The sequence below is a fragment of the Rhodococcus sp. G-MC3 genome, assembly GCF_030063335.1.
GTDB lineage: Bacteria > Actinomycetota > Actinomycetes > Mycobacteriales > Mycobacteriaceae > Rhodococcoides.
Window position 1 is genome coordinate 1 of sequence record NZ_JASISW010000004.1, and the last position, 57,671, is coordinate 57,671.

Annotated in this window: 52 protein-coding genes and 1 pseudogene (1 of these 53 running past the window's edge); 11 read left to right on the forward strand and 42 right to left on the reverse strand. The window is 63.2% G+C overall.

Annotated features, from left to right (window positions below; genetic code table 11):
- The first annotated feature begins 217 nt into the window (after positions 1 to 217).
- The gene (locus tag QMK17_RS04960; RefSeq protein WP_283507333.1) at positions 218 to 1,186 is read left to right on the forward strand and encodes a HAMP domain-containing protein; all 969 of its coding nucleotides are present in this window, start codon (positions 218 to 220) and stop codon (positions 1,184 to 1,186) included.
- On the opposite strand, the gene QMK17_RS04965 is transcribed toward QMK17_RS04960, so the two are convergent.
- A complete protein-coding gene (locus QMK17_RS04965) occupies positions 1,187 to 1,690 on the reverse strand; it encodes a metallophosphoesterase family protein (protein WP_283507334.1) in 504 nt (167 codons plus the stop codon).
- 46 nt (positions 1,691 to 1,736) lie between these two features.
- Positions 1,737 to 5,030, reverse strand: a complete 3,294-nt coding sequence (locus QMK17_RS04970) for an error-prone DNA polymerase (RefSeq protein WP_283507335.1) — start codon at positions 5,028 to 5,030, stop codon at positions 1,737 to 1,739.
- 222 nt (positions 5,031 to 5,252) lie between these two features.
- Here QMK17_RS04970 and QMK17_RS04975 point away from each other — a divergent pair, with 222 nt between their 5' ends.
- A complete protein-coding gene (locus tag QMK17_RS04975) occupies positions 5,253 to 7,382 on the forward strand; it encodes an MMPL family transporter (protein ID WP_283507336.1) in 2,130 nt (709 codons plus the stop codon).
- Between the two features lie 123 nt (positions 7,383 to 7,505).
- Positions 7,506 to 9,506 (forward strand): SDR family oxidoreductase, encoded by a 2,001-nt coding sequence (locus QMK17_RS04980; protein WP_283507337.1) that lies wholly within the window; start codon positions 7,506 to 7,508, stop codon positions 9,504 to 9,506.
- 12 nt (positions 9,507 to 9,518) lie between these two features.
- Here QMK17_RS04980 and QMK17_RS04985 read toward each other — a convergent pair.
- The 4 genes and pseudogenes from QMK17_RS04985 to QMK17_RS05000 all read right to left on the reverse strand — a co-directional run.
- Positions 9,519 to 9,848, reverse strand: a pseudogene (locus QMK17_RS04985) (hypothetical protein); the annotation flags it as partial.
- Positions 9,849 to 9,897: 49 nt separating this feature from the next.
- Positions 9,898 to 10,668 carry an alpha/beta fold hydrolase gene (locus tag QMK17_RS04990; RefSeq protein ID WP_283507338.1) on the reverse strand — a complete coding sequence of 257 codons (771 nt, stop codon included), beginning with the start codon at positions 10,666 to 10,668 and terminating at the stop codon, positions 9,898 to 9,900.
- A gap of 32 nt (positions 10,669 to 10,700) precedes the next feature.
- Entirely contained in the window at positions 10,701 to 12,254 is a 1,554-nt protein-coding gene (locus tag QMK17_RS04995; RefSeq protein WP_283507339.1) for a DNA polymerase Y family protein, read from the reverse strand.
- Positions 12,251 to 13,177: a hypothetical protein gene (locus tag QMK17_RS05000; RefSeq protein WP_283507340.1), complete on the reverse strand. Its 927-nt coding sequence runs from the start codon at positions 13,175 to 13,177 to the stop codon at positions 12,251 to 12,253. Before QMK17_RS05000 ends, QMK17_RS04995 begins: the two co-directional genes overlap by 4 nt.
- 216 nt (positions 13,178 to 13,393) lie before the next feature.
- Between QMK17_RS05000 and QMK17_RS05005 the strand changes: the two genes are divergently transcribed.
- Positions 13,394 to 14,611, forward strand: a complete 1,218-nt coding sequence (locus QMK17_RS05005; RefSeq protein WP_283507341.1) for a serine/threonine-protein kinase — start codon at positions 13,394 to 13,396, stop codon at positions 14,609 to 14,611.
- A 6-nt stretch (positions 14,612 to 14,617) separates the two neighbouring features.
- Here QMK17_RS05005 and QMK17_RS05010 read toward each other — a convergent pair whose 3' ends face one another.
- From QMK17_RS05010 to QMK17_RS05035, 6 genes are all read right to left on the reverse strand, one after another.
- Positions 14,618 to 15,271, reverse strand: coding sequence for a response regulator transcription factor (locus QMK17_RS05010; RefSeq protein ID WP_283507342.1), 654 nt, complete (start codon positions 15,269 to 15,271; stop codon positions 14,618 to 14,620).
- Positions 15,259 to 16,422, reverse strand: coding sequence for a sensor histidine kinase (locus QMK17_RS05015; protein WP_283507343.1), 1,164 nt, complete (start codon positions 16,420 to 16,422; stop codon positions 15,259 to 15,261). The genes QMK17_RS05010 and QMK17_RS05015 overlap by 13 nt, the downstream gene beginning before the upstream one ends.
- Complete coding sequence (locus QMK17_RS05020; protein WP_283507344.1) at positions 16,419 to 17,105, reverse strand: YqeB family protein; 687 nt, start codon at positions 17,103 to 17,105, stop codon at positions 16,419 to 16,421. The genes QMK17_RS05015 and QMK17_RS05020 overlap by 4 nt, the downstream gene beginning before the upstream one ends.
- A 56-nt stretch (positions 17,106 to 17,161) precedes the next feature.
- The gene (locus tag QMK17_RS05025; RefSeq protein ID WP_283507345.1) at positions 17,162 to 17,809 is read right to left on the reverse strand and encodes a response regulator; all 648 of its coding nucleotides are present in this window, start codon (positions 17,807 to 17,809) and stop codon (positions 17,162 to 17,164) included.
- Positions 17,806 to 19,095, reverse strand: a complete 1,290-nt coding sequence (locus QMK17_RS05030; RefSeq protein WP_283507558.1) for an ATP-binding protein — start codon at positions 19,093 to 19,095, stop codon at positions 17,806 to 17,808. Before QMK17_RS05030 ends, QMK17_RS05025 begins: the two co-directional genes overlap by 4 nt.
- Before the next feature lie 83 nt (positions 19,096 to 19,178).
- Positions 19,179 to 19,847: an NADPH-dependent F420 reductase gene (locus QMK17_RS05035; protein WP_283507346.1), complete on the reverse strand. Its 669-nt coding sequence runs from the start codon at positions 19,845 to 19,847 to the stop codon at positions 19,179 to 19,181.
- A gap of 135 nt (positions 19,848 to 19,982) precedes the next feature.
- Here QMK17_RS05035 and QMK17_RS05040 point away from each other — a divergent pair, with 135 nt between their 5' ends.
- Together QMK17_RS05040 and QMK17_RS05045 are read left to right on the forward strand one after the other, a co-directional pair.
- The gene (locus tag QMK17_RS05040) at positions 19,983 to 21,368 is read left to right on the forward strand and encodes a PspC domain-containing protein (RefSeq protein WP_283507347.1); all 1,386 of its coding nucleotides are present in this window, start codon (positions 19,983 to 19,985) and stop codon (positions 21,366 to 21,368) included.
- A gap of 60 nt (positions 21,369 to 21,428) precedes the next feature.
- Positions 21,429 to 21,674: a hypothetical protein gene (locus QMK17_RS05045; RefSeq protein ID WP_283507348.1), complete on the forward strand. Its 246-nt coding sequence runs from the start codon at positions 21,429 to 21,431 to the stop codon at positions 21,672 to 21,674.
- A 41-nt stretch (positions 21,675 to 21,715) separates the two neighbouring features.
- Here the strand turns inward: QMK17_RS05045 and guaA are convergent, their stop codons facing one another.
- The 4 genes from guaA to guaB all read right to left on the reverse strand — a co-directional run bounded on the left by guaA (position 21,716) and on the right by guaB (position 28,096).
- Positions 21,716 to 23,305, reverse strand: coding sequence for a glutamine-hydrolyzing GMP synthase (gene guaA / locus QMK17_RS05050; RefSeq protein WP_283507349.1), 1,590 nt, complete (start codon positions 23,303 to 23,305; stop codon positions 21,716 to 21,718).
- A gap of 33 nt (positions 23,306 to 23,338) precedes the next feature.
- On the reverse strand, positions 23,339 to 25,081 hold the full coding sequence (locus QMK17_RS05055; protein WP_283507350.1) for a GMC family oxidoreductase N-terminal domain-containing protein: 1,743 nt from the start codon (positions 25,079 to 25,081) through the stop codon (positions 23,339 to 23,341).
- A gap of 302 nt (positions 25,082 to 25,383) precedes the next feature.
- Positions 25,384 to 26,523 (reverse strand): GuaB3 family IMP dehydrogenase-related protein, encoded by a 1,140-nt coding sequence (locus QMK17_RS05060; protein ID WP_283507351.1) that lies wholly within the window; start codon positions 26,521 to 26,523, stop codon positions 25,384 to 25,386.
- Between the two features lie 49 nt (positions 26,524 to 26,572).
- Positions 26,573 to 28,096 (reverse strand): IMP dehydrogenase, encoded by a 1,524-nt coding sequence (guaB, locus tag QMK17_RS05065; protein ID WP_283507352.1) that lies wholly within the window; start codon positions 28,094 to 28,096, stop codon positions 26,573 to 26,575.
- 275 nt (positions 28,097 to 28,371) lie between these two features.
- Here guaB and QMK17_RS05070 point away from each other — a divergent pair, with 275 nt between their 5' ends.
- Positions 28,372 to 28,776, forward strand: coding sequence for a DUF5319 domain-containing protein (locus QMK17_RS05070; protein ID WP_026347520.1), 405 nt, complete (start codon positions 28,372 to 28,374; stop codon positions 28,774 to 28,776).
- A 107-nt stretch (positions 28,777 to 28,883) separates the two neighbouring features.
- Here the strand turns inward: QMK17_RS05070 and QMK17_RS05075 are convergent, their stop codons facing one another.
- The 4 genes from QMK17_RS05075 to QMK17_RS05090 all read right to left on the reverse strand — a co-directional run bounded on the left by QMK17_RS05075 (position 28,884) and on the right by QMK17_RS05090 (position 31,650).
- Positions 28,884 to 29,885, reverse strand: a complete 1,002-nt coding sequence (locus tag QMK17_RS05075; RefSeq protein ID WP_283507353.1) for an anti-sigma-D factor RsdA — start codon at positions 29,883 to 29,885, stop codon at positions 28,884 to 28,886.
- Positions 29,878 to 30,456 carry a sigma-70 family RNA polymerase sigma factor gene (locus QMK17_RS05080; RefSeq protein WP_283507354.1) on the reverse strand — a complete coding sequence of 193 codons (579 nt, stop codon included), beginning with the start codon at positions 30,454 to 30,456 and terminating at the stop codon, positions 29,878 to 29,880. The genes QMK17_RS05075 and QMK17_RS05080 overlap by 8 nt, the downstream gene beginning before the upstream one ends.
- Positions 30,457 to 30,577: 121 nt before the next feature.
- The gene (locus QMK17_RS05085; protein ID WP_283507355.1) at positions 30,578 to 31,429 is read right to left on the reverse strand and encodes a hypothetical protein; all 852 of its coding nucleotides are present in this window, start codon (positions 31,427 to 31,429) and stop codon (positions 30,578 to 30,580) included.
- A complete protein-coding gene (locus QMK17_RS05090) occupies positions 31,426 to 31,650 on the reverse strand; it encodes a hypothetical protein (protein ID WP_283507356.1) in 225 nt (74 codons plus the stop codon). The genes QMK17_RS05085 and QMK17_RS05090 overlap by 4 nt, the downstream gene beginning before the upstream one ends.
- A 724-nt stretch (positions 31,651 to 32,374) precedes the next feature.
- Between QMK17_RS05090 and QMK17_RS05095 the strand changes: the two genes are divergently transcribed.
- Positions 32,375 to 32,668 carry a WhiB family transcriptional regulator gene (locus QMK17_RS05095; RefSeq protein ID WP_283507357.1) on the forward strand — a complete coding sequence of 98 codons (294 nt, stop codon included), beginning with the start codon at positions 32,375 to 32,377 and terminating at the stop codon, positions 32,666 to 32,668.
- A gap of 86 nt (positions 32,669 to 32,754) precedes the next feature.
- Here QMK17_RS05095 and groL read toward each other — a convergent pair whose 3' ends face one another.
- The 3 genes from groL to QMK17_RS05110 all read right to left on the reverse strand — a co-directional run bounded on the left by groL (position 32,755) and on the right by QMK17_RS05110 (position 35,593).
- Entirely contained in the window at positions 32,755 to 34,368 is a 1,614-nt protein-coding gene (gene groL, locus QMK17_RS05100; RefSeq protein WP_283507358.1) for a chaperonin GroEL, read from the reverse strand.
- Positions 34,369 to 34,463: 95 nt separating this feature from the next.
- A complete protein-coding gene (gene groES, locus QMK17_RS05105; protein ID WP_008718149.1) occupies positions 34,464 to 34,763 on the reverse strand; it encodes a co-chaperone GroES in 300 nt (99 codons plus the stop codon).
- 371 nt (positions 34,764 to 35,134) lie between these two features.
- Complete coding sequence (locus QMK17_RS05110; RefSeq protein ID WP_283507359.1) at positions 35,135 to 35,593, reverse strand: potassium channel family protein; 459 nt, start codon at positions 35,591 to 35,593, stop codon at positions 35,135 to 35,137.
- 345 nt (positions 35,594 to 35,938) lie between these two features.
- On the opposite strand from QMK17_RS05110, the gene QMK17_RS05115 reads away from it, so the two are divergent.
- Complete coding sequence (locus QMK17_RS05115) at positions 35,939 to 37,606, forward strand: Hsp70 family protein (RefSeq protein ID WP_283507360.1); 1,668 nt, start codon at positions 35,939 to 35,941, stop codon at positions 37,604 to 37,606.
- 29 nt (positions 37,607 to 37,635) lie between these two features.
- Here QMK17_RS05115 and tsaD read toward each other — a convergent pair whose 3' ends face one another.
- The 8 genes from tsaD to glmS form a co-directional block, all read right to left on the reverse strand.
- Positions 37,636 to 38,682 carry a tRNA (adenosine(37)-N6)-threonylcarbamoyltransferase complex transferase subunit TsaD gene (gene tsaD / locus QMK17_RS05120; protein WP_283507361.1) on the reverse strand — a complete coding sequence of 349 codons (1,047 nt, stop codon included), beginning with the start codon at positions 38,680 to 38,682 and terminating at the stop codon, positions 37,636 to 37,638.
- Positions 38,679 to 39,155 (reverse strand): ribosomal protein S18-alanine N-acetyltransferase, encoded by a 477-nt coding sequence (gene rimI, locus QMK17_RS05125; RefSeq protein WP_283507362.1) that lies wholly within the window; start codon positions 39,153 to 39,155, stop codon positions 38,679 to 38,681. Before rimI ends, tsaD begins: the two co-directional genes overlap by 4 nt.
- Positions 39,152 to 39,829, reverse strand: coding sequence for a tRNA (adenosine(37)-N6)-threonylcarbamoyltransferase complex dimerization subunit type 1 TsaB (gene tsaB, locus QMK17_RS05130; protein ID WP_283507363.1), 678 nt, complete (start codon positions 39,827 to 39,829; stop codon positions 39,152 to 39,154). The genes rimI and tsaB overlap by 4 nt, the downstream gene beginning before the upstream one ends.
- Positions 39,830 to 39,909: 80 nt before the next feature.
- Complete coding sequence (gene tsaE / locus QMK17_RS05135) at positions 39,910 to 40,470, reverse strand: tRNA (adenosine(37)-N6)-threonylcarbamoyltransferase complex ATPase subunit type 1 TsaE (RefSeq protein WP_442972692.1); 561 nt, start codon at positions 40,468 to 40,470, stop codon at positions 39,910 to 39,912.
- On the reverse strand, positions 40,391 to 41,431 hold the full coding sequence (locus QMK17_RS05140; RefSeq protein ID WP_283507365.1) for an alpha/beta fold hydrolase: 1,041 nt from the start codon (positions 41,429 to 41,431) through the stop codon (positions 40,391 to 40,393). Before QMK17_RS05140 ends, tsaE begins: the two co-directional genes overlap by 80 nt.
- Entirely contained in the window at positions 41,428 to 42,720 is a 1,293-nt protein-coding gene (gene alr / locus QMK17_RS05145; protein ID WP_442972693.1) for an alanine racemase, read from the reverse strand. Before alr ends, QMK17_RS05140 begins: the two co-directional genes overlap by 4 nt.
- Before the next feature lie 52 nt (positions 42,721 to 42,772).
- Complete coding sequence (locus QMK17_RS05150) at positions 42,773 to 44,206, reverse strand: NAD(P)H-hydrate dehydratase (RefSeq protein ID WP_283507367.1); 1,434 nt, start codon at positions 44,204 to 44,206, stop codon at positions 42,773 to 42,775.
- Between the two features lie 118 nt (positions 44,207 to 44,324).
- Positions 44,325 to 46,187, reverse strand: coding sequence for a glutamine--fructose-6-phosphate transaminase (isomerizing) (gene glmS, locus QMK17_RS05155; protein ID WP_283507368.1), 1,863 nt, complete (start codon positions 46,185 to 46,187; stop codon positions 44,325 to 44,327).
- Between the two features lie 75 nt (positions 46,188 to 46,262).
- On the opposite strand from glmS, the gene QMK17_RS05160 reads away from it, so the two are divergent.
- Positions 46,263 to 47,117, forward strand: a complete 855-nt coding sequence (locus QMK17_RS05160; protein WP_283507369.1) for a dienelactone hydrolase family protein — start codon at positions 46,263 to 46,265, stop codon at positions 47,115 to 47,117.
- A gap of 9 nt (positions 47,118 to 47,126) precedes the next feature.
- On the opposite strand, the gene QMK17_RS05165 is transcribed toward QMK17_RS05160, so the two are convergent.
- Genes QMK17_RS05165 through QMK17_RS05175 form a run of 3 tightly spaced genes read right to left on the reverse strand, consistent with a single transcriptional unit; the run spans position 47,127 to position 49,818 of the window.
- Positions 47,127 to 47,372 (reverse strand): hypothetical protein, encoded by a 246-nt coding sequence (locus QMK17_RS05165; RefSeq protein ID WP_283507370.1) that lies wholly within the window; start codon positions 47,370 to 47,372, stop codon positions 47,127 to 47,129.
- Between the two features lie 29 nt (positions 47,373 to 47,401).
- The gene (locus tag QMK17_RS05170) at positions 47,402 to 49,327 is read right to left on the reverse strand and encodes a hypothetical protein (protein ID WP_283507371.1); all 1,926 of its coding nucleotides are present in this window, start codon (positions 49,325 to 49,327) and stop codon (positions 47,402 to 47,404) included.
- Entirely contained in the window at positions 49,324 to 49,818 is a 495-nt protein-coding gene (locus tag QMK17_RS05175; protein ID WP_283507372.1) for a hypothetical protein, read from the reverse strand. The genes QMK17_RS05170 and QMK17_RS05175 overlap by 4 nt, the downstream gene beginning before the upstream one ends.
- Here QMK17_RS05175 and QMK17_RS05180 point away from each other — a divergent pair.
- A complete protein-coding gene (locus QMK17_RS05180) occupies positions 49,817 to 50,857 on the forward strand; it encodes an LLM class F420-dependent oxidoreductase (protein ID WP_283507373.1) in 1,041 nt (346 codons plus the stop codon). The genes QMK17_RS05175 and QMK17_RS05180 overlap by 2 nt on opposite strands.
- 80 nt (positions 50,858 to 50,937) lie before the next feature.
- Here QMK17_RS05180 and glmM read toward each other — a convergent pair whose 3' ends face one another.
- The 8 genes from glmM to eccCa form a co-directional block, all read right to left on the reverse strand.
- Positions 50,938 to 52,275, reverse strand: coding sequence for a phosphoglucosamine mutase (glmM, locus tag QMK17_RS05185; protein WP_283507374.1), 1,338 nt, complete (start codon positions 52,273 to 52,275; stop codon positions 50,938 to 50,940).
- Between the two features lie 103 nt (positions 52,276 to 52,378).
- Positions 52,379 to 52,930: a 30S ribosomal protein S9 gene (rpsI, locus tag QMK17_RS05190; protein ID WP_283507375.1), complete on the reverse strand. Its 552-nt coding sequence runs from the start codon at positions 52,928 to 52,930 to the stop codon at positions 52,379 to 52,381.
- A complete protein-coding gene (gene rplM, locus QMK17_RS05195) occupies positions 52,927 to 53,370 on the reverse strand; it encodes a 50S ribosomal protein L13 (RefSeq protein ID WP_283507376.1) in 444 nt (147 codons plus the stop codon). The genes rpsI and rplM overlap by 4 nt, the downstream gene beginning before the upstream one ends.
- A gap of 210 nt (positions 53,371 to 53,580) precedes the next feature.
- Positions 53,581 to 53,922 carry a TraR/DksA family transcriptional regulator gene (locus tag QMK17_RS05200; protein WP_283507377.1) on the reverse strand — a complete coding sequence of 114 codons (342 nt, stop codon included), beginning with the start codon at positions 53,920 to 53,922 and terminating at the stop codon, positions 53,581 to 53,583.
- A gap of 98 nt (positions 53,923 to 54,020) precedes the next feature.
- Complete coding sequence (locus tag QMK17_RS05205) at positions 54,021 to 54,314, reverse strand: WXG100 family type VII secretion target (RefSeq protein ID WP_283507378.1); 294 nt, start codon at positions 54,312 to 54,314, stop codon at positions 54,021 to 54,023.
- 145 nt (positions 54,315 to 54,459) lie between these two features.
- Complete coding sequence (locus QMK17_RS05210; RefSeq protein WP_115964509.1) at positions 54,460 to 54,768, reverse strand: WXG100 family type VII secretion target; 309 nt, start codon at positions 54,766 to 54,768, stop codon at positions 54,460 to 54,462.
- A gap of 211 nt (positions 54,769 to 54,979) precedes the next feature.
- Positions 54,980 to 56,833 carry a type VII secretion-associated protein gene (locus QMK17_RS05215; protein ID WP_283507379.1) on the reverse strand — a complete coding sequence of 618 codons (1,854 nt, stop codon included), beginning with the start codon at positions 56,831 to 56,833 and terminating at the stop codon, positions 54,980 to 54,982.
- A protein-coding gene (gene eccCa / locus QMK17_RS05220) for a type VII secretion protein EccCa (RefSeq protein ID WP_283507380.1) crosses the window boundary here: on the reverse strand, positions 56,830 to 57,671 show its end. Its footprint extends 3,160 nt past the window's final position; the window shows 842 of its 4,002 coding nt (coding positions 3,161-4,002); the start codon falls outside the window, past its right edge; it ends in the stop codon at positions 56,830 to 56,832. Before eccCa ends, QMK17_RS05215 begins: the two co-directional genes overlap by 4 nt.

Here is a 57,671-nt window from a genome sequence, read left to right on the forward strand (position 1 = left end):
CGAGCTGCACTACCCGCACATGGTGGAGCGGATGCGCTCGGAAGCGCACGTCGGGCCGGGCAGCCACGGTGGTCACACCACCGAAGTACTCGAGCAGGCCCGTCGAGCACCACTTGCAACCAGCGACGACGAGCACTCGGGCGACTGACCGCTTGCAGGGAAGGCGAAAGCCGAGGCTTCTCAGATCACTCTCAGTACTGCACGCGATACTGTGGCGATGCCGACCTCGACCGAACCCAGGCCGAATCGGCGTAATCGCCTGTTCTCGTTGCACGGCCGGATTCGTCTGCTGACCATGAGCCTTGCCGCGCTTGCCGTCGCAGTCAGCGCCCTGGCCATCTATGTGGTGGTGGAACAATCACTACGCGATCAGTTGGCCGATCGAGTCTCCCGCAACGCCGACGCCTTGTTGACAGGCGTGGACAAGGGCCTTCCGCCGACCCTCTACGGCTTCGGAGTCGGCAATGCCGACGGACCGGCCATCAAGGTTGCGGCGGTCACCTCCGACGGAGAATTCGTCACCTTCACCACCGAATCACGTCCGTTCACCAATTCTTCGGGGGTTCTCGACAAACCAGAGCAATCCGTCGTGGACGGCAACGCGCAAGATTCGCTACGCGAGGTGCGCGGGTACATGCTCGCTGCCAAGAGGACATCGGCGGGTGAGACCGTCATGGTCGCCGAATCACTCGAGTCGAATGCTCCGCTCCTGGGCAAACTGACTCTCGCGCTCGTCACGATCGGCGCGTTCCTCGTCGCGTTGGCGGGCATCGCGGGCGCTGCGGTCGCGCGGACAGGTCTTCGTCCGGTGAAACGATTGCGCAACGCGACCGAGCGGGTGGCGCGGACGGGCGATCTCGAACCCATCGTCGTGAGCGGAGACGACGAACTCGCCTCACTCGCCACCAGCTACAACGAAATGTTGTCTGCGTTGACGATTTCCGGTGCTCGGCAGAACAAGTTGATCACTGACGCGGGTGAAGAGCTGATGGAACCGCTACAGACGCTGAGGTCGAAGATCGACATCGTCATGGCGTTGGATGCAGCCGATCCACCTGTGTTGAGCCAGGCGGAGCAGGACGAACTGCGTGCAGGTGTGATGACCGATATGGACGTGATCATTCGCCTGGTGCACGACCTCGTCGACCAGGCTCGCGAGATGTCACCTACAGCTCCGGAGCTGTGATCAGCGGCTGGGTTCGATGCGATGCAGTTCGACGTACCGTAGGTGTTTCTGCTCGATCGTCGCCGTCATGTAGGTGCAGAACGGCTGCCTTCGGCGGTCGGTGGGCGACCCAGGGTTCAACAGCCGGAGGCCGGTGCCCGTCACCGTGTCCCACGGGATGTGACTGTGCCCGAATACCAGAACATCGATCTCCGGGTACTTCTCGGACATCCGCTTGTCGCGACCGGGCGTGGGTCCGGTCTCATGAACGACGCTGATGCTCACCCCGTCGATGGTGACGTCTGCCCGCTCCGGCATCCGAGCACGAAGTTCGTCGCCGTCGTTGTTACCCCAGCATGCGATCAGCCGAGTGGATCGTGCGTTCATCTCTTCGAACAAACCGATGTCGACCCAGTCTCCTGCATGAAGGACGACGTCCGCCGACTCCACCGCGACCCAGACTTCCTCGGGCAGCTCGCGGGCGCGCTTGGGTACATGGGTGTCGGCGAGGAGCAGAAGTTTCACGCAGTCCAGTGTGCCTGGAACGTTGAAGATCCTCATCTGGAATCACTCACCGGAAGTCTCTGGACTTGGACTGCACCCGCAGGTCCATGAGTTGCAGATGATCGGCAACTACCGTGGCAGCGCCCTCCGCGTTCTGTACCTTGCCCCTGATGAGAAGAGCTGGAGCAGTGAGCGCCAACTTCCGATATTTCGCCCATAACCCCACCGAACACACGACGTTGATCATTCCCGTCTCGTCCTCCAGATTGACGAACGTGACCCCGCCTGCCGTCGCCGGACGCTGACGGTGCGTCACCGCACCGCCGACGAGCACGCGGTCACCGTCGGGAACCTGCAGCAACCTGTTGGCCGGGAGAACACCCAACGCATCGAGTTGCTCACGAAAGAACTGGGTCGGATACGAATTCGGCGAGACACCGGTGGCCCAGACATCCGCCGACGCCAGATCGAGATCGCTCATGCCGGGCAGAACCGGCGCGTGCGTCGACGCCCCGATACCGGGGAGAAGGTGTGGACGCTCCCCTGCCGCTGCACCTGCGGCCCACAGAGCTTCCCTTCGGGTTATGCCGAAACATCCGAGAGCGCCTGCGGTCGCGAGAGACTCGGCTTGCGACGTGGACAGTTCGACTCTCCCGGTGAGGTCGAGGAAAGATGTGTACGGGCCTTCCAGTATCCGCATCTCGACGATGCGTTCGGCGAGATCTTGACCGATGTGTCGCACGTCCGCCAGACCCATACGGATCTCGAGTCCACCGCCTGCGAGATCGGCGTACCACGAGCTCGCATTGACATCGGGGCCATGGACCTGCACTCCGTGGCGTCTCGCATCGGCAACCAGAGACTGCGGGGAGTAGAAACCCATCGGTTGAGCCCGCAGCAACCCGGCACAGAACGCAGCAGGATGATGCAGCTTGAACCACGAGGAGTAGAACACCAAAGAGGCGAAACTCTGCGAATGACTTTCCGGGAAACCGAAGTTCGCGAAAGCGGACAGTTTCTCGTAGACGCGATCCGCCGCGTCGCCGACGACGCCGTGCAACTCCCTCATACCGTCGTAGAACCGCCCGCGCAGCAACTCCATCTTCTCTGGTGAACGTTTCGATCCCATGGCACGCCGGAGTTGGTCGGCGTCGGCTGCACTGAAACCCGCGACATCGATGGCCATCTGCATCAACTGCTCTTGAAAGAGAGGCACACCGAGAGTGCGATCGAGCGCCTTCTTCAACGAAGGATGGTCGAACGTCACCGGTTCGAGTCCGTTGCGGCGCTTGATGTACGGATGAACCGAGCCACCCTGGATGGGACCTGGCCTGATCAACGCCACCTCGACTACGAGGTCGTAGAACTCGGTCGGCTTGAGCCTGGGCAATGTTGCCATCTGCGCACGGGACTCGACCTGAAAAACACCAATCGAATCGGCTCGCTGCAGCATGTCGTAGACAGCTTTTTCGCTCAGATCGATGTCGGCGAGGTCGATCCGGATTCCTTTGTGCTCGTCCACCAGATCGATCATGTAGTGCAGCGCCGACAACATACCCAGACCGAGCATGTCGAACTTGACCAATCCCACTGCAGCACAGTCGTCTTTGTCCCACTGCAGCACGCTTCGATCGGCCATCGTTGCCCATTCCACCGGACACACGTCCGCGATGGGTCGGTCGCAGATCACCATTCCACCGGAGTGGATGCCGAGGTGACGCGGGAAACCCTCGATCTGCTGCGCCAACTCGAGTACGGGCTTCGGAATGTCGCTGCCGTCCTGGTCACCGATGTTCGACCAACGTGTGACCTGCTTGCTCCACGCATCCTGTTGACCCTGGGAGAAGCCGAGCGCGCGAGCCATATCGCGCACCGACGACTTCCCGCGATACGTGATCACGTTCGCTACCTGCGCGGCATACGAGCGTCCGTATTTCTGGTACACGTGTTGAATTGCTTCCTCGCGCCGATCGGACTCGATGTCGACGTCGATGTCCGGCGGGCCGTCCCGCTCCGGAGCAAGGAACCTCTCGAAGAGAAGCTTGTTGGCCACAGGGTCGACGTTGGTGATCCCGATGGCATAGCAGACGGCCGAGTTTGCCGCCGATCCCCTTCCCTGACAAAGAATGTCATGATTCTTACAGAACGACACGATGTCATGGACGACGAGAAAGTAACCGGGGAAATTCAACCTTTCGATGATGTCGAGTTCGTACTCGATCTGCGCGTACGCCGCTGGATGTGACGACGGGGAGCCGTATCGACGCATCGCACCCTCTAGAGCGAGAGTGCGCAGAAAACTGATTTCGGTGTGCCCTTGCGGTACGTCGAACGGCGGGAGCTGCGGTGCGATCAGCTTCAGATCGAAGGCGCACTCGCGTCCGAGTTCCGCAGAAGCGTGTACGACGCCTGGATAATGCCTGAACAACCTCGCCATCTCGTCTCCCGAACGCAGATGTGCCCCACCCGTCGGCGGCAGCCATCCCGACGCCTCGTCCAAGCTGCTCCGGCCGCGCACCGCCGCCATCGCCATCGCCAGACGCCGATTCTGCGGGGATGCGTAGTGCGCAGCCGTCGTGGCAACGACCGGAAGGGAGTATTGCGTCGCCAACTCGAACAGGACGTCGTTGCGCTCGTCGTCCTCGGGCATACCGTGACGAGTCAACTCGACGGTGACACGATTCGCGCCGAATCGGTCGACGAGATCCCGCAGTGCCACCTCGGCTGCGGCCGGCCCGCCGCCCTGCAATGCAGCTCGAACATGCCCTTTTCTGCACCCAGTGAGAATCTGCCAATGCTCACCTGCTGCATTTGCCAGGGCATCGAAGTCGTACTGTGGCTTGCCTTTGACCCCTCCGGCGAGGTGCGCTGTGGCTATTGCACGTGAGAGCCTCCTGTACCCCTCCTGCCCTCGCGCGAGTACCAACAGATGCGAGCCGTCCGGGTCGAGTTCGCCTGCCCTCGACTTCACCGTCCCCAACGACAACTCAGCGCCGAACACCGTCCCGATTTCCAATGCCCTCGCAGCTTCCGCGAAACGCACGACGCCGTAGAAGCCGTCGTGATCGGTGATGGCGATGGATTCGAGACCGAGCCGCACAGCTTCCTCGACCATGTCTTCCGGTTGGCTCGCGCCGTCGAGAAAACTGAACGCGGAATGAGCGTGCAGCTCGGCATACGCTGTGGTCGCGGCTGGGGAGCGAGTCACGGTGCCCTCGTATGCGCTTCGCTTACGTGACCAGGCCGGGCTGTCCCCACCATCGCCGACAACCTCGGGTTTCGCAGGCGGCGTAGGCGTAGGTCGCCCGGACAGCACCCGTTCCATTTCCGACCACGTCGGGGGACCGTCGTTCCAACCCATCAGGCCTCCTGTCGGTAGCGCCGGGCATGCTCCACAGGGCAGGCTGCACAGGGCAGGCTGGGACCACGCGGGCCAGACCGACGAACTCGAATGGCGGGGAAGACATCATTCGAACGTATGTTCCCATTAGAGCTCACAGCACCGACAGAAATCAATCCGTGGGACCGAGCCGATAAGCTCGCCCAGGTCGTCGCTGCACCCGAGAGAGCCGGAGAAAAGAACGTGACACGTTGGGCCTCGTTCGTCGTTTCCCACAAGCGGTGGGTTCTCGCCATCGCGGTTGTGATCGTCGCGCTCAGCGGCGTCTGGGGGATCGGCGTGTTCAGCAAACTCAGCGAAGGCGGTTTCGTCGATCCAGGTAGCGAAGCAGCCGAGGTCAGCTCACTCGTCTCGGGACTCGGCCAGCCGACGCCGGACATCGTCGCCATCTACACAGCCCCCGAGGGCAAAACGATCGATGACATCGGCCCCCAGGTCACCGCCGTTCTCGACGAATTCCAGAGCAAATACTCCGTCGAGAACGTCACCTCCTACTGGACGGCGAACGCCGCCGCCAAGGAATATCTCGTCTCGAACGACGGCACCAAAGCACTCGCCACCATCACCCTCGGCCCCGATTCGGGCATCACGTTCTCGACGTTCGCAGACATACCGCCCCAGTTGGTGGTACCCGATGTGACCTCACAGTTCGCAGGCGGTTCGGTGGTGGGAGTCTCCTTCAGCACCACACTTCAAAGCGATCTCGTTCGATCCGAGGCCATCGCCATCCCCATCACCCTGATTCTGCTCATCATCATCTTCGGCGGGGTCGTCGCGGCCGCAGTGCCGGTATTCGTCGGCATACTGAGCGTTGTCAGCGCGCTGGCAATTCTACGAGCGCTGACAACGGTCACCGAAGTCAGTTCGTTCTCGATCAACGTTGCATCACTGCTCGGTCTCGGCTTGGCCATCGACTACGGACTGTTCATCGTGAGCCGATATCGCGAAGAGATGCGCGCGGGCGCCGAACCGACCGATGCCGTGGTGCGAACGGTTCTCACCGCAGGCCGCACCGTCCTCTTCTCGGGGCTACTGCTGATCTGCGCGTTCGCCGGCATGCTCGTGTTCCCGCAACCCGTCGTCAAATCCCTCGGATTCGGTGCGATGGCAGCTGTCGCCGGAGCCGCGATTCTGTCCTTGACGGCAGTCCCCGCACTTCTCGCGATTCTCGGTCGACGCATCAACTCGCTCACCTGGAGCAAAACCGCGTCCGATCGCGGTGAGGCGCGAGCACAGAAGTTCTGGGGAGGCGTCGTCACCCAGGTGATGCGCAAACCCGGCATCGTGGCGATCGTCATCGTCGCGGTGCTTCTCGTATTGTCGGCGCCGATTCTGAAGATCAACCTCGGCGAGGTCGACTACACGGCGCTACCGAAGAACGACCCCGCCCGCGTTGCCGTCGAGACACTCAACACCGAATTCCCCACCACCGGCGAAGGCGCCACCATCGTCCTCCGCGGTACCGACGGGCAGAAACCGCAGGGCTCCCCCATCGCCGACGTCACCACGCAGGCCGAAGCCGTCGACGGTATCGCGCGCGTCGAATTCTCCGGATCCGCTGACGATTACGTCGCACTCCAGGCGACGTTCAGCGAACCGATCGACGGCGAGACCGAAGTCGAATCCTCGAGTGATGCCGTCGCGAGCCTGCGCAAGATGACCCCACCGCAGAACACCGAGATACTCGTAGGCGGATCACGCGCACTCGTCGACGACGGCAATGCCGCGATCGCGAAGTGGCTGCCCGCGATGATCGCGATCATGGTGATCTCGACCCTCATCCTGCTGTTCCTGGCGTTCGGATCGATCGTCCTACCGATCAAGGCCGTGCTCATGGCAGGACTGAGTCTCGGCGCGACGTTCGGCGTACTCACCTGGGTGTTCCAGGAAGGGCACGGCGCGGACCTGCTCGGCGTCACACCGGCACCGTTGGAGGCGACATTCGTCGTCCTCATCCTTGCCGTCGTATTCGGGCTTTCCACCGACTACGAAGTGTTCCTGATGTCACGCATGGTCGAAGCACGTGCAGCAGGTGCGACGACCGAGGAAGCGGTGATTGTCGGCGCTCAGCGCACCGGACGCATCGTCACCGCTGCCGCCCTCATTCTCATTTTCGTCACCGGTGCCTTCACCATCTCCGAATTGTCGATCATGCGATTCCTCGGCCTCGGCATGATCCTCGCGCTCATCGTCGATGCCACCATCATCAGAATGCTGCTCGTGCCGTCGTTGGTGAAGTTGATGGGTGAAGCGAACTGGTGGGCGCCTGCGTGGATGAAGAAGGTTCACGAGAAAGTGGGAATCGGGCATTAGCCGCTGCCCCGTTCCGCCGTGTTCGGACCGAATGCCTCCCTCAGGCACTCAGAGTGACCGAGGGCGTCATTCGGTCACCGGTAGGAGTAGCCCAACAACTTACTAAGGAGTAAGTTAGCCCCTATGGCGAATTACATCGTTACCGGCGGTACGGGGTTCCTCGGGCAGAATGTGCTCCCGCTTCTTCTGGAGCGTGATCCCACCGCCGAGGTGCACGTACTGGTTCGCCCACAGTCCATTGCCAAGCTCGAACAGCAGGTTTCCACGCTGGAGGGCAAGGACCGCGTACATCCGCTCGTCGGCGATCTCACCGAACCCGGACTCGGTGTCAAGGAAGAACCGTCAGGCATCGACCACATAATCCATCTCGGCGCCATCTACGACATGACGGCAGGCGACGAACAAGCGTCGACCAACGTCGACGGCACCCGCGCGATCGTCGACCTCGCAGTCCGCACCGGCGCCAGGCTCCATCACGTGTCTTCCATCGCCGTGGCGGGCGACTTCCGCGGACACTTCACCGAGAACGACTTCGACAAGGGCCAAGGATTTCCGACGGCCTATCACCGAACAAAGTTCGAGTCCGAAGAGATAGTCCGTGAGTCCGGGGTCGATTGGCGCGTCTACCGACCGTCAGCAATTCTGGGTCATTCCGAAACTGGAGCGATCGACAAGATCGACGGACCGTACTTCTTCTTTCCATTCTTCGCCGAGCTCGCAAAACTACCTGCCGCGCTTCCCATCACCGTTCCGGACATCGGTTCAACCAACGTCGTCCCCGTCGATTACGTAGCGGCCGCCCTCGTCGAGCTGGTTCACCGTAATCCTCAGGGTCGAAGTGTCTTCCATCTGGTCAATCCCGAGCCTCAGTCGATGCTAGAGGTGTACAGCGCATTCAGCGCGGCCGCGGGCTCGAAGGCCCGAGTGGTAGGAATTCCAGGGGCGGTGGCCGCGCCGGTGGTCTCCCCCCGCCTCGATGCCATCCGAATCGGCCGCAATGCGCTCCTCACCCGCTTCGGCGTGCCCCCGGTCATGCTGGACCACCTAACGCTGCCGACGGTGTTCGATTCCGAAGCCACGCAGAATGCACTGAGCGGCAGTGGAATAACTCCGCCGCCTCTGACTGCCTACGCCGACACGCTGTGGAAGCACTGGAAGCGCGCGCTCGACCCTGACCGTGCACGGAAGCAGGATCCCCGCGGCCCACTCGTCGGGCGGCACATCGTCATCACCGGCGGATCGTCCGGCATCGGCCAGGCGAGCGCGGAGGCCGCAGCGCGTAAGGGCGCAACCGTAATCCTGCTCGCACGCGGCGCCGAACAGCTCGACGCGGTTGTTGCCGAGATTCGCGCGAGCGGCGGCGACGCGTACGGCTATCCGTGCGACATCACCGACACCGAATCAGTGGATCAGACCGTGAAAGCCATTCTGAGCGAACATGATCACGTCGACATGCTCGTCAACAATGCAGGAAGATCCATTCGCCGGTCGTTGTACCGATCCACCGATCGATTGCACGATTTCGAGCGCACCATGGCCGTCAACTATTTCGGAGCGGTTCGCCTCGTTCTCGCCTTGCTGCCGCAGATGCGCGAGCGCCGCTTCGGCCATGTGGTCAACATCAGTAGCGCGGCGGTGCAGAGCCATACGCCACGCTTCGCGGCCTATGTCGCGAGCAAGGCCGCTCTCGACGGTTTCGCGGAAGTTGCAGCAGCCGAGACACTTTCCGACGGAATCAGTTTCACCACCATTCACATGCCGCTTGTAGCGACGCCGATGATCACGCCGACCGGCGACAAGAACGTCGGCCCTGTCGTGTCACCGGAGAAGGCAGGAGCGATGGTGATACGTGCGTTGATCGACAAGCCGAAGCGTATCGACACACCGCTGGGAACCCTCGGTCAGTTCGGGAGCATTTTCACGCCCAAGGGCAAGGACCGCACGATGCACCAGTTCTATCGCCGCTTCCCCGATTCGGCTGCAGCCCGGGGGGAGAAGACCGAAAAACCATCCATTCCAACCGATTTCGCCCCAAAGAAGCAGTACGACGCTTCCACGCCCACCGCACGTGTGGCCAAGTTGGCGCGTCGACTGGGCCGAGTGGTGCCGGGCGCCAACTGGTGACCGCCGGAGAGATCAATGCCGGAGAGCGCGAATCCACACTCTACCGAATCCGGCTCCGAGGTATGCCGAGGAGCCGAGCGCCAGAACCCATTTGGTGGCGCTGACGGCAGTCGTCGTCCGCACCAGCGCGTCGGTAATGTGCTCGGGGTGGTCCAGTAGGTGCAGTCCGACGAGGTTTTCCATATAATCGCCGGCAGCGGACACCACCGGCGCGAGCGTAAGTAGTCTCACTGTCGTGGGCGGCAACGGTGTCAGCTCAGCGAGTCTCGTTGCTCCTACACGGAGGGCAGCGGCATAGATCGCAAGATGGACGAAATCCGGGTAGTAGTGGCTTCGGAATCGACCAGACGATGAGGCGAGTATCTCGCGAAGTCAGTCCCATATGCCGATACTAGAGTCCCCGCTCACCCGATCGATCACGCATCAGGAACGGCAGCACCGCAGCCTCGAAATCTCGGTACTTGTCACGATGAATACTGTGGCCGGAGTCGAACGGAACGACGGTGCACTCCTGGATTTCACGAGCCATCAGGTCCAGACGCCGAAGATCCACCATCCCACCAGGTCCGCCGCGCAACACCAGAGTCGGCGCTGCTATTTTCGGCAGATTGTCCCACCACAGCGCATTGGCTCGACGAAACTGCGCGAGAGCAGTTTTCGTCATCGATCGGTCGAAGGCGAACACCGCTCGTGGATGTCTGACGACGCTTGTCCCTGCATGCAGTAGTTCCGTGAAGCTCGGCATACGTCCCGCGAGATTCGGTGGCGCATCACCAGGACGGATGGGGATGGGCATCTCCTCCAACACCAGTGACCGCACCAGATCGGGTCGTTCCTGAGCAACCACCGACACCGCGTAGCCGCCGAGCGAATGCCCCACCAGATCTACGGAGTCCAGGCCGAGGTGATCGATCACCGCGGCGATATCACTACCGAAGGAATCGAACGAGTAGTCGGCGGTGTGCGCACTGCGCCCGTGTCCTCGGAGGTCGACCGATATCACCCGGCGACCGGCGACCGTCAGCGCAGCGGCAAACCTGTCCCAGGTACCTGCGTCACCGCCCATACCGTGCACGAGCACCACTGGTACTCGATCGGATCTGCCGGTGTCTCGGTAAGCGATGGCAACGCCGGACACGTCGAGTACATCCACATCCGTCATTCGGACCAGGCTAGACGGAGCGTGGACATGCCCTACTCGTAGATGCCTTCTACTCGCCATTCGTCGCCGTCGTAGACCAACAGCACAGCGCGGTGCTCCTCGAACAGCACCTGTAACCGAGCTCCCTGCATACCCGTGATCGGATCCCACCACCGTTCGTCCATCGGCCACGGGCCAGCCCAGCCCAGCAGCGGCCACTTCTTGCTCCCCCATCGAAGAACAACAGGGTCAGCGTCGAAACCACCACGCGCACCGATATTCACCCCGTTACCGTCGATGTCTTCCAGTATCACGCGGGGGCAGTTGTCCATCACGGCAGCAGGAGCAGGTTGCGGAAGCCTGCCCGGCCACGGCGCCGATGGATCGGACAGCGGAACCAATTCGTCACCGAGGCTGCGGAGTGTCACTCGCTCCACCGGCCCACGCCCGCCACTCAACACACCGATTTTGACCGCATCGCCGCCGAGCAGGCCCTGCACCCGCACCAAGGCGCGTTTGACTCGTTCGTCCTCGTCGCCGACGCTCCCCCACAGCCCCAACTGAAGCTCTGCGGCAGCGACGACCTCCACCGGTTCGAGTCGAAGGACAGTGATGCCCGCAGTCGGCTTGCCCTCGCTACGCCCCGTGAGCCAACCGTCGAGCTGCCACCGAACCCGATCAGCGGTCCCCTCCGGGGTCAGCGGCTCGGCGCACCTCCAGATACGGGAGAGTGTCTCACCGTTTCCGGTGGACGCGTATACGAGAAGTCGAGTACAGGCAACCGCGGCGGCAGCCAGCTTCGTATGCAGCTTTTCGGCCATTCCGCGTCCGGCGAATGCAGCTGCATCCACGCGATCTATCGGTGGATCGCATTCATGATCGACGTTCAGATCAGGAGGGAGTGCACGAGCAGAGGGTGGGCGTTCCGGCTCTCCTCTCGCGCAGCGATGCGCCAGCACCGCATCCGTTCCGAACCGGGAAGCCACATCGCCCGGAGTGAGCGCAGCGAAATCTCCGATGGTGCGTAAGCCCAAACGTCGCAACAGATCGATCAGCTCTTGGCGATCCTTGGCGGCAAGACTCGGCTCGGCGGCAAGCTCGGCAACCGGTAACGGCGCAAGAAACCGTGCCGCCCCTTTCCGCGGGACGACTACAGCGTGCCGCGCCGCGATGACCGCCGTCGTCAACTCGTCGGCGATGCCGATCTGGCATTCCACCCCGGCACTGGCTGCCTGGTCGATCAATCTCTCGGCAGCCTTGTGTTCTGAACCGAAGTACCTGCTCACACCGCGCGCTCCGAGGATCAACAGACCTGGCCGCAGCACCTCGACTCCTGGTGCCGCAGCATCGATGGCTGCAGCAACCGGTTCGAAGAGGCGTCCGTCACGATCCGAATCCGCGGTCATCACGTGCACGTCGGGACAGCGCGCCTGTGCCTCTCGTTTGCGGAGACCGCGTCGCACTCCTTCGGCTCGCGCCGTGGCGGAACACGCGATCACCCGGTTGGCAGAGACCACCGCAACCGGATGGGTGGCAGGTAGATCGGCGACAGCGGCAGCGGCGACAGCGGGCCAGTCCGGACACCACAGTGCCAGCACCCGGCTCATGCCAGCACCGCAAACCTGCCGATGGGCACCGTGACGGACAGACCGGCATCACCCGGCGGCGCCTCGAACCATTCGACGCGACCGTTCTCGGACCGCAGATCGAAACACGTGCTGCGGGTACGCATCGCCTTTCCCTGGGCGCGCACTTCGAGTCGCAGATTTCGTAACCTGCCACGCCCGGATCGCTCCCCCGTCCCGACTCCGCCGACGCTGCGCACCACGGCGTCGAGACGTAGTTCGACGCCGTCCCAGTGCCCGTCCGTGACGAGAAGCGTTGCACCTTTGCTTCGGGCACGCGCCACGACGGCACGCGCCCTCGACGGTGGCACAGACCTTCCGCCCAGACCCAATACGACGAGATCCAAGCCGTCCAGCAGGATGGCCGCGACCTCCACCGGATCGTCGCCAGGATCGGGAACAACTGCCAAACGATGCAACTGGGCACCCATCTCGGCAGCAGCGAGCAAACCGAACCGCGGTTGACCCACCACTGCCACATGCCCACCCGATGCGGTGACTGCGGCGACCATTCCCAGCAACAGAGAACCGGCACCGGACACCGATGCCACCGATCCGCGAGCCAGACCGCCGTGAGGGAACAGGGACGCGAGCGCTCCGGGAACCGCCAGCACCTCCCGACTCGGCATCGTCCGGCCCGGCATCCTCCGGCCCGAAACCTCCGGCACGGACTCTTCCGCCGACTCTGCCTGGGGAGAATCTGCAGGGGGAGAATCTGCTCGAACCGGTCTCGACTCGGCTCGGCTCGACTCGGTGGGATACGCGGCGGATCGCACTTCTCCGCGCGAAGGAACCGACGCCATGCGTCGCCGCAAGTGTTCGACGCGCTCCGGCAACGACAAGTTGGCCAGAACGATATCGGGCAGAGATACACCATCAGCGGCGGCTTCGGATGAAACGGACATGCTCAACTCCCCAGAAGATCGATGAAAGCAGGCACTCGTGCCCATCCGGAGGCGACGGGGAAGTATCGCTTTCGAACAGACTTTCGAACTCCCTTTCAGTAAAGCCGCTGCAACCACCCCAGTCAAGATGAGGATGAAAACGCTGGTGAAGGGCACGGCTACTCGAAGAAATCACCCATGCGGGCACCGGTGCCCTTCGTCAACTAACCTGTGGTCGTGACCGACCAGCAGCGCACCGTAAGGGTCGTCGGACCCGACTACCTTCTCGCAGGCAGATACCGCCTTGCCTACAAGCTCGGCGGCGGCGGAATGGGCGCCGTCTGGCTCGCGCAGGACACACTCATGGGCCGCAAGGTCGCTGTCAAACAGGTCACCTCGACGGCGCATCTGAGCGATGCAGCTGCACGGGAGGTACGCAACCGAGCGATGCGTGAGGGCCGCATCGCCGCCCGCCTCACAAGCCTCCATGCGATCGCAATGCACGACGTCGCGATCGAGGACGGCGAGCCGTGGCTGGTCATGGAATACATGCCATCGCGAAGCCTGGCTCAGGCCCTGAACAGCACGGAGTTTCTGCAGCCGTACGAGGTGGCGCAAGTCGGCGCGCAGGTGGCGGACGCGCTCACCGAGGCCCACGAAGCAGGCATCGTCCATCGCGACATCAAGCCGGGAAACATCCTGATCGCCGACCGCGGACGAACACTCGGGATCGTCAAGATCAGCGATTTCGGTATTTCACGCGCAAAAGGGGACGTCGAGGAATCGGATTCGAGTGTCATCACCGGAACGCCTGCGTACTTTGCACCCGAGGTGGCCCGCGGACAGGATCCCACTGAAGCGAGCGACGTATTCTCGCTCGGTGCCACGCTCTACACGGCCACGGAAGGACGGCCGCCATTCGACATCGATCAGGATTCCATCGCACTGCTTCATCGTGTCGCCAGGGGCCAGATCATCAGACCCACCAGGTCGGGCGATCTGACGCCGGCACTCCTGCACATGCTCGAACCCGACCACACGCGCCGCCCGACGATGGCTCAGGCACGTGACGAGATCATCCGGGCCGCCATCAGCAGCCGCGGCCACATTGCAAATCTTCGAGGCGTCCCGATCACCTCCTCCGACGGGACCGTTCCCGCCTGGGCGCACCGATCTACTCCCGTCGCCGAAACCCGGCGTCCCTCCAGGGAATTCGGCAACACCATCGCAGGCCTCCCCGCGGTACGCTCCGGTGGATTGTCCGATGATCAGACCCCCAAGCCCTATGCCCCGCCTGCATTCGATCCGCCGAAGAAGAAGAATCCACTCGAAGTTGTCCTCGACCGTATCGACGACGTAGTGGGAGACAAGGTCGACATCTCGCCTGAAGTCATCTTGGCCGTCCTCGTCGCGGTGGGCGTCCTGTTGATCGTGCTCATCATCGCGATTCTCTGATCTCGACTATCGCGACTCGAACACCGCAATAGCAATCTGAACGCGATTGACCGAGCCGAGTTTCGACAGAATCCGCGAGACATAGGTTTTGACCGTCGCAACACTCATGTACAGAGCAGCGCTGATCTCGGCGTTGGAAAAACCCTGGGACACGGCGACGGCCACCTCGCGTTCGCGATCGGTCAACGCCGTCAACGCGTCACCGGTTCTTGCGGAACCCGAGCGCGAATCATGCTCACGCCACGAACGAACAAGCTTTGCGACGGCGGAGGGCGACAGCATCGACTCACCGTCGCGCACCCGCTTCACTGCATCGACGATGTCCCGCGGAGGCGTGTCTTTCAGCAGGAAACCGTTGGCACCCAAACGAAGTGCCCGAAGAAGATATTCATCGGTATCGAACGTGGTCAGCACGATCACGGCAGGCGCATTCAGGACCGCGCGCACCACCTCGGTTGCGGCGAGTCCGTCCATGACAGGCATTCTTATGTCCATGAGCACCACGTCGGGACGGAGCTTTCGGACCGATTCAATTGCCTTCTCCCCGTCGGCCGCTTCACCGACGACGCGAATGCCGCTGTCGGACCGCAGGATCATCGAGAGCCCCGACCGAACGAGAGCATCGTCGTCGACGAGAAGAACGTCGATCATCCCGGCCATGGTAACCACGCTTCCAGTACGTAACGAGGTAAGCCGTCGCAGAACCGAAGTCCGTATTCGAGCCTCCCGCCGGCAAGGGTCACACGTTCGGTCAGGCCGATCAGGCCCGAATGGGCACCCGGCACTTCGGTGGGACGGGTCCCGAGCGCGTTCGTCAGCGACACCCTCAGATACTCGTCCGCGGTCCACAGCCGCACCAGCACAGCAGTATCCACCGCGTGCTTGCACGTATTGGTGAGACCCTCCTGCACAACCCGAAACATGGTCCTGCTCGACGTTGCCGAAATCTCGGCGTTCACGGGAATATCGTTTCGGTAATCGACGACAACGCCCACGGCTCGCACCTCCTCCACTATCGACGGTATATCCCCGATTCCCGACGTGGGCCGCATAAGCGGGCTGTCATCCTCGGACCGAAGCACTCCAAGAATTTCGCGGAGATCGTCCAAGGCTCCGTGCGCGCTCGCACGAATTGTCGCCGCAATAGTTTCGATCTCCGCTCTGTCGGCATCGACGCGCACCTCCAACGCACCCGCATGGAGACTGACCATCGAAATCCTGTGGGCCAACGCGTCGTGCATCTCTCGGGCGATGCGCTCTCGTTCCTGCCCGCGAACACGGTCGGCACGCTCTAGTGCTGCGGCCTCGGCTCGCTCGGCTCGCTCTCGCAGAGAGTCGATGACTTCTCTACGCGCTTTGACTACGAAGCCCCACGTCAACGGGATACTGAGAAGCGCAAGACTGAGGATGCCCGCGGACAGAAACGCCTCGCCGTCCATGAACACACCGGCGAACACCAGCGACGCCGCAAGATGGAGAACGGAAACGGGAACGGACGCCTGCCATGATCTGCGCGATGCCATGGTGTAGATCGCTACCAGTTCGGCCCCGCCGACGGCGTCGGTGAATATCGTCGGCAACGCCAAGGCGAGCGCGACAGCGATCGGCCACCGTCGACGCCACCACAGCAATATGATCGACACGATCGAAAGAACGACCACCACAATGGCTTTGGAATCCGAGAACACGCCGCGGTCCAGACCGTCGGCGATCACGAGCACAGCGATGAATACGGAAAATAACGTCGCTGCGATATCCCACACTCGATCTCGGTGCGAGCTGCGAAGATTTGACGGCAGACGCGAATTCACCGTCGCACCAAAGGCCGCCAGTACTGACGGGATTTGCTGTCTCGCACGACGATTCCATTTCGATCCAACTCGCGACGCAGCTCTCGGGCGTCAGCGGTGGCCTTCTTTTCCAAGAACTTGGCTCGCGCGCGCATCACCGCGTTGATCTCGTCGGGCAGAGACGGTGTATCCGGAACCCAGCGGCGGTACAGCTCACTGTACGGGTCTTCCTTCACGAACGAGTAACCGTGCGAGACGAACGCCTGCTGGACCGCAGCAGATCTTTCTTCGACGGGTGTGCGGACGATCTGGCGAGACGAGCCGTCGAGAACGACAAGTTCCTTACCGTCCAGGAAGACCGTCGCCGCGGCGGACCTGGAGATCTCGCGGGTCTCGCCGTTTTCGGTGAGCCGAATCCCTACCTCGGCGACCACGATCTTGACACTGTTGTAAAGAACGAACGCAACAAAGGCGGCACCCAGCATCACCCCGCCGACGGTGAACACATACCGCACCCACCAATCAGACCACGATGAGACGAGTTCGAGCGGCCCCTGAAACGGCACCCATGCAAGCGTCGTAGCCCAACCCGCGACCCGAGGGAGGAAGAATCCGAGTAGCCCGCCCACGACCGGCGCGACGACGCCGAGGAACACCCGATCTCCGACGGAAAACCACAGCACCGATTCGTTCTTGTCCGACATGCATGGAACGTTAGTCAGCCACAGGCCGGGCCGACAGTCATCGAAAGTCTACGAATTCAATCGATTCGACGCTTGTGCGCCCATCTCGTCAACGCATTTCGGTTCGATTGCTGAGTCTTGCGCAACACGTTCGAAGCATGGGTTTCGACGGTCTTCACCGAGATGAACAGGTCCTCGGCGATCTCGCGATAGGTGTAGCCGCGCGCCAGAAGCCGAAGAACTTCCAGCTCACGTGGTGTCAGCGAGTCCAGTTCCGGATCCAACGGCGGTTCCGGGGCGTTCGATTTGCCGGTGAACGAGTCGAGAACGAATCCGGCGAGCCGAGGCGAGAACACAGCGTCTCCCCCGGCGACTCGTCGAACACCGTCGGCGAGTTCCGAACCGGAAATTGTTTTGGTGACATAACCGCGTGCTCCTGCGCGGATGACCGCGATGACATCCTCGGCGGCGTCGGACACCGACAGTGCCAGGCACACCGGACCCGGAGATATCTTGCCGAGAACGGCAACCCCGCCGCCATCGGGCATGTGCACGTCGAGCAGAACGACGTCGGGTTTCGTCGCCTCGATTCCGGCGACCGCGTCTGCGACGGCACCCGCCTCTCCGACGACCTCGATATCGGATTCACGGCCCAACTCGGCACGGACACCGGACCGAAAGACTGCGTGATCATCGACGAGAAAGACACGAAAGGTGTCGGTCACCTGGGCTGCTCCTGCGGTGTCGGTTGCTCTACGGGTGTCACGTCTGCGGGGACTGTGTGGGTTCGGGACTGACCGACACCACCGTTGCGCGGCATCAGGATTCGAACTTCGGTACCCTTCCCGACCTGGGAGCGTACCGATACTTCGCCGCCGCGGCGTTCGATCCTCGCGCGTATGGACTTGGCGAGTCCCTGTCGATCCACCGGCACGACGTTTTCGTCGAAGCCGGTCCCTCGATCGCGGACGAACACCGAGACCTGCTCGGCTTCCGTTTCGGCGAACAAGTCGATGTTGGTCTCTCCCGAATGCTTCGCGGCGTTGACCAATGCCTCCCGGGTGGCACCGAGCAGTGCTGTGAAATGCTCCCGAGACAGCCCAGCGTCGGAATCCTCGGCCGACAATTGGACGTCGCCGACGGTGATCGGGCGGACGGTGACACCGTGTTGATCCTCGACCTCGCCCGCGATCGTCTTGAGTGCTTCGGCCAACGACGAGTGGTCGGGCTCCCCGCCCTCGAACAACCACTTCCGCAGTTCGCGTTCCTGCCCTCTGGCGAGCCGCATGACTTCGCCGGGCTGATCGGCCTGCTTCTGGATGAGAGCAAGTGTCTGCAATACCGAATCGTGTAGGTGCGAGGCGATTTCCTCACGTTCGTCGTTGCGGATGCGTGCCGATCGCTCGGCGTTCAGAGTTCGCCACATGCGCAGCCACACCGGCACCGTCAGCAAGGCTGCACCGACGAGGGTGACGATCACCGCAAGCAACGACGAACGGACCGATGCGATGTCCACGCGAGCCAACACGACGACTCCGAGGCCCAGGACGATCAGCGTTGCACCGCCCACCACCCTCGCCCAGCTGAGAACTGTCGGCTTCTTCGGCATACCGAGCACCGACCGCGGGCCTTCGGAATCGAATTCGCGCCACACCAATGCGGCACCGACGATCACAACGACGACGGGCACCAGGACCGACGCCGCGGTACCGTTCAACAACCACGCGAGACCAGCCGCGAGCCCCAGCCCGAGCGCAGCGAGCCCGAGGGCCCGCTGACGCTCGGCCGCGCTCGGCCGAGCGATGTCGGCGCCGGCCGGGGTGAACACCCACAACAGTCCGTACGCGAAAATTCCGGCGCCAGCCATGATGGCCAGCAGCACGAACGCCACTCGGACCTTGAACACGTCGACACCGAGGTGATCGGCAAGCCCACCTGCTACGCCACCAACGATCCGCCCGCCGCCGCGCCGGTAGAACTTCGCCGGCTCGGCGCCTGGATACGCAGGCATGGGTTCGACAGGGTGCACGCATCGATCCTGGCACGAATCGGCACCGCGCCGCATCAGGGTCTCCCCTGATTTATTCGCTCAGATCAGGCGCGCCATTCCGCGGTTCGCTCCTGAGTTGCTTCGGCCAGCGCTTTTTTGACACCGTCGGCGTCGTAGTCCTTGCCGTAGACGGGAGTGCCCGGGTGCTGACGCCACGACTCGGCGAGAGTCCCGGCGTCGACAGGATCGAAGCCGAGCGCGTCGACGACGTCGAACACCAGCGACTTGCCTGCACCGTCGGCGCCTGCGACGGGCAGAGCAATGCGCCCTTCCTCGCCCTTCGGTACACCGCTGCTCAGCAGGTGCTTCCAGTAGATGCCGTTGAACACCTTCACCACATCATCGGCCCGAGAACCGAGATGCTCTGCTACCCAAACGCTTTCGGGCTTGCCGCCCTCGATATCGGCGATCAACCCATCTCGCTGTTGCGGGTAGTAGTTGTTGGTCTCGATGATCGGAGCTCCCGGCTTCGCCGATTCGACGATGTTCGACGGAAGATCAGGCGTGTTCTTCTGCGGAATGCTCACGATCACGAGATCTGCGTCCTGGGCAGCCTCGGTGTTCCACACTGCCTGCGCGCCTGTCTCGGCGGCGAGCTCCGACAGTGTCTCGGGTGCGCGGGAGTTGGACACCTTCACCTCGTGACCGAGCGCTGCAAGCTTTCGCGTCAGTGTTCCGCCGATGGCCCCGGCCCCGATGATCCCAATCTTCATTACTGACCCCTCACATTCGGAAAGTAGTTACCTCTACTACCAAGCCGAGGAGCTCTGCGATCATTCCTGAATTCCAGGCAAAACATCAGGGCGATCCCTGATGTTTTGCGGGACACGAAACGCCACGATGGTTCTATGAGCAACGCAACCGTCTCCGAACAGCTCCAACAGATGTGGCGCACTCGTCCGTACCGGTTGCCTCAGCGAGGCCACGTCGCAGGAGTCGCAGCAGGCATCGGATACCGCTACGGTGTCGATCCTGTCCTGATTCGAGTCGCCCTTGTCGTCGGCACCATATTCGGCGGCGCAGGCATCGTCCTGTATCTCGCTGCGTGGCTGCTGTTCAGCAAAGCCGGTGACTCCGCCTCCCCAGCAGAGTCACTCATGGGGAAAGGCAACAGCTCCGAATCCAACACCAAGGTGGTGGTCCTCGTCGTTGCGCTGATCATCGCTTTGTCGACTATCGGCCCGGTGGGCATAGGACTCGGCGGATCGGGAGTGATCAGCATGCTGGCCTTGCTGGCGGGCCTGTGGCTGCTCCATCAGCGGCAACCCGAGCCTCCCGAGTTCCTTCCCGGGGGCGCGCAGGTCTACGCCCAGCAAGGATTCCCGATGTCGTTCGATTCCCCATACAGCCCGCACACTGCGAACCATTGGACAGGTGCCCAGTATCGTCCGCCGAATTACGAAGCCCGAGTCTCGTCGTACATTCCGTCCGCGTACTCCCCCTACACGACTCTTCCCAAGACCTACGTTCCGTCGCCACCTTCGGAGACAATGGCGTCACAGAGCGAGGTGAATCTGAGCAAGGCTGGACCCGAGTCGGTGGCCGCAGCAGGACCGACGCCGCCGTCCTGGGATCCGCTCGGCGTAGCGCCGTTCGCGTGGGATCTTCCCGAGCCTGCAACGGTGTACGTACCCGAGGCAACCGAGAAGAAGGAGCGGTCGCGGTGGACATCGAGCTTCATCGGCCTCGCACTCGTCGCCGCTGCTGTGACCGCCGGAATATCCGCAGCGACCGGAGCCGACTGGCTCTCGCCCGCGCGTATCGGAGCTGTCGCCCTGGCTGTAGTGGCGATCGGACTGATCCTCGGCGCCTTCATGCGCAAGGGATACGGGCTCCTTGTCATCACCGGCCCGCTGCTGGCGTTCGTGGTCTTCGCATCGATCCTGGGGCCTGTCTCCTTCGACAGCCAGTTCGCCGGAGAGCAGCACTACGCACCGACGGCCGTTGCCGATCTACGGCCGTCCTACACCGTGCAGGGAGGCGATCTCCAACTCGACCTCCGCGGGCTCGATCTCACCGAGAACAAGGCCATCGCCGTCGACGTAACCGCAGGAAATGCAACCATCTTGATTCCCGACTCGATGAACATCCGCGCCGACTGCAGTGCGGTCGCGGCCGAAACCAAATGCGGCCCCAACGACACTGTCCAGCAGGGCAATTCGCCCGACAACACGACGGTTCTCACGATCGACGGATCCGCTCGGGCAGGCAATCTCGAGATCGTCCGTGGCTGACACTGCCGCTTTACCGCACCGACGCCGAACCCCCCTTCCACATTCATCAGGAGACTTCCCATGGCGCAGACCTGGCAATACGGAGACAGCGACGAGGACACCACCGAGGAGAATCGGGCTCGTACCCGTCCGTCGGCGGTACTGTTCCTCGTTGGGCTCGCAGCGCTGATCATCAGCGTGAGTGCGCTGATCGGCCCGTCCGCCATCGAGGCACTCGGTGACGTTCAGTTCCGGTGGGTGTTCGTGGTCGTTGCGATCGTGGTGGGACTCGCGCTACTGGTCGTCCCCGGACGAAAGAGCAAGTAGGGCAGGCTCGGAGCCCGCGGAATGACCCGAAAGAGCCGCGCTCACTCCCACTCGATGGTGCCCGGCGGCTTGCTCGTCACGTCCAGAACGACTCGGTTGACCTCCGCGACCTCGTTGGTCACCCGGGTCGAGATCGTTTCGAGGACATCGTACGGAAGGCGTGTCCAGTCAGCCGTCATCGCGTCCTCGCTCGAAACCGGACGCAGCACGATCGGGTGGCCGTAGGTGCGGCCGTCGCCTTGCACTCCGACACTACGGACGTCGGCGAGTAGCACGACCGGGCACTGCCAGATCTGATGATCCAGACCAGCCGATGTGAGTTCCTGACGGACAATCGAATCCGCCTGTCGCAGTGTGGCCAAGCGATCGCGGGTGATCTCGCCGACGATGCGGATGGCAAGCCCGGGCCCGGGGAACGGCTGGCGACCGACGATGTCTTCCGGCAAGCCCAGCTCGCGGCCGACGGCACGTACCTCGTCCTTGAACAAGGTACGAAGCGGTTCGACCAGCTTGAACTGAAGATCGTCGGGGAGACCCCCGACGTTGTGGTGACTTTTGATGTTCGCCGTACCGGATCCACCGCCGGACTCGACGACGTCCGGGTAGAGCGTTCCCTGGACGAGAAAGTCCACGGCACTTCCGTTTTCGGCATTGTCGCCGAGAACCTCGGATACAGCGCCTTCGAAGCTGCGAATAAATTCGCGGCCGATGATCTTGCGCTTCTCCTCGGGATCGGACACTCCGTCGAGAGCACCGAGGAACGTGTCGACAGCGTCCACTGTGACGAGGTTGGCGCCGGTTGCCGCCACGAAATCCTGCTGAACCTGCTCGCGCTCACCTTCGCGCAGCAGACCGTGGTCGACGAAAACGCACGTCAGGCGATCACCGATAGCGCGCTGGACCAATGCGGCAGCAACCGCGGAGTCGACTCCGCCCGACAACCCGCAAATCGCATGCCCCGTGTCGCCGATCTGTTCCTGCACCTTTTCGACCAGCGCATCCGCAATGTTGGCGGCGGTCCACTCGGCCTTGATTCCGGCCGTCTCATGCAGGAATCGACTCAGAACCTGTTGCCCGTGCGGGGAGTGCATCACCTCGGGGTGGTACTGGACACCAGCCATGCGTCGCTCTGCGTTCTCGAAGGCCGCAACCGGTGCTCCAGCGCTCGTCGCAGTGACGGTGAATCCTTCGGGAGCCTCGGTTACCGCGTCGCCATGGCTCATCCAGACCGGCTGAGTGGCAGGCAAACCGTCGTGCAGCACGCCGCCGCCGACGGACAGCTGAGTCCGACCGTATTCACGGGTTCCCGTGTGCGAGACGGTTCCGCCGAGTGCCTGCGCCATCGCTTGGAACCCGTAGCAGATCCCGAACACTGGAAGGTCGAGATCGAAAACCTTGGCGTCGAGCGCCGGGGCGCCGTCCGCGTACACGCTCGACGGACCACCGGACAGCACCAGTGCAATCGGGTTCTTCGCGGCGATCTCCTCGACCGATGCGGTGTGGGAAATGACCTCGGAATACACGTTGGCTTCGCGCACACGCCGTGCGATCAGCTGCGCATACTGAGCACCGAAGTCGACGACGAGTACAGGCCTGGGCAGTGCGGGGTCGGGCTGCTGCGATGCGGTCACGCAGTCAGTCTAATGGGATTGACTGCCTGCAATTTACGCAGCACCCGTGGTGGCAGGCTTGGTGCTACGAATCTCGACGATGGGCAGACGCAGTGCCGCCGGAGCCGAGACCGGAACGACGGGGTTGTTCGGAGCGATCGGTTCGATGCGCTCGTACGCAAGGCCCTGACGAGGCCGCAAATCCTGCTCCCCCTTGTTCGGCCACAGCGACGCCGAACGCTCGGCCTGCGCGCTGATGGTCAGCGATGGGTTGACACCGAGGTTGGCCGAAACGGACGCGCCGTCGACGACGAACATCGTCGGGTAGCCGTACACGCGGTGGTATGGGTCGATGACGCCGTGCTCAGGATCGGAAGCGATGGCGCAACCACCGAGGAAGTGTGCCGTCAAGGGAACGTTGAACAGTTCCCCCCACGTTCCGCCCGCGACACCGCCGATCTTCTTCGCGATCCGCCGGGTCGCGTCGTTGCCCTCGGGAATCCACGTGGGATTGGGCTCGCCGTGGCCTTGCTTGCTGGACACCTTGCGGCCGAACAGTCCGCGCTTGGTGAAGGTGGTGATCGAGTTGTCGAGGTTCTGCATGACGAGGGCGATGATGGTGCGCTCGCTCCAATGCTTGACGTTGACCACACGCACGAAGTCGAGCGGATGCGCGATCAGCGCCAGCAGGAACTTGAGCCACCGAGGAACGCGTCCGCCGCCGTCCGTCATCAGGGTTTGCAGCATGCCCATGGCGTTGGATCCCTTGCCGTAGCGGCAAGGTTCGATGTGGGTGTTGGGGCTCGGGTGGAACGACGAGGTGATCGCAACGCCGCGCGTCAGGTCCATCTCGGGATCGACCTTCAGCTTGGCAGCTCCGACGATGGACTCGGAGTTTGTGCGAGTGAGTTCACCGAGCTTGTCCGAGATCAGCGGTAGTGCACCCTCGTCGCGCATTTTGTGCAGCAGATTTTGGGTACCCCAGGTTCCCGCTGCCAGAACGACGTGGGCAGCGGTGTACGTCTTCGGGCCCTTGCGCAACCACGCACCGGTGCGCTCGGTGGCGACGTCCCACGTGCCGTCGGGCTTGGGCTTCACGCCGCTCACCGTCGTCATCGGGATGATGTCGGCACCCGCACGCTCGGCGAGGCCGAGGTAGTTCTTGAGCAATGTGTTCTTGGCGCCGTGACGGCAGCCAGTCATACATTCACCGCATTCGATGCAGCCCGTACGGTCGGGGCCTGCTCCACCGAAGTAAGGGTCCGCGACGGTCTTTCCTGCCTCGTCACCGAAGAAGACACCGACAGGAGTCTGGATGAACGTGTCGGCCACGCCCATGTCCTCGGCGACGGACTTCATGACCTCGTCGGCGGGTGTCATGTGGGGGTTGCGGACAACACCGAGCATGCGCGTCGCTTGGTCATAGAACGGGGACAGCTCACTGTTCCAATCGGTGATGTGCGCCCACTGCTTGTCCTTGAAGAACGGCTCGGGAGGTTGGTACAGAGTGTTGGCGTAGTTCAGCGATCCGCCGCCGACGCCTGCGCCGGCAAGAATGAGGCAGTCACGCAGAAGGTGTACGCGCTGGATTCCGAAGCATCCGAGCTTGGGCGCCCACAGGAATCGCTTGAGGTCCCAACTGGTTTTGGCGAAGTCCTTGTCCTCGAATCGACGGCCTGCTTCGAGGATTCCGACTTTGTAGCCCTTCTCTACGAGCCGTAGCGCCGTGACGCTTCCGCCGAATCCGGATCCGACGATCAACACGTCGTAATCGGTTGTGCGTGACTGTGACCCCATCGGTGTGACCTCCGCCTATACGTACTGCAACCAGCCTTGCTTGCCGAACCCGTCGCGACCACCACTCGACTGTGACCGAGACCACAGGGTACGTGACATCGAACGTGAACTGACAATAGGGCTGTGACAGCTGACACAAACCACTGTAGCTGTAACCTCGAGTATCACCAACCGAGGGTCGGCTAACGCACCGTGCGCGTTCGACGACACTCCTGTGTCACTGAACGCGCACGGGTGGGCGAAGCCACGAAAAAACGCGCATCCCGAAATTCGGGATACGCGTTCGATCTCGAAAGCCTCTGTCAGGCTCTGACGTTGAGCCCGACCTTCTGGAATTCCTTGAGGTCGGAGTAACCGGACTTGGCCATCGAACGACGAAGCCCTCCAACCAGATTGATCGAACCGTACGGCTCACTCGACGGTCCGTTCAGAACCTGGTCGAGGCTGGGACGCTCGCCCGCGGCAACGGGGAGAAGTGCACCACGCGGCATCGAGGGATGCGCAGCTGCCGACGGCCAATACCAGCCGCCACCCGGCGCCTCGGCAGCCGCAGCGAGCGGAGCACCGAGCACCGCGGCGTCGGCACCGCACGCAATCGCCTTGGCAAGGCCACCGGAGGTGACGATGTCGCCGTCGGCGATGACGTGAACGTATCGCCCACCCGTCTCGTCGAGGTAGTCGCGGCGGGCGGCAGCGGCGTCGGCGATGGCGGTTGCCATCGGGACACCGATGCCGAGAACCTCACCGGTGGTGGTGCCGCCCTCCACCGAGCCGTAGCCGACAATGACGCCTGCGGCGCCTGTCCGCATCAGGTGCAGCGCGGTGCGATGGTCACTGACGCCGCCGGCGATGACGGGCACGTCGAGATCGGCGATGAACGTTTTCAAGTTCAGCGGCTGCTCGTCGCCGTGCGCAACGTGCTCGGCGGAAATGATGGTGCCCTGAATGACCAGCAGGTCGAGCCCGGCAGCAACGAGCGCCGGAGTCAAGCTCTTGGCGCTCTGCGGGCTGACGCGAACCGCGACGGTCACTCCGGCGTCGCGGACCTGTGCGACCGCGGCAGCAAGAAGATCAGGCTGAAGCGGCGCTGCGTGCAGCTTCTGCAGGAATGCGACGGGTGCGTCGGCGTCGAAATCGTTCTCGGCGATGGCAACGAGCTCGTCGATCTTTGCCTGGACATCGGGGTGACGCGCCCACAGCCCCTCGCCGTTGATCACACCGAGGCCACCCTGCTTGCCCAGTTCGATCGCGAACTCCGGCGATACCAGCGCATCGGTCGGATGCGCGAGCACCGGAATGTCGAATCGGTAGGCATCGAGCTGCCAGGCCGTCGAGACCTCCTTCGACGACCGAGTACGGCGCGACGGCACGATATCGATGTCGTCGAGCTGGTAGGTACGACGGGCTTCTCTGCCCATGCCGATTTCAACGAGGTCGCGCACGCGCGCCCCTTTCCCTAGAAGTTCTTCTGGAATTGCCGTATGACGTGGTTCAGCGCGTGCTGTAGTTCGGCGCTTCCGCGGTCATCGTGATGTCGTGCGGATGGCTCTCTTTGAGGCCTGCCGCGGTGATCTGCACGAACTGCGCGTTCTGCAGGTCCTCGATCGAATTCGAACCGGTGTAACCCATCGCCGCACGGAGACCGCCGGTCAGCTGATGGATGACCTGCGTGAGCGGACCGCGGTACGGAACCCGCCCTTCGATGCCCTCGGGAACGAGCTTGTCCTCGGCGAGCACGTCGTCCTGGAAATAGCGGTCCTTCGAGAAGGACTTCGCAGCACCGCGACCCTGCATGGCGCCCAGTGAGCCCATACCTCGATAGCTCTTGAACTGCTTGCCACCGACCAGGATCAACTCGCCGGGCGACTCTGCCGTACCGGCGAGCAGCGATCCGAGCATCGCTGTGGAGGCGCCTGCCGCCAGGGCCTTGGCGATGTCACCGGAGAACTGCATACCACCGTCGGCGATGACCGGGACCCCGTGGGGCTTGCACGCGGCGACCGCTTCGAGGATCGCGGTGATCTGCGGCGCACCGACGCCCGCAACGACGCGGGTGGTGCAGATGGAGCCCGGCCCGACGCCGACCTTGACCGCGTCGGCGCCTGCCTCGACGAGTGCAAGCGCGCCTGCACGGGTGGCGATATTGCCGCCGACGATCTGAACTCGTTCGCCCACTTCGGCTTTGAGCTTGCTGACCATCTCGAGGACTGTCGAGTTGTGGCCATGCGCTGTGTCGACGATCAGAACGTCCACCCCGGCGTCGGTGAGAGCCATCGAACGCGACCACGCATCTTGGCCGACGCCGACCGCGGCACCGACGAGCAGCCGACCGTCGCGGTCCTTGGTGGCGTACGGATGCTGTTCGGTTTTGACGAAGTCCTTGACCGTGATGAGGCCGGTGAGCGCACCTTGCCCGTCGACGATGGGGAGCTTCTCGATCTTGTGCCGACGCAGCAGGCCGAGGGCCGCCTCGGCCGTGACGCCTTCGCGTGCGGTGATCAGCGGCGCCTTCGTCATCACCTCGGCCACGCGTCGGTTCTGATCGACCTCGAATCGCATGTCGCGGTTCGTGATGATCCCGACGAGTGCGCCCGTCTCATCCGTGACGGGAAGACCCGAGATGCGGAAGCGCGCACACATCGCGTCGACCTCCGCGAGCGAATCGGTCGGCTTGCACGTGACTGGATCGGTGACCATGCCTGCTTCGGAGCGCTTCACGGTCTCGACCTGTGACGCCTGATCCTGCAGCGAGAGATTGCGGTGCAGTACGCCCATCCCACCGGCGCGTGCCATGGCGATCGCCATGCGCGCCTCGGTGACGGTGTCCATGGCAGAACTGACGAGCGGAACCCGAAGCCGGATCTCCCTTGTGATCTGACTGGACGTGTCCACCGCGCTCGGAATCAGATCCGATGCGGCAGGCAGCAGCAAAACGTCGTCGAAGGTGAGACCGAGCATTGCGACCTTGTCGGGATCGTCGCCACCGGTACGAACATGGGCTCCGGAACTACTCATGCGAATCTGGCCCTCCCTGGAGCCTGGGTGCCACTCGGCGACGCACGGACGATGCGCTGACGAAAGGCGGGTTGGAGAACGGATGGAGTACATGACGCATGCGCGCGCTCGGCCGCGGCGCCTTGTTCCATGGTATCGGCTCCGGTCAGCCAGCGTGTACGCGCACTGTCCTCGGTCCGCAAACCGGCGCGAACCGAACGAATGGGACAGATATTTGGGTGTGTCGCGCGGTCAACGGCTGGCGCAGACCCACCAGTCCTGCGTACCGTGGAGGCGTGCGCGATCAACTGCCTCCAGGTCTACCGCCGGACCCCTTCGCCGGTGACCCCGCCGACCCTTCGGCCGCTCTCGATGCGATCGAGCCCGGCCAGCCGCTCGACCCCCAGGAAAGGCTCGCCGTCGAGGAGGATCTCGCAGACCTCGCAGTCTATGAAGCACTGCTGGGTCACCGCGGAATTCGCGGTCTTGTGGTGTGCTGCGAGGACTGCCAACAAGACCACTACCACGACTGGGACATGCTGCGAGCGAATCTTTTGCAGTTGCTGGTCGATGGAACCGTACGTCCGCACGAACCGGCGTACGACCCGGTTCCCGATGCTTACGTCACCTGGGACTACTGCCGCGGCTACGCGGACGCCTCCATGAACGACGCCCTACACGGGGACGGCTTCGAGAACTGACGCCGGTGCCGAACACCGAGTTCGGGTGAACACATTCGAATCGAATCGAAGATGCCCTCCACGCACAGCGTGGAGGGCATCTTCGATTCGTGCGAGCTTCTGTCGGCTCAGCCGCCGTTCTCGAGCGTATTCACGCTCGTCTGCGATCCTTCACCGGTCGCGCCGCTTGCGGTCGCAGTCGGGGTCGGCTCACGAAGGACCGACAGATCCGGTGCGGTCGTCGGCGTGATCGGCTCCGCGCTGGGCAGTACCGGCGTGACCGGCACACCGGTGACCGGTGGCAGCGCCGGATCGATTGTGGTCAAGACCGGAGGCACCGGGGGCACCTCGGTCACCGGTGGCGCGGGGGGAACTTCCTGGACACCGGGGACGGGCACCATGGGAATCTGTTCACTCGGAGCCGGAAGCGGGGCCGGAATCGTCGGGATGGCCGCCTGAACCTGTTCGAGCAGACGCTGCAGCCAAATTTCCAGGTCGGACTTCTGAGCTTGGTCGGTCACCGAACCTGTCGTCTCGGCAGCGCCGGCGAGCAAAGCCTGAGCTCCGTTCACATCACCTGAGGCGATCAGCTGCTCGGCCTGCTCCAGCTTCGACGTGGTATCGATCTGTGCAGCAGTCGAATCTGCCTGCTGCGAGAAGACCACCGATTTGACACTCCACAGTGGGTCACCGGGCGCGGAGTTGTACGAGAACACCACCAGACCACCAAGGACAAGGGCAATCGCGGCAGCGGCACCTGCGACGGGCCTGAGCAATCCACGTGAGCGGGCAGATGCCCTCCGGCGCAGGCCTGCTGCAGCGATCTCGGAATCGACCGCGGCAGCCACCTCGCTCAGATCGGGTCCTATGGGCAACGCCGGGCTGACAATCTCCGATCGCCAATTCGCGAGAAGCAGGGCAAGTTGGTATTCGTCGGCGTCGTCGGTCGCGATCGGACCGTCACCGCGGATGGCCTCGATGAACTCGTCGTCGCGACGCACCGCCGCGATGTCGACGGGACCGGAGTCGGACGCGAAATCACCGTAAGAGACGCCGGATGCAGGTGTCGGTGCCGACCCTTCGAGTCGACCGATACGGGGAATGCCATCACGGCCGTTGTTCCTAGCCATACATTTCACCCGCTTTCACAACTTCGTTCTTCAACTTCGCAATGGCTCGATGTTGAGCCACACGGATCGCACCTGCTGTACTACCCACCGCGGCTGCCGTTTCCTCCGCCGACAATCCGACGATCAGGCGGAGCACCAGGATTTCTCGGTGCTTCGCCGGGAGGGTGTCCAGCAACGCAGTCATCTGTCTACTCGACTCCGATTCCAGAGCACGCTGCTCCGGACCGTGTTCCGTCGACACGACATCTGGTACTTCGGCGGCTGGATCGGATTTGTTACGCGAGGCGCTTCGATGGGCGTCAGCAACCTTGTGGGCCGCGATGCCGTAAACGAATGCCATGAACGGTCTGCCCTGATCCTGGTAGCGCGGAAGGGCGGTCATGACTGCCAAGCAGACCTCCTGCGCTACGTCGTCCGCCGAGAGCTGACCACGCTCGGCAGACCCCACTCGGGCGCGGCAATACCGCACGACTAGTGGACGGATGATTTCCAATACGCGGGAGAGTGCGGCTCGTTCGCCCTGCGCAGCGGCAACGACGAAGGAGTCCAACTCCTCACCCGTGTTGTTCATCGCTCAAGGATTCCCTGCGTTACAGTGACGCCGCCCGTTGAGCATGCGCTTCCACCACAGGTGGAACCCCGTAAGGATAGCGACCTTCCCCTCGCGCAATCGAACCGCTCGGTCGGTCATCTCATGTACCAGCGAGAAAGCCCCCACGTTGTTTCAGTAGCGCAGCGCATTCGTCGACGATCGGTGCCGCGACCGTAACCTCACCGAGACCGCTCAACAACATCGCAGCAGCCCACCTCAGCGGTACCAGTCCGTGCTCCGAACAGGCGTCGAGTACGCGGTACGCGCCCTCTCTGCTGCCTTCGACATTTCCGACCGAACTGTGTGCGGCCGCCACTATCAACTCCGTTTTCGTTACGTGTCGTAACGAAATGGTCTCGGTGGCGAGTTCGCGCGCTGTCAAGGCGTGTCGCACCGCCGACGGGCCGTCTCCCGAGAACATGGATAGTTCGGCTCGCACCCAATGAAACCTCAGCCGTTGGCGCCACAAACCGCAGCCGTGTCGATGCTCACGCAACAGCGACTCACATCTGCTCAACGCCACCTCAGCCGCGCCGAAACTTCCCGTTCCGAGCGCATCCGCACCGAGACCGGTGAGCGCGTCGCATCTGGCCTCCGCCACCAACGGCGAGTCGCCGGCTGTGCCCATCCCGACCCACGCGATCGCGGCACCGTCGAACCGAGCAGCCTTCTGGTGCTCGCCCATCTGCCGCAGCCAAGACGCAGTAGTAGAGGCCATCAGAGACCGCTCCACGCGCGTGACGTCGGCCCCGCGCTCGGCTACGTTCAACTCCGCGAGAGCGAGGCTGTATCTACCTTGCCCACCCAACGCGACGGCTCTGAGCCAGCGCGCCTCGGCGCTGGATTCTCCTTCGGTCGGGGTGACCGTCGGAATGGGAAACCGTCCAGGCGTCGCGCCCCAGGCAATCGACTGCCCATCTGCTGCTCTCGAGTTCTGCGGCCGAACTTTCACGTCACTGCTCCCACCCTGCGCCTGCGAATTGCACGCTGCAACGGTACGACGGCGTCTTCCGGGGCGAGCGACCACACCACGAGGACACCTGCACCGAGAGCAGTGATGCACGCGGCGTGCAGAGCCGAATGCCACATCCTCGGCAGGCAATGGTCGACCACCGGAGCTGCGATCGACCATTCCAATGCACATGCATTTTTTGCGTGCAATGCAGCTGCCATTTCCTGGCTTCTGGGCCCAATACCGCGAGAATTCGCGATTTGTTTCATGGAATTAACATGCGATTAGATGTACTCCCGATGTGCACTTTCTGAAGATTTTGTAGCCGTCAGGTTAATCGCAAACATCGCACCCACTGCCGGAGTAGCTCCGCCGACCAACGCCTGCTGCATTCATTCGAGTCGTGCGACGTCGCCGTGGCGCAACGGGGACGCCGTCCCGACTGGTGCTCACTGCGTTCGATTCCCTAGCGTCGCTCCCGGGTTCGCAACGACGCTGACGCTATCCACAGACGCCTGGCCAGCGAGGATACAGAAATTTTCAGGCCCGAACGATCCACACACTTACCGAGTCCCACACCGGCCAACGACACCGAGGACGTAGATCCGTAGTGCCCGGCGGGCGTCGGTACGCACCTATGGTCCCGCGAGTTCGGCGCTTTTTCAACACGTAGAGCAAGCACGGGAATGTTCCGAAGTAAATGTCGTAAGCGTTAAATTCTGGGGTTCGACCTATGCACATTGCCACCGTGAACAACTATTGACGCGATTTCGACTACACACATACCGTTGACCGTGTTCCTCCAAGCGAAGACACAACAGCACAATTTCCCTCACCGCCGAGTCGATATCAATGATCACGTCTTTGCAGGCCCGTTCCCCATCTTTCGTCAGTGAAGACGCGTCGCCGGATCGTCAGCGGCGAGCAGACACCCTAGGAGCTCCCATGCCACAGCCGAACCACCTCCCTGGGCCCAATGCCGATATCTGGGATTGGCAGATGCACGGCTTGTGCCGTGGAGTCGATTCGTCGATGTTCTTCCATCCCGACGGCGAACGTGGTCGCGCTCGTGCCCAGCGTGAGATGCGCGCCAAGGAAATGTGCCACAGCTGCCCTGTTCTCGCCAAGTGCCGCACTCATGCACTCAGCGTTTCCGAGCCCTACGGAATCTGGGGCGGGATGTCGGAGACCGAGCGAGAGATGCACGCTCGCCACAATCGCCGCCGAATCGCGGTGTGATCACCCTCGGTACACACGCAGAAAGCGGGACCCATTCTTCGATGACGAATGGGTCCCGCTTCGTGTGATCGGTTGGAACGACCAGCTCAGTGGCTGTGGCCGTGTCCGCCTGCCGGCTCCTCGAAGTCGACGGGCTTCTCGACGACAGCGCTCTCGGTCGTCAGGATCATCCGGGCGACGGAGGCAGCGTTGACCACTGCCGAACGTGTCACCTTGACCGGATCGACGACACCGTCGGCGAGCAAGTCGCCATAGGTGAGGGTCGCCGCATTGAAGCCGTGGCCCTTGGCCAGTTCTGCGACCTTGCTGACGACGACGGAACCGTCGACACCGGCGTTGGTGGCGATCCAGAACAGCGGGGCGTTGAGCGCGGTGCGCACGACGGCAACGCCGGTCGCCTCGTCTCCGGTGAGCCCGAGGTTGTCTGCCAGCGACAGTGCAGCCTGCGTCAGCGCGGAGCCGCCGCCGGGGACGATGCCTTCTTCGACAGCCGCCTTGGCCGCGTTGACCGCGTCCTCGACCCGGAACTTACGTTCCTTGAGTTCGGTCTCGGTGGCAGCGCCGACCTTGATGACAGCAACGCCGCCGGACAGCTTCGCCAGCCGCTCTTCGAGCTTCTCGCGATCCCACTCGGAATCGGTGCTCTCGATTTCGCGACGCAGCTGACCGACGCGACCGTCGATGTCCTCCTGCGTTCCGCCGCCGTCGACGATCGTCGTATCGTCCTTGGTGACGACGACGCGACGAGCCTGGCCGAGCAATTCCAGCCCGGCTTCCTTCAGACTGAGGCCGACGTCCGCGGTGATGACCTGTCCACCGGTCACCACTGCGAGGTCGTCGAGGAACGCCTTGCGACGGTCACCGAAGAACGGTGCCTTCACAGCGGCAGCCTTGATCGTCTTGCGAATCGAGTTGACGACGAGAGTGGAGAGAACTTCACCCTCGGTGTCCTCGGCGATGATGAGAAGCGGCTTACCGCTCTCGGCCACCTTCTCGAGCAACGGCAGGAAATCCGGAAGCGATGTGATCTTGTCGCGGTGCAGAAGGATGTACGCGTCCTCGAGAACGGCCTGCTGTGCGTCCAGGTCGGTAACGAAGTACGGCGACAGGTAGCCCTTGTCGAACTGAACACCCTCGGTGACCGTGAGCTCGGTGTTCAGAGTCGAAGACTCTTCGACCGTGACGACTCCGTCGGCGCCGACACGGGTGAGTGCCTCTCCGACGAGCTCGCCGATCTCAGGGTCGCGAGAGGACACTGTCGCAACCTGCGCGATGGCTTCCTTGCCCTCGACCGGTGTTGCTGCGGCGAGAAGTGCCTCGGCCACCTTCTCGGCGGCCTTGGCGATTCCAACGCCGAGCGCAATCGGGTTCGCGCCCGCGGCAATGTTCTTCAGTCCGCCGCGAACGAGCGCCTGAGCGAGCACCGTAGCGGTGGTCGTGCCGTCACCGGCAACGTCGTTGGTCTTGGTGGCGACGCTCTTGACGAGCTGCGCACCGAGGTTCTCGAACGGATCTTCCAGATCGATCTCACGTGCAATGGAGACTCCGTCGTTGGTGACCGTCGGGCCACCGAACGCCTTCGCCAGCACGACGTGCCTGCCACGCGGCCCGAGCGTCACCTTGACGGCGTCGGCGAGTTTGTCGACGCCACGCTCGAGGGCGCGACGCGCTTCCTCGTTGAATCGGATTTGCTTTGCCATGTTTCGGTGCTGCTCCTTCGAGTAGAGAACTCGATCGAACGCACTCCGCCCCGGGACCGAATCGAGATCGGGCTCCGGGGCGGACTGCGTATGACTTACTTGGCGATGACAGCCAGCACGTCGCGTGCCGACAGAATCAGGTACTCCTCGCCGGCGTACTTGATCTCGGTGCCGCCGTACTTGCTGTAGATGACGGTGTCACCTTCTTTGACGTCGACCGGGATCCGGTTGCCCTTTTCGGTGACACGGCCTTCGCCAACAGCGACGACGGTGCCTTCCTGAGGCTTCTCCTTGGCTGTGTCGGGGATGACCAGACCGGAGGCGGTCGTCGTCTCGGCCTCATTGGCCTGGACGAGGATCTTGTCCTCGAGCGGCTTGATTTTCACGCTCGCCACGTTGAGCCCTCCATTGTTATGGGGTACGCGTCCGGGGTCGGATCCCCGGACTGCTGTGTTTACCTATGTTCTCGGCTCTGTGCTCGATCCCGTCGTCGCGGGTTCCGGGACTTCGCTCAGCGCTGACTAGCACTCTATACACGCGAGTGCCAGCACTCAAGAGCTGGGTTCGCCAGATTGTCACGCTCAGAGCGAAACTCCGGGCAATGCCCGATAACACGACAGGGGCAGACGCGGCGAAGCCCTCGCGGTGATGCCTTCTCACTCGCTCGCCGTGGGTGCTGAGGCTGGCTGCCGGTGAACGAATCCCCTAGGTCTCGACAAACGTGGTGACACCCAGTTCGAACGGTCTTGTGCCCATGATGGAAAGGCTAAGGCTCCTGAACTGCCTGCTTCCTGGCCTGTCCGCGGCGAACTGCCGCCAACATCAACCGGCCGCCGAGCGCGATGATCACGAGATTGCCCACCATCTGCACCGACACGGCTGCGCGCGCAAAATCGCTCGAGGCTGTTATATCGCCGAATCCAACCGTCGAAAAAACCGACAATGTGAAATAGAGGCTGCTCATTCTGGTCAGAGGCTCGCTGAAGCTCTGCGTCGAACTCGCAGCTATCAAAAGATATGCGCCCGAGAATCCGATCAAATAGACCGGCACCACAGCCGTGAGCGCTTCGACAGCCTGTACGGCGGGGTAATCGGACCTGACTATTTTGATGGCCTGCCGTGCGCACACGACTATCACCGCGAGCAGAACCGAGCCCAGGAAAAAGATCGATCCCACATCCGCGACCACATCCATCGGAGCCACAAAATATATCGTCGTGATCATCACCGCCGTCCCGACCGAACGCACCGAGGCTCGTATCAACAATGCGCGACGCGCCCGCTCGTTCAACTTCGAATAAGATTCGGACGTCACCATTTCTCACTTTCGTCGACGCTGGTGCAGGTGTGAACGTCCTAGTCGTAGCGCGTTTCGGGAGCCGAGTTTCGCATTCTCGGAATCCGCTCTGTAACGTTAAGATAACGAGAGCGGATAGTTCGTCGGGTGCGTTACCACATCTGCCCCGATTGAAACCGACACACACCGGACCAGGACGGTCCGGGTAGACGTAAACCCGGACGGCCCACGCGATGGCGGCGTTCGGTTATGAGCAGGGCGGGAGGTGCTGTGGTGAGGGTCGGAATCGGCATATCCACCGGCACCGAGGTTGTCTGCGCGGCTCTGGTGATCGAGGAAGACGACGGCGATAGAACCGTCGAGTACCGCACCGTATCCGCCGACAGCGACGTCAACACCGACATCGGGGACCTTGTCGCATCGGCGATCGAGTTGATGGCCTCATTGGCGCCGAGCCCCGAAGGCCAAGGTGCACACACGCACCTCCGCCGTGAACCCGACGCCATTGTCGTCGCCCACCGAACACCCGCACACGCCGCGTCCATTCGTTCCGCGTGCGCGCGTTCGAATCGAAGCGTGTTCCTGGTCTCGGAGTCCGACGCGGCGCATGCGTTCCTCGACGACTCTGGACTCGTCGCGCGGTACGACACCGTGGCCGTTGTCGATGTCGGTGCCACCGGCACCACAGCATCGGTCATCGACGCACACTCGGGCGCGGTTCAGGTGATCGAGCGCACCGCCCACTTCAGCGGTGACGTCATCAACCGCCTGGTGAAGGACCTCGTGCACGGCCGCTCCACCGCGCAGACGAACGTCCGCGACAATCTTCGCGACGACCGAGGAATCGGCTCGGCCAGATACCGATCGGTGAAGGAACATCTCAGCTCGTACGAGTCGGCAGAGGTGGGTGGAGTCCAGGTGGGTGCAGTGCCGGGCGTCGCCTCGGTCGACCGCGCAGCATTCGACGACACTGTGCGCCCCTACGCGGTCAGTGCCGCGCGGTTCACCGCTGGACTCGCCGCGTCGGCTGGAACCACTCCAGAGTCGGTCGTGCTCATCGGCGGTGGCGCGAACATTCCCGTCGTCGGCACCATCTTCGGCGATATTCTGGGCATACCTGTCATCTCACCGGGAGAGCCTGACACGATCCTCGCCAAAGGCGCAGCGTATCTCGCGGTGGCCGGGCCGGAAGGCAGATACCCCACCACCGGGGCAGGCGCGGACAATTCCGGCAAGTCGATCGGTCGACTCGGCGGTGCGGTGGCGGGCGCACTGCTCGTCGGCGGGATCGTTATCGCCTACGGCATCCAAACCCTGACGCCGAGCAACGATTCCAGTTTCGAACCGGCAGGCACCCAGGCGCCTACGGTCGAAACCGACGCAGGCTCAGAATTCCCGTCGCCCCAGGGCCGTACCGAGGCGAACCCGATTGCAAGCACCAGCGGTGGGACCTCGGGCGAATTCACGAACACCATCACATCCGCTCCGCCAGCGAGCCCAGCGGAACCCGACATGTCCACCACTGCTGCGCCGATGAGCACCCCGACGCTGCATCCCGCGCCGAATCTTCCCGTCATACCGTGGCCCACAGTCCCGTCGGTGGAGTCGGTACCACGGCCGGCCCTCCCGCCGAACACTGTCCCGCCGAACACTGCCTCGCCTGCCGCTACATCACCGGCCATCACGTCACCGGCCTTCACGTCACCAGCCACCACCACGAGACCCGGTACCGACGGGATACCCGCTCTGCCGCCGACGATCCCTTCGACACCCGATGTACCGGAGTCGGCACCGGGCCAATCCACGGCTCCGCCAATGACAACGACTGCTGGTGCACCGACGACCGATGTGAGCGGCACGCCTACAACCACGCGCGTTCTGACCCCGCCGTCCACGGTGTGGACGCCGCCGGCCGACTACACATCATTTCCGCCGAACTGACCTCACGCGCTATCGACGCCTAGGCCGTCTCAACTCACGCTGCTCGTCAGAAGACTCGTCGACACAGGCAAACCTGGATCTGTGGCGACGCGCAGGTCGGACGGCGCAGCTCCTCCGGCCACGAGGTGAGCACCGAGGGCTGCGATCATGACGCCGTTGTCCGTGCACAGCCTCGGCTTCGGGATTCGCAGGGTCAGACCTGCTGCAGCGCAACGCTCTTCCACCATGGAGCGAATCCTGGAATTCGCAGTGGCACCGCCGCCGAGCACTATGGTGTCGACTTCGACATCGGTCGCCGCACGGACCGCTTTCATCGTCAGAACGTCGGCAACCGATTCCTGAAACGACGCCGCGATGTCCGCTACAGGCACCGGGTCCCCTGCGCGTACTCGCGCCTCGACGAATCTCGCCACCGCCGTCTTGACACCGGAAAACGAGAAATCGTAGCGCGCATCTCGCGGACCTGTCATACCACGCGGAAAAGCAATCGCCTTCGGATCACCTTCGCGCGCAACGTCATCGAGAGCCGGACCACCAGGGTAACCGAGCCCGAGGAGACGAGCGACCTTGTCGAAGGCCTCCCCGGCCGCGTCGTCGACTGTGGTTCCGAGTTCGACGATCGGAGAACCGAGATCGTCGACGTGCAGGAGGTGGGTATGACCTCCCGAGACGAGCAACGCCACACAGGACGGCATCGGCCCGTGTTCGAGAGTGTCCACCGCGACGTGTCCACCGAGGTGGTTGACCGCGTAGAACGGCACGCCCCATGCCGCCGCGTATGCCTTGGCCGCGGCAACACCGACCAACAATGCACCGGCGAGCCCAGGTCCGATGGTCACGGCCACAGCATCGGGGCGGTCGAGTTGTGCAGCGGCGAGCGCACGCCGCATCGTGGGAACGATTGCTTCGAGGTGTGCGCGCGAGGCGACCTCCGGCACGACGCCGCCGTAACGAGCATGCTCGTCGACGCTGGATGCCACCTCGTCGGCGAGCAGTTCGCACACACCGGATTCTCGCCAGCGAACGATACCGACTCCGGTTTCGTCACAAGAGCTTTCGATACCCATGACGATCACGTGGATGCACCGGCCTTTCCGTCGGGGCGCTCCATGGTGAACGCATCCGCGCCGCTCGGTTGATAGTAGTTTCGGCGCGTACCGACCACCACGAATCCCTCCCGGGTGTACAGCTCGATCGCCGGTTCGTTATCGGTGCGGACCTCGAGAAAGACCGAACCACCGTGTCGGTTCGCTTCGGAGAGAAGGGCATACAGTAGCGCTCCCCCGATCCCGCGGCGCTGCGCAGCGGGATCGACACCGATGGTGTGCACTTCGGACTCGGCGGATTCCCGCCGCCCCAGCAACGCGATGCCGGCATAGCCGAGGAGACTGCCGTTCTCTCGTGCGGCGAAATAATGGTTGTGGGGCGCAGCGAGTTCGGACAGGAATGCCTGTTCCGACCACGGATCATCGCCGGGAAACAGGATGCCCTCGAGTTCTGCGCACCGCTGCGCGTCCGACGAGACCATCGGGCTGATGTCGACGGTCATGATCCTGCCTTCTTGGCTGCAGCGCGTTCTTCGATCGTCTTCGCGTCCGGGCGGCGCAGATAAAGCGGCACCAGTGGATCCGGAATCACTCCCGACGCCAGCGCGTCGCGCGCCGCCGACACGAGCCCGCCAGGAGACGGCGAGACAACGCCCAGCACAGGAAGTTCGAACAACGCGGCGTGAGCCGGTGAGCCCGCCGACGCCGTCGCATCTCCCGCATCGACCTGATCAGGGGCACACACGTCGGGTCCCGCAATCCGCACGCCGTCGCGATACCTCGCCCAATAGACCTCACGTCGACGCGCATCGGTGACGACGAGTGTCTCGGACCCGGATGGAAGTTCGGCTGCGATGGCATCGAGGCTGCACACGCCGTGTACGGGGATGCCCAGTGCATCGCCGAACGCTGCCGCCGTAGCCATCCCGACCCGCAGACCGGTAAAGGGTCCTGGGCCCACCCCCACGACCACCGCATCGAGATCGGACGCGGTCAACCCGGCGTCGGTCAAACATTCGACGATGTTCGGTGTCAGGATCTCGGCGTGCAGCCTGGCGTCGACGACAACCCGGGATGCAAGAACCTCCTGCTCGGACCGTTCCGGTGAGTCGCAGGCGAAGCGGACCACTCCGGCAGTGACAGCGGGGGTGGAGGTATCGACGGCGAGAACGAACACGGTAGTTCAGAGTACCCGTAGCTCCGCGTTCGCAGAACCGGTGTAGTTACGACTGCTCCGCGTTCGCAGAACCGGTGTAGTTACGACCGATGGGACTCGATGCTGCGTACCAGTACCAGCCGCTCGTCGGTATCGATGTCGCGCCGAATCCGAACCGATAGATGACTGTCGACGAGTTTCTCCACCAGGCCCTCCCCCCATTCGACCACCACCACGGCGTCGGCGAGATCGGTGTCGAGATCAAGCGCGTCGAGCTCGTCCACGGCCGACTGTCCGGTCATTCCGAGCCGGTACGCATCGACGTGAACAAGCGTCACCGGAGGCTCGCCGTTGGGACGCTCGCCCGGCTTGTGTTCGCGAGCGATGACGAACGTAGGGGAACTGACCCGACCCCGAACGCCGAGACCCGCAGCGATTCCACGCGCCATCGCCGTCTTGCCTGCACCGAGTGGGCCGTCGAGGACGACGAGATCACCTGCGTGCAGCGTTTGCGCGAGTTGAAATCCGAATTCCTCGGTGTCTGCCGTCGTCCGCAGAATCGTCTCGGCGCCTTCGTCCGGTTCAGACAATGCCCCTCCGGCCGAATCGTCGTTTCGCTCGCACTTCCATTGCACGCGCACCCAATCGCACGATGGCGGCATTGACCTTGTCCGGGAACTCGAGCTGCACCAGATGCCCCGCCTGACGGATCCGCACCATGTCCGAATTCGGCAGTGCGTCGGCGAGCGCCACAGAGCTGTCGAAGGGAATGATCCAATCGTCGTCGCCGCACACGACCGTTGTCGGAATACGCGCGAGTACCGCCAAAGCATCGCTCTCATCGTGCAATTCGAGAGTCTCGAGGAAATTGACAATGGTGATCACCGACGTGTCGTCGATCATTTTCTGCGAGAAATCTACGAGCCTCGGACTCACCCGCGTGCCATACGACGCTGCGCGTAGTACCGGAGCGATCAATGTCTTCGCCGCACCACGCCCGAACTGAACCACTCCGGGAGAAGTGCGTACCGCAAGCCGGAATGCATCGACCACGGGATTGTCGAGGCTCCTCCCGAGACCGGTCTTCACGAGTCCGGCAGCAGTGGTCGAGATGAGCCCGACTCCGACGACGCGTTCGCGAATCAACTCGGGCTTCTGCCTGGCCATCGACAGCACTGTCATTCCGCCCATCGAATGCCCGATCAGAATGAGGTGTCCGCGAGGCGCCACGGCCCGGATCACGGCGTCGAGATCGAGTCCAAGTTGCGCGATGGTGCAACTCTCGGGTGACGGGACCCCTGATCGGCCGTGCCCACGCTGGTCGTAGAAGACCATGCGGACTCTCGAACCCCACTCCTGCTCGAGCGCCTGGCGCTGAAAGTGCCACGACGACATCCGAAGGCAGTATCCATGGACGAACACAGCAGTGATCGGCGCGTCCACCGGACCCACCTCACGCACGGCCAGCGGAACACCGTCGTCGGCGATCACGATCGATCCCCGGTCGGCATCCATCAGGTCGAGGTTCTCGGCGGCGAGTGGATCCTTGTTGGACCGAAGGAGCGTCTCGCGCAGTGCGATTCCGACGCTGCCGAAGATCCCGAAACTTTCGGCCAACTTCATCGGCCTACCTCCCCATTCGCGACCGCGTCCGGTTTGGAGGGCCCGGACTCGGCGGCCGCCGACGCGGCTTCGACGCCCGCGCCTCCGATGTAACGCCTGCGAGCACGTCCTCCGATACCGGTGACGACCTCGTAGTGGATCGTATCGAGCGAATCCGCCCACTCCTGCGCGAGCGGCCCGCCGCCCTCACCGGAACCGAACAGCACGGCGGTGTCTCCTTCTGCGACGCCCCCACCGTCCGGACCGAGGTCGATCATGAACTGATCCATACAGATTCGGCCGACCGAAGAGAATCTACGTCCGCCGATGGACACGTCGAACCGTCCGCTGAGGTTTCTACGCACACCATCGGCATAGCCCATCGGAACGAGTCCGACGACGGTGTCTCGCTCGGCGGTCCAGGTGTGCCCGTACGACACGCCCTCGCCCGCGCGAACCTTCTTCACGAGCGCAATCGTGGCGCTCACGGTCATCACAGGCCGAAGGCCGAAGCCGCCGAGCTCGGGAATCGGAGACAGACCGTAGACGGCGATTCCGGGTCGGACCATGTCGAAATGCAGATCGGGCCGAGTCAGCGTGGCCGCCGAATTCGCCAGATGCACTACCTCGGGACGCAGGCCCGCCGCGGACGCACGCGCGACGGTGTCCCGAAGCACCTGAGCCTGTCGGTCGTTGGCCGGGTGCCCGGGAACGTCGGCACACGCCAGATGGGAGAACATGCCGCGCAGACGGACCGATCCGTCGGCAACCGCGGAGCCCAGAATCCGAAAGACTTCGTCGAGGTCACCGATCGCCACACCGTTCCGATTGAGACCGGTGTCGATCTTGAGAGTGATATCGGCGGTTCGCTCCGCGGTACGTGCCGCTGCGGCCACGGCAGATACCTGAGGCGCCGACGAGAGCCCCAACTCGACGCCGTGCACTACAGCGGGAACGAAGTCGGTGTCGGGTCGGTGCAACCACGACAGGATAGGAGCAGTGATTCCTGCCCTCCGTAGCGCGACGGCCTCTCCGACCGTGGTGACGCCCAGTTCTTGTGCCCCTGCGGCAAGTGCTGCACGAGCCACCGCGGTGCCGCCGTGGTTGTATCCATCGGCCTTGACGACGACCATCGTCGCGGCGCTGCCCGCGTACTCGAGAAGAACACGGACGTTGTGCGCGACGGCGTCGAGGTCGACGGTTGCGGACGACCCGGATCCGGAATCGGGATCGCTCAGCACTTGATGCCGGGCAGAATCGCTGTCCACCGTTCGAGATCGTCCGCTGTCCACAGCATTCGATAGTGCCATCCGAGTGCCCGAAAAGCGCATTCGGTACAGCGGTTGATTCCACACTCCACAATCACAATGTGACCGAACGCACAGTACGAATAGCTTCGGGCACCGCCGCCAGAAGCGGACTTGCCGAAATGGGGGCAGCGAATTCGCCACCCGAACCATGCGCTGCGCCCGCAGCGGCGAGCGCGTGGACTCTGGACCCACACGCTGCCGCGAGCGACAACTCCATCCCCGACGCCGCGAGCGCACCGAGCATCCCCGACAGCACGTCGCCCGACCCGGCTGTCGATGCCGCCGAGCCGCCGGCGTCGTTGACCCACACTCGCCCGTCCGAGGCTGCGATCACCGTGGCTCGCCCCTTGAGCAGTACCGACACCCCCCACTGGGACGCGAGGTCTCGCACTGCCGACACCCGATCCGGACCAGGAGCCGACCCCGTCAGCCGCTCGAATTCTCCGGCGTGTGGCGTCAACAGAGTGGGAGCGGTGCGTCCACGAACCAGATCGGGAGCCGCCGAAAGTACGGTCAATGCGTCGGCGTCGACGACGACCGGCAGGTCGGAACCGAGCACAACACTCAACCACGAATGCGACTGCGCGCCAGTACCGAAACCGGGGCCGACGACCCACGCCTGCACACGGCCGACAGAGTCCGGATCCGCCGCCGATACCACTTCGGGGTAGTGCGAGAGGACTTCCCCTGCAGCACTTCCGACGTATCGGACCATCCCGGACGTCGCTGCGACCGCTGCTCCGGTACACAGCAGCGCTGCGCCCGGGTAGCGATCACTCCCTGCAATCACACCGACGACCCCTTGCGTGTACTTGTCGTCCTCCGCTGAGGGAATCGGCCACGCCGCACCCACCTCGGATGGTTCGAGCGAGGCAAGTTCATGGTCGCCGAGCGATAGCCCGATATCGACGAGTTCTACTCTGCCGCAATAGGGCACGGCGAGGACGTGAGCGGGTTTGCGTGCACCGAATGCAACGGTCACCTCAGCTCGAACTGCGGGTCCGTCGACCGCCCCTGTAACCGGATCAACCCCGCTCGGAATATCGGCGGCGACGATCGGAGCATCGATCTGTGCGACCAGTGCTGCAGCATCGGCTCGCAGCGGCCCGCGACCGGAAATCCCGACGATCGCATCGATGACGATGTCTTCGACACCCGGCGCAGACACAAGCCGGCCACCGGCCGCCCGAAATGCTGCGAGTCCGTCGACGTGGGTGCGATCGGGCTTCAGGAGGACAGCACTGACGGCCGCTCCACGGCCTCTCAACATCGCCCCGGCCCACAATCCGTCTCCACCGTTGTCGCCCGATCCGACCAGGACACAGACCCTGCGACCGAACACCCCACCCGTTCGCGCGAGCAGTTCCGACGCAACCACAGTTGCAAGCCCATGGGCCGCGCGCCGCATCAGAACTCCAGCTTCGAGTGAATTCAGCAGCGGGCGCTCCGCCGCCCGAATCTGGTCGGGGGTGTAGTAGTGACGCATCGTGCGGTGCTCCTCTCGCGAGCGTGGCACGGTTGGGTACCCGAAGGACGCTCGACCATGCCACACGGCGGAGCCGTATATCGGCAGAGCCATCACAGCAGCAGGCGGCAAAAGCCTGCTACTCGACGGTGACGGACTTCGCCAGGTTTCGGGGCTTGTCGACATCGTAGCCACGAGCCTGCGCCACCTCGGCTGCGAACACCTGCAGCGGAACCGTCGACAGCAGCGGCTGCAGCAGTGTTGGAGCCGCTGGGATCTCGATGAGATGGTCCGCGAACGGACGCACCGCCTCGTCACCTTCCTCGGCGATCACGACGGTCAGCGCACCACGAGCCTGCACCTCTCGGATGTTGGACAGCAATTTCGAGTGCAGCACCGCACGCCCCTTCGGTGACGGCATGACGACGATGACCGGCACGCCGTCCTCGATGAGCGCAATAGGTCCGTGCTTCAACTCACCTGCCGCAAAGCCCTCGGCATGCATGTAGGCGAGTTCTTTGAGTTTGAGTGCACCTTCGAGAGCCACCGGATAGCCGACGTGCCGACCGAGAAACAGAATCGTCGAGGTGTGAGCCAGTTCGCGCGCGAGCGCCCGTACCGGTTCGACATTGTCCAGGACGCGCTGGACGAGCGCAGGCATCGCTTCGAGATCTGCATACTCACGCGCGACTTCGTCGGGGTACTTGGTGCCGCGCGCCTGCGCCAACGCCAGTCCAACCACATAGTTCGCCGTCACCTGAGCGAGAAAAGCCTTTGTGGAGGCGACTCCGATCTCTGGACCGGTACGGGTGTAGACCACTGCATCGGCTTCTCGGGGAATCTGCGAGCCGTTCGTGTTGCAGACGGCCAGCACCCGAGCATTTTGCTCCTTGGCATGCCGAACGGCCTCGAGAGTGTCCGCCGTTTCACCGGACTGCGAAATGGCAACGACCAGCGTCGAACGGTCCAGCACCGGATCTCGGTACCGGAACTCGCTGGCGAGTTCGACCTCCACGGGAAGCCTCGTCCAATGCTCGATCGCGTACTTCGCCAACAGACCCGAATGATATGAGCTACCGCAGGCGACGACGAAGATCTTCTCCACGTCGCGGAGTTCCTGATCGGACAGACGCTGCTCGTCCAGCACGATTCGACGGTTCTCGAAGTGACCGAGCAGTGTGTCCGCGACCGCGGCAGGCTGCTCCTGAATTTCCTTGAGCATGAAGTAGTCGTAGCCACCTTTTTCCGCGGCAGCCAGGTCCCAGTCGATGTGGAACGGCCTGCCCGACGCCTTGACGCCATCGAAATCGGTGATGGCGTACCCCCCGGCAGTGATGACCACAACTTGGTCCTGTCCGAGTTCCACCGCCTCGCGGGTGTGCTCGATGAAGGCAGCGACGTCGGACCCCAGAAACATCTCACCGACACCGACACCCACGACCAGCGGCGTCGACCGACGTGCAGCGACGATGGTGTCAGGGTGGTCGGAGTGCGTGAACACCAAAGTGAATGCGCCCTCGAGTCGACGTAGCACCGTCTTGGCGCTTTCGACGAAGTCTCCCGCAGTCGGCCCGTTCGAGTAGGCGGCAGACACCAGATGGACTGCAACTTCGGTGTCGGTATCGCTGGCGAACTCGATGCCCGTCGCCTCGAGCTCGGCCCGCAGCGGTCCGAAGTTCTCGATGATGCCGTTGTGCACCACTGCCACCGAGCCGGTCACGTCGCGATGCGGGTGCGCATTGCGGTCCGTCGGTCTGCCGTGCGTGGCCCAACGGGTGTGTCCCATACCGGTGGTGCCGACGAAAGTATCCCTACCGAGCTCGTCGAGTTCGGCCTCGAGATTGGCCAAACGACCGGCTTTTCGCTCGATTTTCGTGTGGCCCTCACCGTCGAGAATCGCGATCCCTGCGGAGTCGTAGCCTCTGTATTCCATACGCCGTAGCGCCTCGACCACAACACCAAGAGCTGGGCGGTGGCCGACGTATCCCACGATTCCGCACATGGTGGTTCAGGGTACCCGCCGGTTCGAGAGCCCCATACCTGCGTCGACGGCGCGCGATCCGATAGCGTTGTGAGCGTGGCGACACCAAAGAAGCTTGCAGCCCTACTCGGTCAACGCGGCCCGCACAAGGTGCTCCGCGGCAACCTCGCGCTCGCCGGCCAGCCCGGCGTCGTCTTCAGTCCAGCTGAGGGCTACAACTTGCCCGCTGTCGCCTTCGGGCACGGCTGGCTGTTGGGCGCGGACCGGTACGCAAACACACTGAAGCATCTAGCCTCATGGGGCATCGTTGCGGCCGCCCCCGACACCGAACGTGGGCCGATTCCATCACATCGAGGACTGGCAAGCGACCTCGGCACAGTCTTGGACATCGTCACCGGTGTTCGGTTGGGAACCGGCAACATCAGTGTCCACCCCGACAAACTGGCAGTCGTAGGACACGGCATGGGCGCAAGCGTGGCAGTCCTCACCGCTGCGGCCAGGTCCGATGTCAAAGCAGTGGCCGCCTTGTACCCGGCGCCGTCGTCACCCAGCGCGGAGGAGGCAGCGCACACGCTGACCATTCCCGGACTCGTTCTCGGAGACGCCGCGATCACCGACTCCCTCAACGACAACACGGTCTCGCTGGCAGGTGCGATGGGCGGGCCGTCGATCTTCCGCCGGATCGACAAGGCGTCGTCCGACGGAATCGTCGAAGGGCGGCGCCTGATGAGCCCCCTTGTGGTCGGCGGAACCGAGAGGTCGACAGTGCGCACCACTCGCATCCTGCTCACAGCATTCCTGCTGTTTCACCTCACCGGCGACAAGACGTACGAGGAACTGGCGGGCGACGCGGAATTGAAAGGCACCCGGCTGATCGACCCGCACGCTCCGATCGCCGATCAGCCGAAACCGAGTCCGCTGTCTGCTGTCCGCGCGGTCATCGGGCGCTGAAGCCCGGAATCACCCCAACCAACTCGGCCACGGCGAATCATCTTCGTCTTTCTCCTCGGGCAACGCTCGGCGCGGCCTGACGTCGAGGTTCGCCGGAAGTAGAAACGAGTGCGGCGAGTAGCTGTCATTCCGATCGACCCCTGGCGTCGTCGTGGCGCTCGGCGCTCTTCGCTCGACGACATCACGAGTGATTTGCTGAAATCGCAGTGTCGATTTCTCGAGCGAGGTTCGATGCTCGTCGCAGATTCGATCCATTTCCTGTCGCCACCGCGGAGCGGAGTGGCTCACAGTGGACCCGCCTCGGTGAGGTGTGCACCGGAGCCGGTCGGATCCGGTATCGGAGGTTGGGATATCGGAGGTTGGGGCAGCTCCGGAGATGGAACGATGCTCGGTGGCGTGACACCACCATGCGCGAGGGTTTCTGCGGGTATTGCGGACTGGTCGGAAACACCAGCCACCGCTGGGACAGCGGTGTTTTCAGGGACAGCGGTATCTGCAGGGACCGCGTTCATCCGAGGGTCAGTGTTCACCCCAGGGGCGAGGGACACCGCGGGGGTCGGCTCGTCCGAACCGGGCGTCGGGCTCAGCAATCCGTCGGTCTGGACAATGACGGGTAGCCCGAAGGGTCCCGGCCGCACCTCGAAGTGCTGACTGGCACCGTCAGGAGTTCCCAGTTCGAGCGATACGGTCCCATTGTGTGTCAATGCGATCCGAGCACTGTGCCCGTCCAGGGCCGCTTCGAGATGCCCACGTTCGGAGGTTCCGTCCACCGGTACGGGCGAGCCCACCTCAGGAGCAGGCGGAAGTGCGGGTAGCGGGAGCGATGCAGGTGGGGCCGGCGCCGTCGGAGCGGGAAGACTTCCCGGGCCGGCAGTACCGGGCCCTTCCTGCGGCCCGGCCTCGGCAGGACCGCCAGCATCCGGCCCGGCTGCGGTGAGGCCCTCCATGGCGTCGTCCAACGCGGACTTCAAGCGATCGGTGAGTTCGGCGCCTGCTTTTTCGATTGCCCCCACAAGATCGTCGCACGTAGGCATTCGTCCGAACAGGGTCTCGAGCGCCGTGCCAACGTTTTCCGGCGTCGAGTCCTCCGCCGGCCGTCTGTCGGGCACTGGGTTGTTGGGCACTGGGTTGTTGGGCATAGGACTGCTGGGCACAGGACTGCCGGGGACAGCATCAGCAGCTGCGGGGGCATCGCTCACACGGCCATCGCACGCAGCGATATTCGATGTCATGACACCGGGAGCGGCGACGTTCACAGCAGAGGCGCCCGCAGCGGCAGTACCCGCGGCTGGAATGCCGGAAACAAGCGGGTCTGTCTCCAGCGGTGGGGAATCGGCGACGAACTCGGTGTTCCCCACCGGCGGAAACTGCGCCGCATCGACCCCCTCGGCCACCGTTGCCACAGTCGAGAGAATGCTTCGCACAGCAGTATCCGTCGATCCGCAGACCTCCGCGAAGTGCTGACACGCCCCGGACACTATGGGAGCGAAAGTGTTTCGTAGCCAGTCCGCGCACACGGCCTTCGCAGAGGCCAATCTGTCCCGCTCGGACTGGTCGACAGACCCTGCGTCGACGCCGAACGGAAGCGCCAGGCCCGGCGCCACCGACGGCACCAGCGACTGCACCGCGGGGAGCACCGCAGCAACCTCGGCAATCAACATGCGCGACGTAGCTATCGGCACATCGGGATCGATCTCGGACAGCGCGTCGATGCACTCGACGACAGGGAGGGGCTTTCCGTCGACGAGCCCTTGCTCAGCTGCCGCCGTCGGATCGAAGCGACCGATTTCCGCAGCCTTGTCGGCCACCGCAGTACGGATGTTCTCGCCCGCAGCTCCCATGACCTGACCGAGTTGGTCCATCGCCGCAGCGAGTCCACGCGCGAGAGCGACATCCGAGGCGATGTCGGCCGCTGCTTGCTCCCCCGCCGGACCTTTCCATGCACTTCGCAGCAAGGCCAGCCACTGCTCCTGACTTTCGACCTCGACCCCGGCTGCGGCTGCACAGTCGGTCGCGGATTTCGCGTCGGCCGACAGACAGGCCAGATTCAGCCCTCGCTGCTGGTCGTAACGGGCGCACAGTTCGGTGTAGGTCCACGTCGTAGCAGCGCTCACTCGATGAAGGATTGGGAGGTAGCGTTCGAAGTACAGAAGTCCCGCGGCACCGTCGTCGAGAATCTTGTCGACGGAAGCGCCGCCCTCGGGACTCATCGCTCGGCGGCACGGTCAGCACCGGCAAGCGACTGCGAGGTGACCTCGTCCGCGGATGTGTAATGCGCACAACTTCCGCGGAGTTGGACGGCGTTGTCCTTACTCACTTCGCTCCAGCGGGTAAGCATCGACTCTGCCCCCTCGAAGCCGGCGGCGATTCTCACGCCCAGGTCACCGTAGTTTCGCCCGGCTTGGTCATAGCCGAATTCCCACGCTTCGGCCTTGCTTGCGACATCCGACAACGCACCCGACGAGGTGTCGAAATTGTTCGCGATGTCGGTGACGGACCTCGAGTCGATCTCCATGTCGGCCATTCCCCCACGTCGAACCGTTCGGGACCGATCGGTCCCCTGCCATGTTCGACGCAGCCCACGTGGATACGGTTCCATCCGATACCGGTAACGTCCGAGATCAAGAACTCGGGTCGGACGGTACTTCGAACCTGCGCCGCCCGACCCCGGTAGATACATCTCACCTGCGAGGAGTCTCATGCATATCGGAACCATGCTGAATTATTCGGGCGGATTCAGCGAGACCGTCGCAGAAGTGGCGGAGCTGGAGAAGGCTGGCCTGGACATCATCTTCGTCCCCGAGGCCTATTCGTTCGACGCCGTGAGCCAGCTCGGGTTCCTCGCTGCGAAGACGTCCACGATCAAGATCGCATCGGGCATTTTTCAAATTTACACACGCACGCCGTCGCTCACCGCGATGACCGCGGCCGGACTCGACTACGTCTCGGACGGCCGGTTCGTGCTCGGGCTCGGCGCGTCGGGACCTCAGGTTGTCGAGGGCTTTCACGGCGTCAAGTACGACGCACCCATCGCCCGTACGCGCGAGGTCGTCGAGATCTGCCGCCAGGTGTGGCGTCGCGAGAAGGTCGAGCACCAGGGCAAGTATTACCAAATCCCGTTGCCCGCCGAGAAGGGCACAGGCCTCGGCAAGCCTCTCAAGCTGATCAATCATCCTGTGCGTGAGCGCATCCCAGTGGTGATTGCTGCTCTGGGACCGAAGAATGTCGAGCTCACCGCAGAGATCGCCGAAGGCTGGCAGCCCATCTTCTACTTCCCGGAGAAGGCCGAACAGGTATGGGGCGATGCACTCGCCGCCGGTAAGGCCAAACGCGATCCGTCACTCGGCGAATTACAGGTCTTCGCAAGCCCGACACTGGCCATCGGCGAGGATGCCGAGAAGTACCTGCCCTGGGTCAAACCCCACCTCGCCCTCTACATCGGAGGCATGGGAGCCAAGGGCAAGAACTTCTACAACGACCTTGCGCAGCGCTACGGGTACGAGGCCGAAGCCGAGAAGATTCAAGATCTCTACTTGGCAGGCAAGAAAGAGGAAGCCGCAGCAGCGGTGCCCGACGAGTTGGTTCGCGCGGTCAACCTCATCGGACCGGAGAGCTACGTCAAGGAGCGCGTCGCAGCCTTCGCCGAGGCAGGTATCACGACACTGAACGTCGCTCCGCTTGCCGAGGATACGGCCGGACGCGTTGCCCAGCTCACTGCGCTACGCAATCTCACCGCGTGATCGAGCGCATTGCTCGAGTAGCCACTGCCTCATCAAAGTAGCCACTGCCTCATCGAGTAGCCACTGCCGGATCGTGTAGTTCAGACTTGCCCGACCCGGCTCGCCAGATCCTCGGCGAGTCGGCGGGCGAGATCCGGCTCCGCGGCCTCGACCATCACTCGAACCAGTTGCTCCGTTCCGCTCGGCCGCAACAGAACTCGACCGGTATCCCCGAGCACGCCCTCCACCTCGGCGACACCGTCGAGTACGGACTTCGATAACGCCACCGCGACCTTATCCGACACCTTCACGTTGATCAGCACCTGTGGAAGTGTCGTCATCACTGACGCTAGATCCGCGAGCGAACGGCCTGTGGCAGCCATGCGGTCCATGACCAGCAGAGCGGTGAGAACGCCGTCGCCCGTGGTGCCGAACTGCGGCAGCACGACATGGCCGCTCTGCTCCCCGCCCAGAGCGTATCCACCGGCGCGCAGTTCTTCGAGCACGTAGCGATCACCTACAGCTGCAGTGCGCAACGTGATACCTGCCTCCCGCATGGCTATGTGGAGACCGAGGTTGCTCATCACCGTTGCGACCAAGGTGTCGGCGGTCAGTGTTCCCGACTCCTTCATTCCGACAGCCAGCACGGCCATGATTTCGTCGCCATCCACGATCGCACCCGTCGCATCGACGGCGAGGCAGCGATCGGCGTCGCCGTCGTGCGCGATTCCCAGATCGGCGGAGTGCTCGACGACCGCCTTTTGCAGAGCGTCCATGTGAGTCGAACCGCAACCGTCGTTGATGTTGAGCCCGTTCGGCTCGGCATTGATTGCAATCACCGTGGCACCCGCGGCGGTGTAAATCTCAGGTCCGACGACCGACGCCGCTCCATGCGCGCAATCGACCACGATCGTCAGACCGTCGAGGCGATTCTCGGGTGCAGTTCCGACATGGTCGATGTAACGCTTGGCGGCGTCGTCCGCGATGCGAACACGCCCGATCCGGTCACCGGTTGCCGCGAACGACATGGCCCCGCCTGCGATGAATTGTTCGATTCGATCCTCTACGTCGTCATCGAGCTTGTGCCCGCCCGCGGCGAAGATCTTGATCCCGTTGTCCGGCATCGGATTGTGCGAGGCTGAAATCATCACGCCGAGCGCAGCGTCGTACTCCGAAGTAAGAAAAGCTACGGCGGGCGTGGGAAGAATTCCGACGTCGACGACATCGACGCCCGAAGCTGTCAGACCTGCGGTCACGGCGGCAGCAAGCATTTCGCCACTTGCGCGCGGATCACGGCCCAGGACGGCCACCGGACGGGCATTTCTCGACTCGGGCGCGAGTACCGCGGCCGCGGCCTTGGCGACCTGCAGCGCAAGTTCTGGAGTAAGCAGGCCGTTGGCCAGTCCCCGAACCCCGTCTGTTCCGAAAAGTCGAGTCATACGAATAGTCCCCCTTGACGAGAAAACATCGAAAAAAACGCCGCGAGGGCAGGCACCCGATACTGCGGCGCCTGCCCTCGCGGGTAAAACTGGTGTGAAAGCGTCAGCGCTTGGAGTACTGCGACGCCTTACGGGCCTTCTTCAGGCCGTACTTCTTCCGCTCGACTGCACGAGCGTCACGCGTGAGGAATCCAGCGGCCTTGAGCGCCGGGCGATCATCGGGGGTGACCTCGATGAGCGCACGCGCGATGGCGAGACGCAATGCGCCTGCCTGACCGGAGGGCCCGCCGCCGTGAAGCAGAGCGATGATGTCGAAGGACTCTGCACGGTCCACGAGGACCATGGGAGCCTTGATGAGCTGCTGGTGAACCTTGTTCGGGAAGTAATCTTCCAGAGTGCGGCCGTTGAGCTTGAAGCCACCGGTACCGGCCGAGAAGCGGACGCGCGCGACAGCTTCCTTACGGCGACCGACGGTCTGAACGGGGCGATCGAACAGGATCGGTGCGGGCGCTGCAGCAGCGGCCTCGATCTCTTCGACGACCTCGGGCTCTTCGACAGCCACAAACTCGTCTGCGGCGATCTCGACCTCTGGAGCAGATTCGACCTCTGCGGGGTTTTCCTGCGACGTCACGTCATTTCCCTCCGGCGCCGTCACTGGGACACCTGCTTGATCTCGAACGGAACGGGCTGCTGCGCGGTGTGCGGGTGGTTCGGTCCCGCGTACACCTTGAGCTTGCCCACGATGGCATTACCGAGCTTGTTCTTCGGGATCATGCCCTTGACTGCCTTCTCCACCAAACGATCCGGGTTGTTCTCCAGGATCTGTCGAGTCGAGCGCGACTTCAAGCCGCCCGGGTGGCCGGAGTGGTGGTGGTGGAACTTGCCGTCGAGCTTGTTGCCACTGACGGCAACCTTCTCCGCGTTGATGATGACGACGAAGTCGCCACCGTCGACGTTGGGTGCGTAGGTCGGCTTGTGCTTGCCGCGGAGCAGAGTCGCTGCCTGGACGGCGAGGCGTCCGAGCACGACGTCCGTGGCGTCGATCACATGCCAAGTCCGGGTGGTGTCCCCGGCCTTCGGGCTATATGTAGACACAGAAATTCCTGTCTTCATGATGTCGCTGCTGGCCAAAGCGTGTTGATGACCTCGGCGGCCAGTTGAGACCCGAGATCAAGAGTTCGCTGCGCAGTACTTCGCGCGGCGAGCCCATGCACGCCAACGAGGGACGATACCGGCAAGTACTCCCCCAGGTCAAAACAGGTCTCACCGATCGACCTCGGTCTGCGACGATCGTGGCCGCGAGCGTCAGCGCAACCGTACGCAGGCGATACACCGCACTGCCGCGGGGAGGGCCTCCAGCCGAGCATCGGCGATGGGTTCGCGGCATCGATCGCACCTGCCGTAGGTGCCAGCCTCCACCCGCTCGGCCGCGGCATCGAGCTCACGGATCTCGTTCTCGGCATCGTGTGCGAGCGAGCCCACCGTCGCCCGCTCGAATGCGATGGTCGACCCCTCGGGATCGTGCTCGTCGTCGTCGGTCGAGAACTTCGATGCGGCGACGATCTCCTCGAACTGCGCTCGCAACGACTCGAGCCGGGCAACTGCTACTGCCCTGGCCTCGGTAATTCGAGTCCGATGTACGTCCACCCTGTCAGTGAACTACACAATCGGGGCAACACCCAGTGCGGACAGCAGTCGGCCCCGGCATCGTGTGATGCCGGGGCCGACTGCTGCGAGGGCTCAGATCAGGAGAAGCGCGACCTGTTGGCAGCCTCTTGCTCCATCATGCGCTGATTACCCGAGGTAACCGAGCCGATGAGGCTCTGCAGAACGCCGTTGAGCTCGTTCTGAGCGTTGTTCCACTCACCTTGCTTGACCTGGTACGCATCGGAGTCGGCGCCCTGCCACGTCGCCACGAGCGGCTGTATCGATGACTTGATCTCGTCGAGCTTCTCGTTCAACGACGACCATTTGGTGGTCATCCCGCCGGCCAGATCACCGATCGCGCCGAAGTTGTACTTGATTTCACCGTTCATCATCAGTCCCTCGTATTCGTAGCGTCGACCGCAGTCGACTCAGTCAGTGAAGTGTTGTCGGGGTTGGGCAAGACATCAGGTAGAGCGCAAGCCTCTGAAGCGCAGACGGTTCAGTCCATGAACAGGTTCGGCACCCCACGGCCATCGATCAGAGGTTGAGCGTGCCGGCCACATTCTGGAAGCCGGAGACGTTGTCCTGCTCGGACTGGTCGTACTGAATGCCGCTCGTCTTGATCGACTCACTGATTCCGGCGAGGGCGTTCTCCAATTTGAACGCGCTCGAGTCCCAATTGGTCATGACCTGAGCGAACGTGGTCGAGGCCGTCCCCTTCCAGATACCGGACGCAGCCAGATCGACATCGGAGCGAAGCGCCCGAAGCAAGCCGCCGATCTGGTCACGCAGGCCGTCGACCTTTGCGGCGACAGCGATCATGGTCTGAATGTCGGTTTCTGCCATGTCGACTCCTTGTATCCTTCACGTGTCCGCGTTTCCGCGTACCCGTGTTTCTATGGTTTCGAGCACTCGGACGAATACTCGGACGAGACGGTGATTCGCGGTCGTGAGAACTACGACGACATTCCTGCGGATCTCCCCTACATACCCTTGGACGCACGGGCAGTACGAATCGGTTCCATCGAATGCACAATTTCTCGAAACTTCTTCCCGCTCATCGAGGCCTCGTCACCTCCAACGTCGCTGCGGCCCGCTCACAATCGGCTTCGAGCGCCTCCTCGGTGCCAATCGAGCTCTGGCATCCGATGTTGACCTGAAGATCGCCGTCGACGAAAACCCGCCATCGAACCACCGACTCGTCACCGGGCGACTCTTCGTACGATATTCCCACCCTTTCACCAAAATCGGTTGCACGCGAGAGGTTCCCAATCCGTGACTGCTCGCCTCGCGCGGCCAACTGAGCCGTCAGATCGTCGGCAACTCCATCCAGGGTGGCGCCCGGCACCAACTCGATCGTCGTCAACACGATCCTGCGGTCGGGGAAATCCGGTGGAATCAGCACCAGACGGGTGTCCTCGGCTCGCGGGGTCCACCCGATCGGTAACTCGATACTCGCTCGACCGTAGGCGAACCGAACGAATCCCGAATCTGGAACCGGAGTTACCACTGTGGTAGCGGCTGCCGCGGACGATTGCTGCACCGTGTTCGAAGGACTCGGGATCGAAGGATGCGGGACGGTTGCCGATCCGACCGGGATCGCGACAGGGGTCGGCGAACCCGACACCGCAACAACGAGTGCAGCGACAAGCGCCAACGCACCCATGACACCGAGGACGAGGGGCATCTTCGATCGCGCTGGGGCGAGGACGGGATGCACCTCGTCCAACCATGCACCGGCGCGAAGGGGCGATGGAGCCGCACCCTGCAGCGGAGCTTGCGAGGCAGGCATGTCCTGACGCGAGACGTCCTGGTACAACGCAATGGGAAGGTCCGCGCTCTCGGATGCGGTCGACCCATTCACCGGTCCCGAACCACGGCTCGACTCCACACCACGGTTCGACACAACGCGGTTCGACACGGGTTCTCGTCCCGATTCGGATGGCAATGTCGAGACGCCCATGCGAGCGGCCATCGAACGCACAACGTCCGCACCGCGTAAGTGGTGCATTCGATACATGCCTACACCTGCGAGAAAGTCGGCCGAGACTGGTGCAGAGGCCGTGTTCAGCACGAACACGTCGACAAGATCGCGACCACCGTGGCGGGCCGCGCTCGCGGTAACTCTCTCGCGCAGTGACTTCGACGCAGCCGACTCACGACGCCGACGACCCGGTGCCGCGCGCCGGCCCGAAGCTTCGTCGTGCACCGCTTCGTCGTGCACCGCTTCGTCGTGCACCGCTTCGTCGTGCACCGCTTCGGCGTCCACGTCTGCCGCGATATCCCGAACACCGACTTCATCCCAGTGGCCCGTTCGGCCGTAGGCCTGCGTCGAGCTGCCACCTCCGGCTGATGTTCGGGTCAGCGAACACACGATCGAGCTGGTGTCACCGATCTCCACGACCATCGCGAAGGAGGGCGCACGCTCGCCGATGGACTGCGCGGCAGCGGTAGCGGCATCCACCACTAACACCTCGCGGGCCGAGGACTTGGCTGCTTTCTGCATCACGTCCTGGCGGGCCTGACCCCAACTGGATGGGCATGCAATTTCGAGCAGATCCACGGTTCCACCCGCACCCGCACCCGATGCCAGGAGTGCTGCAGCGATGGTGCCACCGAACACCACGTCGACAGGTACCACGGTGGAGCCGACCAGCATCTCGGGATCATCGACGAAAGCCCACGGATTGCGCTCGACCGATGCCGCCGAATCGGCCATCCGGATCGGGACGTTCGGCGCGGCGACTGCGGGTACTGCACCGTCGGCATCGGCGAGATACACCGGAGAACCGGCGCGGAAAGACACCGCGGTCTCGTAGCAACGCTCGGTGACTGTGGCGCCGACCGACAGCAGGACCGACACTGTCCGATCACCCAGATGAACAGCGGCATAGGTTCGTTCGTGACTCATTCAGGAGTCCACGCCAGCTGAATCAGAGACTGGCCTCGCCGCTCGATCAACGTTCCCCTACCTGCGGGCATCGGGCTCGGCTTGACCGTTCCGATCAGATTCCCCTCGTCACGACTACCACTCATCACGAGACCAGGCGACACGAGATCCTTTATCCGCGAGATTATTTGGTCGTACATCGTCCGAGACGCACCCCCGGAGCGGCGTGCGACGACGAGGTGGAACCCAATGTCACGGGCGTGCGGGAGATATTCGGCCAACACCGTCAACGGGTTACCCGATGCGGTAGCCACCAAATCGTAGTCGTCGACTATCACGAAGATCTCGGGTCCACTCCACCAGGATCGCTCGCGGAGCTGCTGTTGCGTCACGTCCGATCCCGGCATCCGATCGGCGAGCTTGGCCGCCAGTTCGGTCATCATCGTCATCAGAACCGAATGCGACGCAGCGTATCCAGCGAGGTGGTCCGAATCCACGGTGCCGAGCATGGTGCGGCGATAGTCGGCGAGGATCAACTTGACCTGCGCAGGTGAATTGGCCTCGATCAACGACGTGCAGATCGATTTGAGCAACGCTGTCTTGCCGCACTCGGTGTCGCCGAACACGAGAAAATGTGGCTGCTCGGCGAAATCGACCGCCACTGGCTTCAACTCGGCCTCATCGATGCCGAGGGGAACCCAGAGCTCAGGGGTAGCACCCCTCGAACGCGGCCACCGCCCGACAAGCATCTCCCGCAGTTCCGACCGCGGCAAGCTCCCCGGGAGCATGCGAACTGCCGGCGCGGAGCGACCGACGTACGCTGCAGCGACCGCCGCCACAGCCGCACTTATACCGGCGC

What these genes read in the sequence shown, in the direction of transcription:
- QMK17_RS04990 (WP_283507338.1), bottom strand. Translation starts at nt 10,668, where the DNA reads ATGACGGATGTGGATGTACTCGACGTGTCCGGCGTTGCCATCGCTTAC.
- alr (WP_442972693.1), bottom strand. Translation starts at nt 42,720, where the DNA reads ATGGCACTATCGAATGCTGTGGACAGCGGACGATCTCGAACGGTGGAC.
- guaB (WP_283507352.1), bottom strand. Translation starts at nt 28,096, where the DNA reads ATGAGTAGTTCCGGAGCCCATGTTCGTACCGGTGGCGACGATCCCGAC.
- QMK17_RS04995 (WP_283507339.1), bottom strand. Translation starts at nt 12,254, where the DNA reads ATGAGCCGGGTGCTGGCACTGTGGTGTCCGGACTGGCCCGCTGTCGCC.
- QMK17_RS05180 (WP_283507373.1), top strand. Translation starts at nt 49,817, where the DNA reads ATGCATATCGGAACCATGCTGAATTATTCGGGCGGATTCAGCGAGACC.
- QMK17_RS05055 (WP_283507350.1), bottom strand. Translation starts at nt 25,081, where the DNA reads ATGGGGTCACAGTCACGCACAACCGATTACGACGTGTTGATCGTCGGA.
- QMK17_RS05075 (WP_283507353.1), bottom strand. Translation starts at nt 29,885, where the DNA reads ATGGCTAGGAACAACGGCCGTGATGGCATTCCCCGTATCGGTCGACTC.
- QMK17_RS04980 (WP_283507337.1), top strand. Translation starts at nt 7,506, where the DNA reads ATGGCGAATTACATCGTTACCGGCGGTACGGGGTTCCTCGGGCAGAAT.
- QMK17_RS05205 (WP_283507378.1), bottom strand. Translation starts at nt 54,314, where the DNA reads ATGATGAACGGTGAAATCAAGTACAACTTCGGCGCGATCGGTGATCTG.
- QMK17_RS04960 (WP_283507333.1), top strand. Translation starts at nt 218, where the DNA reads ATGCCGACCTCGACCGAACCCAGGCCGAATCGGCGTAATCGCCTGTTC.
- QMK17_RS04970 (WP_283507335.1), bottom strand. Translation starts at nt 5,030, where the DNA reads ATGGGTTGGAACGACGGTCCCCCGACGTGGTCGGAAATGGAACGGGTG.
- glmS (WP_283507368.1), bottom strand. Translation starts at nt 46,187, where the DNA reads ATGTGCGGAATCGTGGGATACGTCGGCCACCGCCCAGCTCTTGGTGTT.
- QMK17_RS05170 (WP_283507371.1), bottom strand. Translation starts at nt 49,327, where the DNA reads ATGAGTCCCGAGGGCGGCGCTTCCGTCGACAAGATTCTCGACGACGGT.
- tsaE (WP_442972692.1), bottom strand. Translation starts at nt 40,470, where the DNA reads ATGCCGCCATCGTGCGATTGGGTGCGCGTGCAATGGAAGTGCGAGCGA.
- rimI (WP_283507362.1), bottom strand. Translation starts at nt 39,155, where the DNA reads ATGACCGTCGACATCAGCCCGATGGTCTCGTCGGACGCGCAGCGGTGC.
- QMK17_RS05175 (WP_283507372.1), bottom strand. Translation starts at nt 49,818, where the DNA reads ATGAGACTCCTCGCAGGTGAGATGTATCTACCGGGGTCGGGCGGCGCA.
- QMK17_RS05030 (WP_283507558.1), bottom strand. Translation starts at nt 19,095, where the DNA reads ATGCCTGCGTATCCAGGCGCCGAGCCGGCGAAGTTCTACCGGCGCGGC.
- QMK17_RS05080 (WP_283507354.1), bottom strand. Translation starts at nt 30,456, where the DNA reads ATGAACAACACGGGTGAGGAGTTGGACTCCTTCGTCGTTGCCGCTGCG.
- QMK17_RS05045 (WP_283507348.1), top strand. Translation starts at nt 21,429, where the DNA reads ATGGCGCAGACCTGGCAATACGGAGACAGCGACGAGGACACCACCGAG.
- QMK17_RS05210 (WP_115964509.1), bottom strand. Translation starts at nt 54,768, where the DNA reads ATGGCAGAAACCGACATTCAGACCATGATCGCTGTCGCCGCAAAGGTC.
- QMK17_RS05095 (WP_283507357.1), top strand. Translation starts at nt 32,375, where the DNA reads ATGCCACAGCCGAACCACCTCCCTGGGCCCAATGCCGATATCTGGGAT.
- glmM (WP_283507374.1), bottom strand. Translation starts at nt 52,275, where the DNA reads ATGACTCGACTTTTCGGAACAGACGGGGTTCGGGGACTGGCCAACGGC.
- QMK17_RS05000 (WP_283507340.1), bottom strand. Translation starts at nt 13,177, where the DNA reads ATGTCCGTTTCATCCGAAGCCGCCGCTGATGGTGTATCTCTGCCCGAT.
- QMK17_RS05020 (WP_283507344.1), bottom strand. Translation starts at nt 17,105, where the DNA reads ATGTCGGACAAGAACGAATCGGTGCTGTGGTTTTCCGTCGGAGATCGG.
- QMK17_RS05090 (WP_283507356.1), bottom strand. Translation starts at nt 31,650, where the DNA reads ATGGCAGCTGCATTGCACGCAAAAAATGCATGTGCATTGGAATGGTCG.
- groL (WP_283507358.1), bottom strand. Translation starts at nt 34,368, where the DNA reads ATGGCAAAGCAAATCCGATTCAACGAGGAAGCGCGTCGCGCCCTCGAG.
- QMK17_RS05040 (WP_283507347.1), top strand. Translation starts at nt 19,983, where the DNA reads ATGAGCAACGCAACCGTCTCCGAACAGCTCCAACAGATGTGGCGCACT.
- QMK17_RS05165 (WP_283507370.1), bottom strand. Translation starts at nt 47,372, where the DNA reads ATGGATCGAATCTGCGACGAGCATCGAACCTCGCTCGAGAAATCGACA.
- QMK17_RS05150 (WP_283507367.1), bottom strand. Translation starts at nt 44,206, where the DNA reads ATGCGTCACTACTACACCCCCGACCAGATTCGGGCGGCGGAGCGCCCG.
- QMK17_RS05140 (WP_283507365.1), bottom strand. Translation starts at nt 41,431, where the DNA reads ATGAAGTTGGCCGAAAGTTTCGGGATCTTCGGCAGCGTCGGAATCGCA.
- QMK17_RS05110 (WP_283507359.1), bottom strand. Translation starts at nt 35,593, where the DNA reads ATGATCACGACGATATATTTTGTGGCTCCGATGGATGTGGTCGCGGAT.
- QMK17_RS05035 (WP_283507346.1), bottom strand. Translation starts at nt 19,847, where the DNA reads ATGAAGATTGGGATCATCGGGGCCGGGGCCATCGGCGGAACACTGACG.
- QMK17_RS05215 (WP_283507379.1), bottom strand. Translation starts at nt 56,833, where the DNA reads ATGAGTCACGAACGAACCTATGCCGCTGTTCATCTGGGTGATCGGACA.
- QMK17_RS05010 (WP_283507342.1), bottom strand. Translation starts at nt 15,271, where the DNA reads ATGGCCGGGATGATCGACGTTCTTCTCGTCGACGACGATGCTCTCGTT.